The organism is Streptomyces sp. NPDC048106 (genome assembly GCF_040706415.1).
Lineage (GTDB): Bacteria > Actinomycetota > Actinomycetes > Streptomycetales > Streptomycetaceae > Streptomyces.
The window spans coordinates 1-57,671 of record NZ_JBEZND010000033.1 but is presented as its reverse complement, the minus strand read 5'-3'; the positions used below and the strand labels follow the sequence as shown (position 1 = coordinate 57,671).

Genomic DNA, 57,671 nt, shown 5'->3' with positions numbered 1-57,671 from the left:
ATCGCGAAGCTCGCCGACGTCTTCGCGCAGGACGCGGAGGCCTCCGACCGCCTCGGCAGGCTGTCCGAGGTCTCCGAGCGGGCCTTGCACGAGTCCGGCGTCTGCCGGATGCTCCAGCCCCGCGACTACGGCGGCCTCGAGACCCACCCGCGGGAGTACATGGAGGCCGTCATCGAGATCGCCTCCCACGCCCCCTGCGCGGGCTGGGTGGCCGGCGTGGTCGGCGTGCACGCCCACGAACTCGCCCTGGGCACCCGACAGGTCCAGGAGGAGATCTGGGGCGACGACCCCGAGACCTGGGTCGCCTCACCCTACGCCCCGATGGGCCGCGCCCGGCCGGTGGACGGCGGTTACCTCTTCAGCGGACGCTGGCCGTTCTCCTCGGGCACCGACCTGTGCCAGTGGGTGATGATCGGCGGCCTGGTCACCGACCAGGAGGGAAACGTCGCCGAGAAGGCGGCCCGCCACTTCGTCCTGCCGCGCTCCGACTACGAGATCGTGGCCGACTCCTGGCAGGTCGTGGGCCTCAAGGGCACCGGCAGCAAGGACCTGATCGTCAAGGACGCCTTCGTACCGGACCACCGGGTGATCGACACCGCGGAGATCACCGCCGGCACCGCCCACACGGCGGTCGGCCGCAGCGACTCGGTCCTGTACGCCATGCCCCGCAACGTGATGTTCTCCGGCGCGGTCACCGCCGCGACCCTGGGCGCCGCCAAGTCCGTGCTCGACGCCTACGTCGCGCTCACCCGGGGCCGCGACGGTCGCTACGGCAAGGCCTCCCGCGATCCGTACCAGCTGGCCGCGCTCGGCGAGTGCTCGGCCGACATCGACGCGAGCATCCAGCACTTCCTGTACGACATCGACCGGATCCACGACCTGTGCGCCGACGGCGTCACCATCCCGCTGTCGCTGCGTGCCGAGGTCCGCCGCAACCAGGTCCGCTCCTCCAACCGGGCCGCGGCCGCCGCCGACAAGCTGTTCCGTCTCGCGGGCGGTGTCTCGCTGCGCACCGACCTGCCGCTCGAACGGCTCTGGCGCGACAGCCAGGCGGCCATCCACCACATCCAGAACGTGCAGGACCCCATCATGCAGGCCTACGGCCTGGACTTCTTCGGGCACCCGGTCCCGCCGAACATCAAGTTCTGAGCACGACGAAGGAGAGCCACACCATGGCCTTCCAGGAGCGCGGCCACGCCGGTCTCTGTCCGATGAGGTCGTCGCCGAGGCCGAGCGCCTGCTCGCCGAGGGCGGCGACGCCTACCAGGGCACCATCGGCGGCGCCGCGAAGGCCGGGGGAGTCCGGCCGGTGAAGCTCGCCACCACCGCGGGCGGCTGCACCAGCGCCGCACGTGCGCCGAGGGCGACAGCCACGTCCTCCTCCCGTATGCCGACCCCGGCGACCTGCTCCGGCAGCCCGGCCGGCGTGAACTCGCCGCCGGCTACACCGTCAGCAACGACCTCAAGATCGTGGAATGGGACGCAGCCGATGACCAGGACTGAACTGTTCGACCCCGAGACGCTCACCGAAGAGCAGCGCGCCCTCTACGACGAGCTGCGCTCGGGCCCGAGGGTCAACCCCAACCGGCCCGGCGGCCCGGTCGACATCCACGGCCGGCTCACCGGACCGTTCAACGCCATGCTGCACAGCCCCAGGATCGGCGGGCCGCTGCAGCGCCTCGGCGCCGCGCTGCGCTACGAGTCGTCCATCGACGACCGGGTGCGCGAGATGGTGATCCTGCTGATCGCGGGTCACTACGACTGCGCGGTCGAGCGGGTCGCCCACCAGCGCATCGGCCGCCGCCTCGGCATCGGTGAGGAAACCCTCGCGACCCTGGACCGCGCCGAGGTGCCGGCCTCGTTCGACGAGGGCACCCACGAAAGCGCGGCTCCCGCCCTGGAACTCGCCGAGCGGATGCTCACGCGGAAGCTGCCCGACGACGCCGAATTCGAGCAGCTCAAGGACCAGCTGGGCCCGGACGGCGTCTTCGAGATCAGCTCGCTGGTCGGCTACTACTGGGCCCTTGCCAACCAGCTCAACCTGTTCGCCGTGCAGCCCGCCGACCACGGGCCGGGCGCGTGACGGCCCGACTCGCGGACATCACCGAGCAGTCGACCTCCCGGTACGTGGAGGCCGCCGGTGTCCGCCTGCATGTGCACGAGGCAGGGCAGGGCCCGCTCCTGCTCTGCCTGCACGGTGGCGCGCCGGGGGCCTACGGCTGGGGCAACTTCGGCCAGAACATGGCCGCGTTCGCCGGGCACTTCCGGACGGTGATCGTGGACCTGCCGGGCTACGGCAAGTCCGAGGCCGCTCAGGTCGAGGGCGGCAGACACGCCTTCCACGCGAAGGTGTTCGCCGCCCTCGTCCGTGAACTGGGCGAGGAACGCGCCCATGTGGTCGGCATGGCCACCGGCGGCGCCGCCGCCATGGCCATGGCCCTCGACCATCCCGACGTGGTCGACCGCCTGGTCCTGGTCAGCTCGGCGGGCGGCCTGCCGCTGTTCACTCCCACGCCCAGCGAGGGCCAGCAGGTCATCCGCGACTACTACGCGGGCGACGGGCCCAGTCGCGCCAAGATGCGCGCCTACCTGGAGATGATGATGGCCGACAAGGCCCTGATCACCGATGACCTGGTCGAGGAGCGTTACCGGGCCAGCGTCGCCTCCGGCACCGGAGCGAAGACGGGGGAGGGCCGCGGCGAGCCCCTCTGGCAGCGTCTCCACGAGATCACCGCCCGCACCCTGGTGGTCTGGGGCCGCGACAACCGCGTGCAGGGCTACGACAACGCGCTCTTCATGCTGAACCGGATCCCGGACGTGGAGATCCATGTCTACGGGCACACCGGCCTCTGGGTCCCCTACGAGCGGGCCCGCCGCTTCGAGTTCCTGGTCACCGGGTTCCTGACCGGACCCTAGACCGCGCACGAGATTCCGGTGCGGGCTGAGCGAAGGGCGCCTGACGGGTGAAAACCCGCGTCAGGCGCCTTTCGCATGCGTCTGAAGGCGGGCATCGAGGCCGAGGTCGAGGAGCGCGAAGAACAGCCGGGCCGTCGGTGAGCGCTCGCGTCGCCCGGCGGGGCCGACGACCACGACCGGCCTCCGGTTCCGGTTCACCGTGCCGTTGATCGGCCGGTGATCGGACGACAGAGCCGACCGAGACAGGACGTTGATCGCCATCTGATTGATTTCCCGACAGTGCTCGCGTGTGTGCCTCGACCGGCCCCGCAGGCCCCGAGATCAGCGACAGATTGGACCCCTGAGATGTCCGCCTCCGGGCATGACCTGATACCGATCTCTTCGCCGCAGGCCGGCGTCTGGCTCGCGCAGAAGCTCGACCCCACCGGTGTGGGTTACCACATCGCGGAGTACCTGGAGCTACAGGGTGCCGTCGACCAGGGCCTGTTCGAGCAGGCGTTGCGCCGCGTGGCGTCGGAGACCGAGTCGCTGCACGCACGGTTTCTCAGCCGGGATGATCAGGTGCTGCAGACCGTCGGCACGGCCGTCGACTGGGAGCTCGGCAGCGCCGACCTCAGCGACCGGCCCGACCCCGCGGCGGCGGCCGAGGCGTGGATGCGGACCGAGCTGGCGAAGCCGTTCGACCTGGCCGAGGGCCCGCTCTTCCGGTTCGCGCTGCTGCGCACCGGGCCCGAGCGGTACCTGTGGTTCCACTGCTACCACCACATCGTGCTGGACGGCCGAAGCGGCGCGATGATCGCCCAGCGGGTCGCCGAGGTCTATACCGCCCTGGTCAGCGGCACGGAGATCGCCGAGCCCCGGTACGGCTCACTGCGCGAACTGGTCGCCGAGGACGCCGACTACCGGTCCTCCGAGGAGTACGTTCGTGACCGCGCGTACTGGCTCGACCGTACCGTCGACCTGCCCGAGCCCGACGCGATCCTGCCGCCCGCCGCCCGTCCGACCGGCGAGATCCACCGCCTCGGCCGCGAGCTGACCGAGGACGGCACCCGCGACCTGCGGGCTCTCGCCCGCCGGGCCGGCACCGTCTGGTCCGCCGTGGTTCTCGCCGCCACCGCCGGCTATCTGCACCGGTTGACCGGCGCGGAGGACATCGTGCTCGGCCTGCCGGTCACCGGCTGCCGCACCGCGCTGTCCCGCGCCACCCCCGGCATGTGCTCGAACATCGTTCCACTGCGCATCGCCGTCGACTCCACGACCAGCGTGGCGGAGCTGATCCGCCGTACTTCAAGGGCCACCAAAGAGGCTCTGCGGCACCAGCGTTACCGGTTGGAGGAGCTGCGCCGCGACCTCGGGCTGACCGGCGAAGGCCGACAGCTCTTCGCCGCCACCGTCAACATCATGGCCTTCGACTACGGCCTGAGCTTCGCGGGCATCCCGGCCAACGCCCACAACCTGACTCTCGGTCCGGTCGACAACCTGTCCATCAACCTCTTCGAGCGTGGCGACGGCCGCCCGATCGGTGTGGGCTTCGAGGCGGACGCCGCGCACGGCGGCGCCGCCGACCTGGACGAACAGCAGCGCCGCTACGCCGGCTTCCTCGAACGCTTCGCCGCCGCCGAGCCCGGCGCCGAGATCGGTTCCGTCGAACTGCTCTCGCCCGCCGACCGGGACTTCCTGCTCGCGCTCGGTGACGGCGGCAGCGCGCCCTTCCCGGCGGACCGTTGCCTGCACCAGTTGTTCGAGCAGCAGGCACGCCGCCGCCCCGACGCCGTCGCGGTGCTCTGCGGCGACCGGACGCTGACCTACCGGGAACTGGACGAGCTGGCCGATCAACTGGCCGCCCGCCTCGCCGGGTTGACCGGGCCCGACCAGCCGGTCGGCATCTGCGTGGAGCGCTCGACGGAGATGATCGCCGCGGTGCTCGCGGTGCTCAAGGCAGGCGGCTGCTACGTTCCGCTCGACCCCGGACTGCCCACTCAGCGGCTGGAGTTCATCGCTCGCGACGCGGGCGTGCGGGTGGCCCTGGCCCGATCCGCCCTCTCCGACCGCCTCGCCGGGCTCGACCTCACCGTGATCGGTGTGGACGAGGCCCATCGCGCCGACGCGGGGGAGGGTGCCGCCGTGACTCCGGCTCCGGCCCCCGCCGCCTCGGTCGGGCCGCGGAACGCCGCCTACCTGATCTACACCTCGGGCTCCACCGGCCGGCCCAAGGGCGTGGTGATCGAGCACCGGGCCGCCGTCGAGTTCACCACCCAGAACATCGCCGTCTACGGTCTGGACGAGCACACCCGGCTGCTCGGCTTCGCGTCGCTCAGCTTCGACGTCTCGGTACTGGACATCTTCGGCGCGCTGCTGTCCGGCGCCACCCTGGTGCTGGCCACCGACGAGGAACGGGTGGACATCACCCGGCTCCAAGCGCTGCTGGCCGATCGCGAGGTCACCTGCGCCGACCTGCCGGTGGCGCTGCTGCCGCTGCTGGACCCGGCCGCGCTGCCCGCGCTCGCCTTCGTCTCCACCGGCGGCGAGGCGCCGTCCGCCGAGCAACTGGACCGCTGGTCCGCACCGGGCCGACAGGTCTGGAACATGTACGGCCCGACCGAGACCACCGTCACCGTCACCACGCACCGCTGGCAGGGCGGCTGTGCGGGGCAGGCGCCGCCGATCGGCCGGCCCATGCCCAACCACCGGGTGTACGTCGTCGATCCCGAGCTGCGGCTGCTGCCGCCAGGCGCGACCGGTGAGCTGTGCGTGGCCGGCGTCGGCCTGGCCCGCGGCTATCTCGGCGCGAGGGCGCAGACGGCCGAGTGCTTCCGGCCCGACCCGTGGGGGCCGCCCGGCTCCCGGCTCTACCGCACCGGTGACCTGGTCCGCTGGACCCCGAACGGGGAGCTGGAGTACCTGGGCCGGGTCGACCAGCAAGTGAAGATCAACGGCTACCGGATCGAACTCGGCGAGATCGAGGCCGAGCTGGCCAAGCAGCCGGGCATCCGGCAGGCGGCCGTGGTGGTCCGTCAGGACGCCGGAACCCGCGCCTTGGTGGCCTACCTGGTGGCCGAGGACGGCGTGACGCCCGAGCCGGGGGAACTGCGCGGCCGGCTGGCGGCCACGCTGCCCGGGTACATGGTGCCGCAGGCCTTCGTGCCGATGGACCGGCTGCCGCTGAACAGCAGCGGCAAGCTCGACCGCAAGGCACTGCCCGCACCCGACCGCCGGACCCGCCCGGTAGGCCGGCCGCCGCGCACGGACGCCGAACGAATCCTGGAGCGGCTGTTCGCCGAGGTGCTGGGCCTGGAGGCGGTCGGCGTCGAGCAGAGATTCTTCGAGCTGGGCGGCGACAGCATCAGCGCCATCACCCTGGTCAGCCGGGCCCGGGCGGCCGGGTTCGGCATCGCGCTGCGGGACGTCTTCCAGTGCAAGACCGTTGCCGCGCTCGCCGCCGCGCTGAAGTGGACCGGTACCGCCGGTGAGCGGAGTCCGGCCGAGCCGGTGGCGGAGCCGGGCGACGGCCCGGTCCCGCTCACGCCGAGCATGCACCTGCTGGCCGAGAACGGCGGCCCGGTCGGCCGATTCAGCCAGTCGATGCTGCTCGGGGCACCGGCGGACACCGGGCCGGACCGGATCGTCGCGGCGGTGCGGACGCTGCTCGACCATCACGACATGCTGCGGCTGCGCCAGGCGGGCGGCCACGGCTGGGAACTGGAGATCCCACCCGCCGGGGCGGTCGACGCGGCCCGCCTGGTCACCCGGGTCGAGGTCGCCGGGCTCGACGAGCGGGCCCGCGCCGAGCTGGTCGAGCGGCACACCGACGCCGCCATCGGCCGGCTGGACCCGGCCGCCGGCACCATGCTGCAGGTCGTCTGGTTCGACGCCGGCCCGGACACCCCGGGGCAACTGCTGCTCGCGCTGCACCACCTGGTGGTGGACGGGGTGTCCTGGCGGATCCTGCTGCCCGACTTCGCCGCGGCCCACCGGGCCGCCGGCGGGTCCGCCGAACCGGCGCTGCCCGCCCGGACCACGCCGTTCCGCAGCTGGGCGGAGCGACTGACCGAGCGGGCCCACCGGCCGGAGGTGATGGCCGAGCTGCCGCGCTGGCAGGAGATCGCGGCCCACCCCGGCCGGGTGCTGGGTGAGCTCAGCCCCGCCCCGAACCGCGACACCGTCGCCACCGCCCGGACGCTGACCGTCACGCTCCCCGACGAGCGGGTCCGCCCGCTGCTGACCACCGTCCCCGCCGCCTTCCGTACCGGGGTCCCCGAGATCCTGCTCGCCGCGCTCGCCCTCGCCACCTTCCGGTGGAGGACGCGCCGTGGCATCGCCGACCCCGGTGGGCTGCTGGTCGAGCTGGAGGGTCACGGCCGGACCGATCTCGGCGACGGCAGCGACCTGTCCCGTACGGTGGGGTGGTTCACCAGCCAGTACCCCGTCCGGCTGGGACACGCCGACGTCGATCCGGCGGCGGCCTGGCAGGGCGGTTCGGCGCTGGACCGTCTGGTGGCCGGGGTGAAGCAGGACCTGGCCGATCTCCCGGGTGGCGACGGCATCGGCTACGGCCTGCTGCGCCACCTGAACCCGCGGACCGGGCCACTGCTGGCCGGTTGCTCCCGACCGCAGATACTCTTCAACTACCTCGGCCGCTTCCCGGCGGAGGAGCGGGGCGACTGGTCGCCCGTCGACGGCACGCGGCTGCGGGCCCACGCCGATCCGGCGATGCCGCTCGACCACGTCCTCGAAATCAACGCGCTGGCCACCGACCGGGCCGGCCGCTCGGAGCTGACGGTGGTCTTCAGCGGGCCGCGAGCGCTGCTCACGCCCGAGGACACCGCCGAGCTGGCCGAGGACTGGACGCAGGCGCTCGACCTGCTGCGCGAACGGGCCGCACAGAACATGCCACGCGCCCACGCACCGGTCGACTTCCCCCTGGTCCGGCTGGGCCGGGGCGAGATCGAAACGCTCGCCGGCGACCACCCCGGCCTGGTCGACGTGCTGCCGCTCTCCCCGCTCCAGGAGGGCCTGCTCTTCCACTCCCGCTACGACGAGCAGGCGCTGGACGCATACACCGGGCAGGTCATCCTCGACCTGGCAGGCCCGCTCGACCCGGTCGCGCTGCGCTCGGCCTGCGCCTCGCTGCTGCGCCGACACGCCGTGCTCCGCACCGCCTTCACCGAGCGCGGGGTGCCCGAACCGGTCCAGGTGGTGCTCCGGGAGGTCCGACTTCCGTTCCACGAGGTGGACCTGACCGCCCTGACCGGCCCGGCCCAGCAGCAGGAGCTCGACCGGTGGCTGGCCGAGGACCGGCTGCGCCGCTTCGACCTGGAACGCCCGCCCCTGGTGCGCTTCACCCTGCTCCGGCTGGGCGCCGAACGGCACCGGCTGGTGCTGACCAACCATCACATCCTGTGGGACGGCTGGGCCTCCGCCGTGCTGCTGGAGGAGCTGTTCGAGAGTTACCGGCAGGGCGGGCGGGAGCCGGCCGATCCGGTCGTGCCGTACGCCGACTACCTCACATGGCTGACCCGGCAGGACCGGGAGGCCGCGCAGGCTGCCTGGCGGCAGGCGCTGACCGGCCTGGCGGAGCCGACCGTGCTGGCCGCGCCCTCCGCCACCGAGCACGCCAACCGGGTGCGGGCACTGCCCGAACGGGTCACCGTCGAGCTCTCCGCCGAGCTGACCGGGCGACTGGCCGAGCGCGCCCGGGGCCGCGGCCTGACGCTGAACAGTGTGGTGCAGGCCGCCTGGGCGATCCTGCTCGCCCGCCTGACCGGTCGCACCGACGTGGTCTTCGGCGGGACCGTTTCCGGCCGGACACCCGACATCGCGGGTGTCGAACGGATGGTCGGCCTGCTGATCAACACCCTGCCGGTCCGGTTCCGGATCGACTCCGCCGAGCCGTTGCTCGACGCGGTGGCCCGGCTCCAGGCCGAGCAGTCCCGGCTGCTCGACCACCAGCACCTGAGCGTCGCCGACATCCAGCGAATGGCCGGTCTCGGCACTCTGTTCGACACCGCCGTGGTCTTCGAGAACTACCCACTGGATCTGAACGCCCTCGGCCACGTGCCCGACGGTCCGCGACTGGTCGGCGTCGCGAGCACCGACGCCACCCATTACACCGTCAATCTGCTCGCCCTGCCGGGGGAGCGGCTACGGCTGATGATCGATCACCGGCCCGAGGCCGTCTCCCCACAGGCGGCGGCTGAACTGGGACGTTCGCTGGAAGTGCTGCTCACTCTGGCCTGCGAACAACCCGACCTCCCGGTGGGCCGGATCGACGTACTCTCCGAGCCCGAGCGCGAGCGGGTTCTGCGGCAGTGGAACGACACCGCGCACCGGGTGCCGAGTGCCACCCTGCCCGAACTCCTCCAGCGGCAGGCGGAGTCGAGCGCGGACCGGACCGCTGTGGTGTTCCGCGACGAGACCCTCACCTACGCCGAACTCAACGCCCGGGCCAACCGGTTGGCCGAGTTGCTGGGTCGGTACGGCGCCGGGCCGGAGACCCGGGTCGCGCTTGCCCTCAAGCGGTCCACCGAGATGGTCGTCGCCATCGTGGCGACCCTCAAGGCCGGCGCCGCCTACCTGCCGATCGACCCCGGGCTGCCGGCCGACCGCATCGGCTACCTGCTCACCGACGCCGACCCCGCGCTGGTGGTGACCACGCGGGACGTGGCCGGCGCCCTGCCCGCCGAGACCGCCGTGCCACGGATCGCGCTGGACGAACCGGAGATCCTCGCCGAGCTGGAGCGGTGCGGCACCGCCGACCGGGCCGACACCGGGCTGCTGCCCGGCCACCCGGCCTACGTCATCTATACCTCCGGCTCCACCGGCCGGCCCAAGGGCGTCGCGGTTCCGCACGACGCGATCGTCAACAGGCTGGCCTGGATGCAGGCCGAGTACGGCCTGACCGCCGACGACCGGGTGCTGCAGAAGACCCCGTTCGGCTTCGACGTCTCGGTCTGGGAGTTCCTCTGGCCGCTGCTGGAGGGCGCCACGCTGGTGGTGGCCGAGCCGGGCGGACACCTGGACCCGGTCTACCTGGCCGAGGTGATACGGCGCGAGGCCGTCACCACCGTGCACTTCGTGCCCTCGATGCTCCAGGCATTCGTGGACGAGCCGGCCGCGACGGGCTGCACCGCGCTGCGTCGGGTCATCTGCAGTGGCGAGGCGCTGCCGGTGGAACTGCAGGAGCGGTTCTTCAACGTCCTGGACGTCCCGCTGCACAACCTCTACGGGCCGACCGAGGCCGCCGTCGACGTCACCTACTGGCCCTGCCGACCGGGCAGCGGACGGGTCCCGATCGGCCGACCGATCTGGAACACCCGGTTGTACGTGCTGGACCCCGACCACAACCCGGTGCCGGTCGGCGCGGTGGGCGAGCTCTACCTGGCCGGCGCCGGTCTGGCGCGCGGCTACCTCGGCCGCCCGGCGCTGACCGCCGAGCGCTTCCTGCCCGACCCGTTCCGATCGGACGGCGGCCGGATGTACCGCACCGGCGACCTTGTCCGATGGTGTCCCGACGGCACCGTGGAGTACCTGGGCCGAGCCGACGACCAGGTGAAGATCCGCGGCTTCCGTATCGAACTCGGCGAGATCGAAGCCCAGTTGGCCCTCCAGCCGCAGGTGCGTCAGGCAGCCGTGGCGGTCCGCGGCGAGGCGTTGGCCGGCTACCTGGTGCCGGCCGAGGGCGCGGCGCCGGACCCGGCCGAGCTGCGCGCGGCGCTGGCCGAGGCATTGCCGGAGTACATGGTGCCCGCGACGCTGACCGTGCTCGACGAACTGCCGCTCACCCCCAACGGCAAGCTGGACCGCCGAGCCCTGCCCGAACCCGAGCGGAGCGAGCGGCGGACCGAGTACGTGGAGCCGCGGACCGAGACCGAGGAACTGGTCGCCGAGGTCTGGGCCGAGGTGCTGGGCGCCGCACGCATCGGCCGGAACGCCCACTTCTTCGAGTCCGGCGGCCACTCGCTCAAGGCCACCAGGGTGGTGGCCCGGCTGCGCAACGCACTCGGCGTCGAGCTGCCGCTGCACACGCTCTTCGACCACCCCACTGTCGAGGCGTTCGCGGCTGCCGTCGAGAACGTGCTCCTGCAGGAACTGATCGCGGACCAGGACGAGCCGCGTCCCGTCGTACACCAGGGAGAGATGGCGTGATCACTCAGGACAGCGGCCGGCCCGGAACCGGGCTGCAACAGGATCGACTGGCCGCAGCCAGGGAACTGATGCGGCGGCGGGTACGCGAGGCCAGAGGCGAAGCCGCGGCGGCCGGGCCCGCGACCGGCGGCATCGTGCGCCGCCCCGACGGCGAGGCGGTGGCCTCCTTCGCCCAGGAGCGGATGTGGCTGGTGGACCGGATGCTCACCGGAGCGCCCGGCTACGCGGTCCCCGAACTGCTGCGCTTGCGCGGTCCGCTCGACGCGGAGCTGCTGCGCCGCGGCCTTACCGGGCTGGTCCGCCGGCACGAGGTGCTGCGGACCGTGTTCCGGGAACGGGACGGGCGCCCGCAGCCGGTCCTGCTCCCGGCCGCTGACGTCGAGCTGCCGGTGGTCGACCTCACGGACGAGCCGGCGGCCGACCGCGAGCGGCGGGCGCTGGAGCTGGCCCGCGACCAAGCACTGCTCCCCTTCGACCTGAGCACCGGGCCACTGCTGCGCGCCCTGCTGGTGCGGCTGGACCAGGACGACCATGTGCTGCTGCTGGTGCTGCACCACATCGCCACCGACGGCTGGTCGATGTCCCTGCTCTGGGGCGAACTAGGCCGCCGCTACCGGGCGCTGGCCGAAGGCCGCGATGACACGCAGCCGCCGCCTCCGATCCGCTACCAGGACTACGCGGGCTGGCAGCGCGAGCGCTTCGAGAACGGCAAACTGGAAGGCCAACTGCACTACTGGCGCGACCGGTTGACAGGCCTCGAACCACTCGAACTGCCCGCCGACCGGCCGCGTCCGGCCCGGCGCACCGGCCGCGGCGGCACCCTGGACTTCACCCTGTCCGCCCAGGTCGTCTCCGGGCTGCGCCGCCTGTCCGAACGGACCGGCGCCACCCTGTTCATGGCCCTGCTGGCCGGCTTCCAGGCCGTGCTGGCCCGCTACAGCGGTCAGCACGACATCGCGGTGGGCACCCCGATCGCCGGCCGGGACCGGGTCGAACTGGAGCAACTGGTCGGCTTCTTCGCCAACACCCTGGTGCTGCGCACCGACCTGGCCGGAGACCCCGGTTTCGGCGAGCTGCTCCGGCGGGTCCGGGAGACCACCGTCGGCGCCTACCAGCACCAGGAGGCGCCGTTCGAGAAACTGGTCGAGGAACTCGCGCCCGACCGGGCGCTCAACCGCAACCCGCTGGTGCAGGTGGTCTTCGCGGCCGCCGAGGACGAGTCCGCGGCGCTCCATCTGCCCGGCATCTCGGCCGAGCCGTGCCGGAGCGACTTCGAGGTCGCGCTCTTCGACCTGGCGGTGTTCGTCACCGACCGCGGCGACACGGTCTCCGGAAGCCTCACCTTCGACGCCGACCTGTTCGACGTCGACACCGCGCGCCGACTGCTCGGCCATTACCAACGGCTGCTGGCCGGTGCCGTCGCCGATCCCGAACGTCCCCTGTCGGAACTGGAGTTGCTGGAGCCCGCGGAGCGCGAACAGCTGCTCACCGGCTGGAACGCCACCGAGCGCGAGCAGCCGACCGGCAGCCTGCCCGAGCTGTTCGCGGCTCAGGTGCGCCGCACCCCGGACGCCATCGCCGTCAGCTACGGACGAAAGAGCATGACCTACCGTGAACTTGACGAAGCCGCAGGTCGGCTGGCAGGTCGGCTGGCCGCCGCCGGGGTCGGCCCCGAGACCGCCGTCGGCCTGCTGCTGGAACGCTCCGCCGACCTGGTGGTGGCGATCCTCGCGGTGCTGAAGGCGGGCGGGGCGTACGTGCCGCTGAACGAGCGCTTCCCGACCGCCAGGCTGAGTGGCCTGCTGGCACGAACCGGCGCGGTCGTGCTGCTCACCGACCCCGCCTGCGCCGGGCACGAACTGGTCGCCGGCACCTCGCTGCCGGTGCTGGACGTGACCGAGGCGGGCACGGCCGGGGAAGGGGCGCCGTCCGTCCGAGTGCTGCCCGATCAGCTTGCCTATGTGATGTTCACCTCCGGGTCGACCGGGGAGCCCAAGGGCATCGCGGTGACCCAGGCCAATGTCGCCGCACTGGCGCTGGACCACCGCTGGATCGACGGACACCACCGGGTGCTGTTGCACTCGCCGCACTCCTTCGACGCCTCGACCTACGAACTCTGGGCCCCCCTGCTCTCCGGCGGCGAGGTCGTGATCGCACCGGCCGGCCCGCTGACCGCGCCGGGGCTCGGCCGGCTGGTCGCCGAGCACCGGATCAGCGCGCTCTGGCTCACCGCCGCCCTGTTCAACCTGGTGGTCGACGAGTGCGTCGAGGTGCTGAGCGGGGTCCGGCACGTCTGGACCGGCGGCGAGGCCGCCTCCCCGGAGTCCTTCCGCCGGGCCCTGGAGGCCTGCCCGGGCATCGTGGTCACCAACGGGTACGGTCCCACCGAGACCACCACCTTCGCGGCCAGCCACCCGGTGCGCGAGCCCGCCGGCGTCGGCGGCCGGGTGCCGATCGGCGCACCGCTGGACAACACCCGCCTGTACGTGCTGGATCCGGGCCTGCGGCCGGTGCCGGTCGGCGTGGTCGGCGAGCTGTACATCGCCGGCAGCGGGCTGGCCCGCGGCTACCTCGACCGGCCGGGCCTGACCGCCGAGCGCTTCTGGGCCGACCCCTTCGGCCCGGCCGGCAGCCGGATGTACCGGACGGGCGACCTGGTCCGCCGCCGGGCCGACGGCGCCATCGAATACCTCGGCCGGGCCGACGACCAGGTGAAGGTACGCGGCTTCCGCATCGAGCTCGGCGAGATCGAGGGGGCGCTGCTGCGCTGCCCGGGGGTCGGCCGGGCCGCCGTACTGATCCACGACGACGTGCTGGTCGGCTACGCGGTGCCCGCCCCCGGCGCGCGGCTGGACGGCCCAGAGCTGCGCGGCGCGCTTTCCGGATCGCTGCCGGACTACATGGTCCCGGCCGCGGTGCTGGTGCTGGACGACTTGCCGCTGACCCCGAACGGCAAGCTGGACCGCCGCGCACTGCCGGAGCCGGACCTGGCGCGCGGGAAGGCCGACTTCGCCGCGCCGCGGACGGCGACCGAGGAACTGGTCGCCGAGGTCTGGGCCGAGGTGCTGGGCGCGGAACGTCTGGGCCGCGACGCGCACTTCTTCGAGTCCGGCGGCCACTCGCTCAAGGCGACCCGGGTGGTCTCCCGGCTCGGCGGCCGGCTCGGTCGCGAAATCCCGCTGAGCACCCTCTTCGAACACCCGACCCTGGCGGCCTTCGCCGCCGCCCTGGCCACGGACGGACCCGCCGGTAACGAGGCGCCGGTCCCTGCGCCGGTCCTGCGCCGCCCGAGCGGCAGTGCGGCGCCGCTCTCCTCCGCGCAGCGGCGGTTGTGGTTCCTGGACCAGCTCCAGCCGGGCCGGGCCGACTACAACATCCCGGTGGTCGTCCGGCTGACCGGGCAACTCGACCGTGAAGCGCTCACCGGGGCGCTCACCGACCTGGTCGAGCGGCACGAGGTGCTGCGCTCCAGGTTCGCCGCCGACGGCGATACCCCCGTCCAACTGGTGGAACCGGTCGACTGCTTCCGCATCGCCGTCACGGACCTCGCCGCGCTGCCCGCCGAGCAGGCCGAGCGGCAGGCGCTGGAGCTGGCCCGGACCGAGGCCGGCACGCCGTTCGACCTCACCGCCGCCCCGCTGCTGCGCGTCCACCTGATCAGGACCGCGGCCACCGAGCACCTCCTCGTCGTGGTCTTCCAGCACACCGCCGCCGACGGCTGGTCGATGCCGGTGTTCTGGCGTGAGCTGGCGGCCGGCTATGCCGCCCGCCGCACCGGTACCACCGCCGACCTGCCGGAACTCCCGATCCAGTACGCCGACTTCGCCGACTGGCAGGAACGCAGGGTGGTCGCAGGCGAACTGGGCGCCCAACTGGCCTACTGGCGCGAGCAACTGGCCGAGGTGCCCGCTCTGGAGCTGCCCACGGACCGGCCCCGGCCGGCCCAGCGCAGCGGCGCCGGTGACGAAGTGGTCTTCGAACTGCCCGCCGAGCTGACACAGCGGCTCACCGCCCTCGGACGCCGGCAGGGCGCCACCCTCTTCATGGTGCTGCTGGCCGGCTTCCAGGCGCTCCTGGCCCGCTGGACCGGGCAGCGCGACATCGCGGTGGGCACGGCCATCGCCGGTCGCAACCGGGCCGAATTCGAGCCGCTGGTGGGCTTCTTCGTCAACACCCTGGTGCTGCGCACCGACCTTTCCGGTGACCCGGCCTTCACCGAACTGCTGCGCCGCACCGCCGAGACCGCCACCGCCGCCTACGACCACCAGGATCTTCCCTTCGACCGGCTGATCGAGGAGCTGCGCCCCGAGCGCGACCTCGGCCGCAACCCGCTCTTCGACGTCCTCTTCCAGCTGCATCCCGACCAGCCGGACGCCCTCCCGCTGGACGGCATCGAAGTGACGGCCGTCGAGGTGGGGAACGGCACGGCCAAGTTCGACCTGAGCCTGGCCGTCACCGAACGGCCCGACGGGCTCACCGGTACCCTCCAGTACGCGACCGAGCTCTTCGACCGGGCCACCGTCGAACGGCTGGCCGGTCAGTACGCCCGCCTGCTGGCCGGCGCCGCGGACCGTCCGGCCGCCCCCCTGTCCGGCATCGAGGTGCTCGACGCGGCCGAGCGGCACCGGCTGCTGGAGGAGTGGAGCGGCGGCCCGGCGGTCGCCCCGGCCGAGCCCTGCCTGCACCAACTCGTGGAGCGGCAGGCCCGCCTGCGACCCGAGGCGATCGCGCTGAGCTGCGGCTCGGAGCAGCTGAGTTACGGCGAGTCGGAGGCCCGCGCCAACCGCCTCGCCCGCGTCCTGCGTGAGCGAGGCGTCCGCCCGGGCACCGCCGTGGCGGTCCTGGCGGATCCCTCGGTGGACCGGGTGATCGCCCTGCTCGCCGTACTCAAGGCCGGCGGGCACTACGTCCCGGTCGATCCGGACTACCCGGCCGAGCGTGTCGAGCTGATCCTTTCCGACAGCCGGGCCGAACTGCTGCTGGTCGACGACGCCCGTGGCGTCCCGGCCGGGACCGACGTCCCCGTCTTCGACCTCGCCCGCGAGCGGGAGACGATCGCCGTCCGCTCCGCCGACCCGCTGCCCCCGCTCGCGACGGCCGACGACCTGGCCTACGCGATCTACACCTCGGGCTCCACCGGCCGGCCCAAGGGCGTCGCGGTCCGCCACGGCGGCATCACCGCGTATCTCGGCTACCTCACCACCACCTTCGGCCTCGACGCGGACGACGTGGTGCTCGCCAGAACCGCGCTCACCTTCGACCCCTCGGTCCGCGACCTGTTCGCGCCGCTGAGCGTCGGCGCCCGGGTGGTCGTGGTGCGGCGCGACGACGCCAGGGACCCGGACGCGCTGCTCGCGATCCTGGAGCGGGAGCGGGTCACCGCGATCCTCTCGCTGGTGCCGTCCATGCTCCGGGCGATGGCCGCCGCCGCGACCACCCCGCCCGACGCGCGGCTGCGACTGCTGATGACCACCGGCGAGGCGCTGACCCCCGGTCACGTCCAAGAGGCGCGTCGGCTCGGTCCGGCGGTACAGGTGATCAACCAGTACGGTCCGACGGAGTGCACGAACACCTCCACGTACCACCGGGTCACCGAAGCGGACGTCGCGGCTGGCCGGATCCCGATCGGGCGCCCGATCCCGGGTGCCCGCGCCTATGTCCTCGGCGAGCAGCTGGAGCTGCTGCCGATCGGCACGGTCGGTGAACTGTGCGTCGGCGGCGCGGGCCTGGCCCGCGGGTATCTGCACGACCCGTCCCGCACCGGCGACAGCTACCGCCCCGATCCCTACGGGCCGCCCGGCGCCCGGCTCTACCGCACCGGGGACCTGGCCCGGTGGCGGGCCGACGGCACGCTGGAGTTCCACGGCCGGCGCGACAACCAGGTCAAGATCCGCGGCCACCGGATCGAGCTGGGCGAGGTGGAGGCGGCGATGGCCCGCCACCCGGAGGTCGACCAGGCCGTGGCGATGGTCTTCGGCGAGGGCGCGGACAAGGAACTGGTGGGCTACGTGGTCCGGCGCGCCCAGGCCGGCACCGGCGCCGACCTGCAGTCGTTCCTGCGTGCCAGGCTGCCCGAGTTCATGGTCCCCGGCGTGCTGGTCGAACTGGACGCCTTGCCGCTGAACGCCAACGGCAAGGTCGACCGCGCCGCGCTGCCGGCCCCGAGCGCGGGCCGCCGCGGCACCCGTGGCTACGTGGCCCCGGCCACCGCCACCGAGCGGACGGTCGCCGAGGTGTGGCAGCAGGTGCTCGGCTGCGAACAGGTCGGCGGCCAGGACGACTTCTTCGAGCTCGGCGGCCACTCGCTGCGTGCCACCCAGGTCACCGCCCGGCTGCGGACGGCGCTCGCCCGCGACATTCCGCTGCAACTGCTCTTCCGGCACCAGAAACTGGCCGACTACGCGCGTGCCCTGGACGGTGTCGCCGACGGCAAGGGGGAGCTGCCGGTCCATGACGCCGAGGGCGAGGCCCCGCTCTCCTTCGGCCAACAGCGGCTGTGGCTGCTCGACCGCATCCAGCCGGGCCGGGCCGACTACAACATCCCGGCCGCCGTACGGCTCACCGGCGCGCTGGACCGCGAGCGGCTGCTCGACGCGCTCCGCGCCGTGGTCGAGCGGCACGAGGTGCTGCGCACCCGGATCGTCACCGGCCCCGACGGCGCCTACCAGGCGGTCGACCCGGTCACGGTGTTCACCCCGGTGAGCACGGACCTCTCCGCCCTGCCGGGCGAGCAGGCACGCGCCGAGGCGCTGCGCCTCGCCCGCGCGGACGCCGCGCTGCCCTTCGACCTGGGGCGCTCGCCGCTGCTGCGCGCCCGACTGGTCACCGTCGACGAGCAGGAGCACCTGCTCGTGGTCGTGGTGCACCACGCCGTCTTCGACGGTTGGTCCTCCCGCGTGTTGTGGGAGGAAATGTTCCTCGGCTACCGCGGAGACACCGCGGCGCTGCCCCGACTCACCCACAGCTACCGTGACTTCGCGCGCTGGCAGCGCGACCGGCTGACCGGGCCGGCGCTGGAGGCCCAACTCCGCTACTGGCGGGAGAAGCTGACCGGTGCGGCACCGCTGGAACTGCCCGGTGACCGGCCGCGCCCGGCCGAATGGTCGGGCCGGGGCGACGAGATCGGCTTCACCCTGCCGGATGAGCTGGTGCAGCGGCTGCGCGAGCTGGGAAAGGCACACAACGCCACCCTGTTCATGGTGCTGCTGGCCGGTTTCCAGGCCCTCCTGGGCCGCTGGTCCGGCGGCCGGGACATCACGGTCGGCGCCCCCATCGCGGGCCGGCACCGCACCGAACTGGAGCCGCTCATCGGCTTCTTCGTCAACAACCTGGTGCTGCGCACCGATCTCTCCGGCGATCCGGGCTTCACCGAGCTGCTGGACCGGGCCCGCGAGACCGCGCTGGGCGCCTACGCGCACCAGGACGTCCCGTTCGAGCGGCTGGTGGAGGAGCTGCGACCGGAGCGAGACCTCAGCCGCAACCCGCTCTTCCAGGCGATGCTGGTCCTCAACGAACAGGCCGTCCGATCGGTCGAGGTGCCGGGCCTCCACGTCGAGCCGGTGGAACTCGCCAACGGGGGAGCCAAGTTCGACCTGACGCTGTATCTCTCGGAGAATGCCTCCGGCGGCGGGCTGGACGGGCAACTGGTCTATGCCACAGACCTGTTCGACCGGGCGACCGGCGAGCGGCTGCTCGCCGCGCTCACCCGGTTGCTGGCCTCGGCGGCGGCCGACCCGACCCGCCCGGTGAGCGAACTCGCGCTGCTCGACGAGACCGCGAGAGACCAGCTGGTCCTGGAGTGGAACGACACCGCGACCGCGCGGCGGCCGGCCGGAACGCTGCACCGGGCGATCGCCGAGCAGACCGCCCGGACCCCGAAAGCGGTCGCCCTGGTCGATGCCACCGGCCCGCTTTCCTACGCCGAACTCGACGCTCGCGCCGAGCGGCTGGCCGATCTGCTGGGCACACTCGGGATCGGCCCGGACCGCCCGGTCGCGGTCTGCGTCGACCGCACCGCCGACCTGCCGGTGGCGCTGCTGGGCACCCTGAAGTCCGGCGGACACTATGTGCCGATCGACCCGGACTACCCGTCGGACCGGATCGAATACATGATCACCGACAGCGGCGCCCGGGTGCTGCTGACCACCCGGCACGACCTCGCCGTCCCGCCCGGCGTCCAGGTGATCCGGGTCGACCGCGAGCTGCCCGCCGGCCAGTCGGTCAGCCGGCCGCACACCGCGCCCGACAACCTGGCGTACGTCATCTACACCTCAGGCTCCACCGGCCGCCCCAAGGGCGTCATGGTGCCGCACCGAGGGGTGGTCAACTTCGCCCGGGACATGGTCGACCGGCTGGCCCTCACGGCGGACGACGTGATCGGGGCGGTGACCACGGCCTCCTTCGACATCGCCGTCCTGGAACTGCTCGTACCGCTCACCTGCGGCGCCACCGTCCACCTGGTCGGCCGGGAGGACGCCAGGGACGGCAGCCGGCTCGGCAAGCTGCTCGACGCGGCCGGAGCCACTGTCCTGCAGGCCACCCCCGCGACCTGGCACCTGCTGATGCAGACCGGCTGGCACAGCCCCCGACTGCGGGCGCTCACCGGTGGCGAGGCGCTGCCGCCGGCGCTGGCCGACCGGATGCGCGGCGAGGTGGCCGAGGTCTGGAACGTCTACGGCCCGACCGAGACCACCATCTGGTCCACCTCCCACCGGCTCGTGCCCGCCGGGTCCGGGGCCGTCCCGATCGGCCGGCCCATCGCCAACACCCGGGTGTACGTACTCGACGAGCACCTCGAACCGGTGCCGGTCGGCGTGGTCGGTGAACTGTTCATCGGCGGCGAGGGCGTCACCCGCGGCTATGCGGGCCGCCCCGGCCTGACCGCCGAACGCTTCCTGGCCGACCCGTTCGGCAGCGGCGGCCGGCTCTACCGGACCGGCGACCTCGCCCGCTGGCGGCCGGACGGCACCCTGGAGTACCGCGGCCGCGGCGACGGCCAGGTCAAGGTGCGCGGCCACCGCATCGAGCTCGGCGAGATCGAGACCGTGCTGGCCCGGCATCCCGACGTCACCGAGGCCGCGGTCGCGGTGCACGGGAGCGGCGTGGACGCCATCCTGGTCGGCTACCTGGTCCGGGCGGGGAGCGAAGGCGCGCACCCGCCGGTGGACGAGTTCCTGCGAGCCGCCCTGCCCGAGTTCATGGTTCCCGGCGTGCTGGTCGAACTGGGCGCCCTGCCGCTGACCCCCAACGGCAAGGTGGACCGCAAGGCGCTCCCCGCGCCGGAGCTGCGACGCGACCAGCAGCCGTTGCTCGCTCCCCGCGATCGCACCGAGCTGGCCATGGTCCGGATCTGGGAACGCGTCCTCGGAGTGTCCCCGATCGGGGTCCGCGACGAGTTCTTCCTGCTGGGCGGGCACTCGCTGAAGGCCTTCGAGCTGATCGAGGCGGTGCGCACCGACCTCGGCGTCACCGTGCCGCTCAACCTCGTGTTCCGCAAACCCACCGTGGAGCAGTTCTGCGAGGCGCTGCCCGCCGACACGGAGACCGCCGACAGGCTGCTGGTCCGGCTGGCCGAGGGCGAGCCGGAGCGTACCCCGCTGTTCTTGGTGCACCCGCGCGGTGGCGACGCGGTCTGCTACCTCGAACTCGCCCGCGCCGTGGGCGGCGAGCGACCGGTGTACGGGCTGGAGTGCGTCGGCTACAACACCGAGCGGACGCCGCTGGAGCGGGTCGAGGACATGGCCGAGCGCTACCTGACCGAGATCCGGCAGGTGGCCCCGCACGGCCCGTACCTGCTGGCCGGCTGGTCCTTCGGCGGCCTGGTCGCCTACGAGATCGCCACCCGGCTGGAGGCGGCCGGAGAGACGGTCGACTACCTCGGTGTCATCGACAGCCGGGCGCCCGAGCAGTCCACCGGTGCCGGTGGGCCGGTGGGTCAAGCGGCGGACGACCGGCCGGAGTTCGTCCGACTCGGCCTTGCCGCCGGGCTGGACCCGGACGACCTGGCCGCGCTCGACGAGGACGCGGTGATCGCGGCCCTGGTCCGCAAGGGCCGGCACGAAGGGCGGCTCCCGCGCGGCGCCGAGACGGCGGCGATGCGGCGGCTGGTCGCCGTTGCCGCTGCCAACGGGCGGGCGGCCGAGCGCTACCGCGTCCAACCGGGCGCGCTGCGGGCGGACATCCACCTGTACCGGGCGACCGAGACACACCCGGTGCTGGGCGGTGCGCGGGTGGTGGCCGAGGACTGGCGGAGGTGCACCAGCGGCACGGTGCGCACCGCCGACATTTCCGGCAGCAACCACCACGACGTGGTGGACGCCCCGCACGCCGCAGTGCTGGCCGAGCTGATCACCCGGGCGCTGCCCGGCGGCGTCCGCTCCTGAGACCGGGCGTCGGCCACCGGCCGGCGCCGGACCCGTACCAATCCCTGTCACGAAAGGCAGTCACATGACCGTTTCCCCCGAGTACCAGGTCCTGGTCAACGACGAGGAGCAGTACTCCCTCTGGTCGGCCGACCGCCCCGCTCCGGACGGCTGGCACCAGGTGGGTGTGCGCGGCAGCAAGGAGCAGTGCCTCCACCACATCGAGCAGGTCTGGACCGACATGCGCCCGCGCAGCCTGCGCCTCGCGATGGCCACGACCGGCTGACCCCGGCCGGGTGGGTCCGCCCCGCCCCGCCCCGCCGCGCCCACGGCGGGGCGGGGCGGACCCACCCACCCACCAAATTCCCCGCTTCCACCGACCCGCTGCACCGCAGTGGAGGTACCGTGACCAACCGTCTGCCCCTCCTCACCCTGGTCGGCGTCAGCGCGATCTCCTCGCTCGGGCTCGCAGTGACCGTACTGGCCCTGCCCTGGTTCGTGCTGCAGAGCTCGGGCAGCGGCGCCGACACCGCCGCGGTGGCCGTCGCGGAGACGCTCGGCCTGTTGCTGTCGGCGGTCTTCGGCGGCCCGCTGGTCGACCGGCTGCCGGCCCGCGCGGCGAGCGTCGGCGCGGACGCCTCCACCGCGGTGGCGATCGGCCTGATCCCGCTGGCCCACCTGACGGTCGGCCTGACGCTCCCCCTGCTGCTGCTCCTCGCCCTGCTGGCCGGGCTGACCCGTGGCCCGGCCGACACCGCGAAGCAGTTGCTGCTGGCCGACGTGCTGCGCCGGGTCGGTACACCGGTGGAACGCGGAACCGGTGCCATCGAGGCCGCCCGCCGGTTGGGCACCATGGCCGGAGCGCCGCTGGCCGGTCTGCTGATGGCGGCCACCGGTCCGGTCCCGGTCCTCGCCGCCGACGCGTCCGCGCTGCTGCTCTCCGCCGTGCTGGTCGGCCTGCTGGTTCCGGCGCACAGGCCGGCCGTGTCCGGGGGGCCCGCGTCGGACGGCTACCTCGCCAGTCTGGCGGCCGGCTTCCGCGGGCTGCGGCGGGACCGCCTGGTCCGTGCGATGGTCGGGATGCTGCTGCTCACCAACGCGATGGACGGCGGCCTCAACAGTGTGCTCTATCCCGCCTACGGCCAGCGGGTACTGCACAGCAGCGCCCTGCTCGGCACCCTGCTGACCACCGCCGGCGCCGGCGCGCTGGCCGGCTCCGCCCTCTACGGGCGGATCGGTCACCGGCTGCCGCGCCGCGCGGTCTTCGTCCTCGCCTTCACCCTGGTCGGCCCGCCCAGGTTCCTGCTGCTGGCGTGGGCCCCGCCTCCGGCCGTCCTGCTCCCCGCGCTCGCGGTCTGCGGGCTCGGCTCCGGGGTGCTGATGCCGCTGATGACCACGGTCGCCTACCAGCGGGTGCCCGAGCGGCTGCGCGGTCGGGTCTTCGGCCTGGTGGTGGCCGGAGCACTGGCGGCGCTCCCGGTCGGGACCCTGGCCGCGGGTCTGCTGCTCGACCGGATCGGACTGACCGGAGTGCTGGCGGCCTTCGGCTGCTGCTACCTGGTCGTCATGCTCTTCCCGCTGCTCTTCCCGGTCTGGCGTGAGCTGGACGCCGGAAGTCCCACGGCCGACGTCGTCGATCCGCAAGGCCCCGAGAGTACAGTGCCGGCGCACGGACGCTGACGCCGGCCACGCTCGGCGACCGGCGCGTCGCGAACGAGCGGACAGGTGTTCGGTGAGTACTCTCCATAGTCCCGGCCTCCGTGCCCGGGTTCGGTGAAAGGTGCATCATCTCTGGTGGGGGAGGTGGAAAGTGGCTGTTCGAACCGTGTTCGCCTGCTGGAGACAGAGTGAAGGCGGTCCGGAGCGGTGCCCGGCGAGTGGCGCGGGCCGCGTGCCGGATCCTCGTCGACACACCCTGTCCCACCATCTGATAATCCGGACACGGACGACGCGACAGGAAAAGAGTCATGCATGCATATGGCGGATCTCCGATTCTCGGTGCTGGGGCCGCTGCAGGTTCGCCGGGGTGACACCGCGTTGGCGGTCGGGTATCCGCAACAGCAGGCCATGCTGGCCGCACTGCTGCTCCGCCCGGGACGCAGCGCGGGGGGCGCCGAGCTGACCGAAGCGCTCTGGGGCGAGGAGCCGCCGGGCCGGGCGATGTCCACGGTCCGCACCTATGCCTGGCGGTGGCGGAAGGCACTGGGTGCCGACGTGGCGGCGCCCGAGGTGCTGGTCTCCTGCGGGGACGGCTACCGACTCGCGGTGCCGGACGAGTCGATCGACGCGCTGCGCGCCGGGGAGCTCGCCGCGCAGGCGGAGCGGGCGGGTGCCGAAGGACGGTCCGAGCACGCCCGTCGTCTGCTCGCCGAGGCACTCGCCCTGTGGCAGGGCGTGCCGTTGGCGGGCATACCCGGCCCGTTCGCGGAGCGTCAGCGCCGGCGCCTCGGCGAACTGCGGATCGCCCTGCTCGAACAGCGCCTGATGTACGAACTGGACCTCGGCCACTCCGCTCAGTGCGTGCTGGAGCTGACCGAGCTGACCGCCGAGAACCCCCTGCGTGAACGGCCGTACGCGCTCCTGATGCGCGCGCTGTACCAGGCGGGCCGGGCGGCGGACGCGCTCGCCGTCTTCCGTCGCGCCCGTCAGGTGCTCGTCGACGAGCTGGGTGTCGAGCCGGGCGCCGACCTGACCGAACTGCACCGGCGCATCCTGCAGAGGGACCCGGCGCTGCTGCCGTCGCCCGCTCGGACCGACCGGCGGGTTCCCGCCCCCGCGCAGGACGCGGGAGCGGACGCTGCTCCGCCGGGCACCCCGGACCCGGACGGGCCGCAATCCGTCGCCGGGCCCGAGCGCCCGGCCGTACTGCGGTCCCTGCCGCGACCTGCGCAACTGCCCCCCAGCGAACCGGACTTCATCGGGCGCGAGCGGCTGGTGTCGGCCATCGGTGACGCCCTGCGCGAGACCGGTCGCCGCACCCCCGCGGTGGTGGTGCTGGCCGGCATGGGCGGCGTCGGCAAGACGGCACTGGCACTCCATGTGGCGCACCGGGTGCGGGATGCCTTTCCGGACGGGCAGTTGTACGCCGACCTGCACGGCGGCGACGACGTGCCGAGCGCGCCCGAAGTCGTCCTGGCCACCTTCCTCGCCGCGCTCGGGGTCACTGCCGAGGCCCTGCCGGAGGATCTGGAGGCCCGGGCGGCCCTGTTCCGGTCGATGGTCGACGGGCGCCGACTGCTCATCGTGCTCGACAGCGTCCGCGACACCCGGCAGTTGCGCCCGCTGTTGCCGGGCGCGGCCGGCTGTGCCGTGCTGGTGACCGGCCGTACCCGGGTGGCCGGGCTGCCGGTGACCGTCCAGGCCGACATCGACGTCTTCGACAGCGCGGAGGCCGTGCGCCTGCTGGGCCGGGCCATCGGCGACGAGCGGGTGCGCGCGGAGCATGCGGCGGCCCTCGGCCTGGTCGAGGCATGCGGGTTTCTGCCGTTAGCGGTACGGATCGTGGGCGCACGGCTGGCCGCCCGGCCCCAGTGGTCGATAGCGAGCCTGAACGAGCGGCTCGCCGTGGAGTGGCGGCGCATCGACGAGCTCCGCATCGGTGAGCTGACGGTGGAAGCCGTCTTCGAACTCGGTTACCGCCAGCTTTCGGCGCAGCAGGCGCTGGCGTTCCGGCTGCTCGCCGCCGCGGACTGCGCGGACATCGGGGTGGCCGCCGCCGCGTCGATGCTGGCGGTCGACGAGGCCACCGCCGAAGACCTCCTCGAAACCCTGGTCGACACCCGCATGCTCGCATCGACGGTGCCCGGCAGATACCAGTACCACGATCTGCTCCGCTCCTTCGCCCGGCGCAAGTCGGCGCACGAGCAGCCGGACGAGGCAGTGGTCGCCAGGGACCGGCTGCTCGCCTTTCTGCTGGCGACGGCCTGCCGGGCATTCCAGCAGGCTGTGCCCTACGACCCCATAGCCGACGCCTTCGGCTCCCCGGCCGCGGCCGTTCCCGGCTTCGCCGATCTCGCCGCCGCGCAGGCGTGGGTCCGGGCCGAGGCGGACGGCGCACGTGTTCTCGCGGCCCAGGTGGCCGCGCAGCCGGCGGCGCAGAGTCCCGCGGCACAGAGCGACTCGACGGCCGGGGAGCGGCTGCGGCACGCCATCGATCTGCTCATCGCGCTCAGCCCGTTCGACCTCGACACCCGGTACGCGGAACTCGCCGCGACCGCTGACGTGTTGGTTCGCGCGTCCATGGCGAGCGGCGACCGCAGGGCCGAGGGCCGTGCGCGCTTTCTGCGCTGCACCATCGCGCTCGCGGCGACCCGGCTGGGCGAGGCCGAGACGGAGGCGCGGGCGGCGGTGGCGGCCTGCCGCGAGGTCGGCGACACGGTGATCCTGCGCCAGGTACTCAACGACCTGGGGCTCATCATGCAGTACCTCTCGCGCTACGACGAGGCGATCCACCACTTCGAGGAGGCCATCGTGCTCGCCCGCCACCTCGGTCACCGGGCCGGGGAGGTCGCCACCACGGTCAACGCGGCGCTGGCCCGGGTGCGCGGCGGGCGCGCCGCGGAGGCGGCGCGGATGTGCCGTCAGGTGCTGGACAGCCCGGTGTACAGGCAGGACGAGGCGGGGCGGGCGTACGCGATGTACGTTCTGGGTCTCGCCCTGCACGCACTCGGCGACTACACGGAAGCGGTGACCTGGTTCGGCTCGTGCCTGACGGTGGCCGAGCACGCCGGTCTGCGCCTCAGGGCGGCGCACGCCCGCTACCGTCTCGCCGACAGCCTGCGCGCCGGCGGTTCCCCGGCGCGGGCCCTCGCGCACGGCGAGCGGGCACTGGCGGAGTGCGAGGAGATCGACGCCGAACGAGACCAGGGCAACGCCCTGATGGTCCTGGGCCGGATCCTCGCGGACCTGGGCCGTGGCTCGCAGGCGCGCGACCGGTGGCAGCAGGCCTACGCGCTGTTCTCGCGGCTCGGTCTGCCGGACGCGGCCGAGGCGGCAGCGCTGCTGGAGGGACGGCTGGAGGTGCCGGTCGAGGAATCCGCCTGAGCCCGTTCCCCCGAGCCTTCCCGCGTCCAGGTGGGCGTCGAGCCCTTCCTACACCTCGGGATTGGGCGGATTGTAGTCCGAGCCGGTGCTGTTCCACGCCACGGTGAGCTGAGTGTCGTGCTGCTTCGGCGCCGAGGCCGCGGTGGCCGCGCTGCCGATCAGCACGGCGATCAGGCCGGCACCGGCCACCACGGCCCGTACCCAGAGGCGTTCTCGTGTGTCGCTGCTGGTCATGAAATCCCCTTGTGCGAAGCGAAGTTGGTTGTTGCCGATTCTTACAAGCGGTGATCACTCGGGGATCGACGTCTGATCTACGTCGCTTCGAACTGCCACCGGGCGGTGCGGCAACCGGGGAGTCGTATGCCCTGGCGATTCCTTCCGCGTTCCTTCTCCGGCCCCGTCCGTGGCCATGGACGGAATCCGGATGGGGGCCGATCCGGTATGTGCCGAACCTAGTCTGACGGCCGTCATGTGCGGCTACGACCGAGGTGAGGCGTCGGATGTCAGGCATCGCAGGATGGGTCGATCACGCACGGGACCTGTCGGGAGAACACGCGGCAGTGGCCCGGATGTCGTCCGACCTGGTCGTACGGGGCCGTCGGACCGCCGACACCTGGACTGAGCGGCACGCGGCCCTGATCCAGCGCACCGACCCGGCCTGGACCGGCTCCGAACGGCCGGCCGTGGTGGCGGAGAACGGCCGGACGGTCGCGGTCGCGGTCTGCGACGGCTATCTCAAGAACGCCGCCGAGGTCTGGGCCGCCGTCGGCGGCACGGGGACGGCCGCCGGGTCACCGCCGTCGCCCTCCGAGGTGATCGTGCGCGGATACCTGCGGTGGGGCGCGTCGGTGGCCGGGCACCTGGACGGTGCGTACGCCTTCGCGGTGTGGGACGCGACCCGTGGTGAACTGCTGCTCGGGCGTGACCGGCTGGGCGTCAAGCCGCTGAGCTGGCTGCCCACCGCGGACGGAGCACTCTTCGCCTCCGATCTGGCCGTTATCGCCGGGCATCGGCTGGTGACCCCCGAACTCGACTCCGACGGCGTGTGCGCCGTCGTCACCCAGCTGCGCCGCACCGGACACGGCGCGCTGCGCGGCGTGCGTGAGGTGCCGCCGGCCTCCCTGGTGCGCATCGCCGTGGACCGGACGCAGACACACCGGTACTGGACGCTGGAGGCCCGCGAGCACGTCCTGGACCCGGAAACGACGATCGCCCGCGCCGACGAACTGCTGCGGGACTCCGTCGCCAGGGACATCGACGGCCACGAGCCGGCGGTCCTGCTGTCCGGCGGCCTCGACTCCAGCCTGCTGACCGGGCTGGCCGCCGGCGGCACGAAGCGCAGGGCCGTCACCTTCACCGCGGCGTTCGCCCGGAGCACGGCCAAGGTACCGGACCTTCCCTTCATCGAGGACGTCGTCCGCTTCTGGGACTGCGAACACCACGACGCCTTCGTCGAGGTGGCGGACGTCTGCGATCCGGTGACCCTCGCGGAGGTGCTCGCGGCCAAGGACTATCCCTCGCCCTTCGGCGACAGGAACGTCACGCCCTATCTCCTCAGCCGACGTGCGGCCGAGCGGGTGCCGGTGGCGTTGAGCGGGGAGGCCGCCGACACCATGTTCGGCGGCCCGTACGGCGAGCTGGACCCACTGGAGGAACTGCGCACCTTCCCCTGGCTGGAACAGTCCCGCCGCTTCGGCGTCCCGTACGGCATCGGCAGCGGCCTCTTCAGCGGCGAGCTGTTGCGCTCCGTCGACGTCGACGGCTATCTGGACCGGGCCTTCCGGGCCGCTCTGGCCGAGGCGCCGACCCTGCCGACGGACTCACCGGCCCGCCGGGCCGCCCGGCAAGTGGACCATCTGACCACCGGCCGCCTGCTGGAGCAGACCGTGCTGCACGCCGAGCGGCTCGGCACGGCGGCGGGGCTGCACCTGCGCTTCCCCTTCGCCGATCACGCGCTCTACTCCTTCATGTACAACGTCCCCCCGGAGCTGAAATTCGTGGACGGCCGCACCAAGAGCCAGCTACGGGAGATCGCCGAAGACCTGGTACCGCCCTCGGTACTGAACCGGATCAAGTCGACCTACCCGGACGTCTATGACGAACGGTACAAGTCCTTCCTCCTCGGCCGGCTGCGAGGCGTGCTCGACGACTCGACCTCGCCGGTGCGCCCCTTGCTGGACATCGACCGTGCCACCGCGATCACCGACGACCCGCGCCTGCTCGACCGCGGCGGATGGTTCGGCCGGGCCGACGTCGAAATGATCCTCCAGGTCGACGCCTGGATGCGCCGACTGCGCGTCCGCCTGAGTCTGTGACCCCCATCCACGCGGCAGTCCTGGTCAGCGGGGTGAGCGGTCCGGCCGGAACACCCTCCGGGTTTCGCGCCGGTGTGCCTCGGCACACCCTGCCGCGTGAGCCGACGGCGGCCCGCTGAACCCTGCGGCCTGCTCAGGCACAGCGGCAGCCGGACCGGTCGCCGGGCACCGGCAGGTGCGCCAACGCCGCCGGGGGAGCCTCCTCGTCCCCCGGCGCGGCGGCCTGGGCGAGGGCGAAACTCCGTACCAGTTCGTGCAGGTGGTAGCGGCCAGGAGTGGGCAGGGGAAGGAGCAGACACGCGTCCACCAGTTCCTCGAGGAGTTCCTCCGCCCGCGCGACCGGGACGGCGGCGAGGCTCCCGGCGGTACGGCTGTCGAATCCCCCGGAGGCGACGGTGCCCAGGATCAGCAGCATCCGCTGCTGATCGGGCCGCAGCCGGCGGTAGGAGAGCAGTAACTCGTCGGCGACACCGCGATCGGCCAGCGACAGCTCCCGCAGGCGCCGGTTCTCCCGACGCAGCCGCCAGGTCGCGTACGCCAGGGTCCAGGAGTGGCGGTTGTTGAGCCGGGTGCCGATGATCCGGACGGCCAGCGGAAGCCGGCCGCACTGACTCACCAGGGTGCGCGCCTCCTCCGCGTCGTCCATCCGGCGGCTTCCGATGATCTCGGCCAGCAGGTCCATCGCGTCCTGCTCCGGCAGGGGTCCGACCGGCAGCGACACGGCGCCGTCCAGGTCGTTGACCATCACCCGGCTGGTCACCACGACCATGCAGCCACCGGTGCTGGGCAGCAGGGGCCGGATCGCGGCCGTGTCGCACACGTTGTCCAGCACCAGCAGGATGCGGCGCCCGGCCACCTTCAGGCGCCACATGGCCAGGCGGCCGTCGAGGTCGTCCGGGATGTCCCGCGCCGGTTCCCGGAGCGAGAGCAGCAGACGGCGCAGCGCGTCGGCCAGCGGCAGTGGCCCGCCCTCGCGGGTGAAGCCCCGCATGTCGACGAAGAGCTGGCCGTCGGGGAACGCGCCGGCGAGCCGGTGGGCGGCGCGCACCGCGAGGGCGGTCTTGCCGACCCCGGGCATGCCGTTGACGGTGACCAGGAGGGGAGCCCGGTGCGAGACACCGGCCGCCAAGCGGGCCAGAGCGTCCATTTCCTTCTGCCGGCCGGTGAAGTCCGGGAGGTCGTAGGGCAGCATGCCGTTGACGCGCGGGACCGGCTCGGGTGCCGTGAGGACGACCGTCTCGCCGCCGCTGCGGCCCTGCTCCGAAAGCAGCAGCTCCGGATCGTCGTTCAGGATCCGTTCCTGCAACCGGGCCAGCGCGGCGCCGGGGTCGATGCCGAGTTCGAGGAGCCCGGCACGCCCCTGCGCGAATACGTCGAGCGCTTCGGCCCGCCGACCGATGCGGTAGAGGGCCAGCATCAGCCGTTCGCGCAGCGTCTCGTGCAGGGGGTGCTCGGCGACCAGCGACTGCAGGACCGGCACCAGGGCCCGGGCCTCGCCGCACGAGAGCCGCAGGTCGATCCAGCGCTCGGTGGCGACGAGCCGGCGCTCGTCGAGGTCCCGGCCGGCGCAGGTGAGCACCGAGCCGGTCATGCCGGCGAGCGCCCTGCCCCGCCAGAGTTCCAGTGCCGAGCCGAGGTGGGCGATCGCGGCTTGGGCACCGCCCTCGGCGACTGCCGCCTCGGCGCGCGAGAGCAGCGTCTCGAACCGCCGGGCGTCCAACTGCTCGTCCCGCAGCACCAGCCGGTAGCCGGGTGGCTCGGTGACGATCCGGCCTCCCGCCGGGAGCTTGCGCCGCAGGTCCCACACCATCTTGCGGACCTGGTTGGTGGCTGTGAGAGGCATCTCCTCCTCCCAGGCCGCCTGGAGCAGCCGGGAGATCGGGGTCACCCGGTTGGCACACAGCAGCAGAGTCGCCAGGATCTGGCGCTGCTTGGCACCGCCCGGATTCACCCGGTCGGCCCCGCTCCAGACCTCCAGCGGACCGAGCAGCTTGAACTCGACGTCGCGCACGCCCGCGCGGGGATCTGCTTCCACGTTGTCACAACGTGCCATCTGTGAACTTCCGATTCTCTGACAGTCGCGATACTGCGATCGGGGCGGGCCAGAGCCTGACAGATGCCGATCTACGGCTGGTCAACGTGCCGATCGATGCGACCGAAAAGATCACCTTGGAAGCGGGCCGGTGGGCCGCGGGGGCAACGCGGAGACCCCGGCGTCAGGCCTTTCGGATCCGGTCGGCGATCTCCGGTCGCGCCGTGAAGCCGGCCGCCTTGTACGTCGCGACGCCGCCGACGTTGGAGCTCGGTGTGCACACGCGCACGCTCGACGAGCCCATCTCCCGCAGGGCGGCCGCGCCGGCGACGGTGATCGCGCGGCCGTAGCCGCGGCCGCGGTGGTCCGCGTGGACGCCCATCGGCTCGACCAGGCCCGGCTTTCCCGGGCCGGCCGACCACACCGTCACCACGGCCACGGGATTGCCCCGGTCGTCGTAGGCACCCAGGCAACGGGCGTCGGCGTGGAACGGTCCCGCGGACATCCCGTGCCGGTACTCGCGCGTGGGCCTCGTGGTGTCGAACGCGGACCGCAGGACGTGGGCGAAGTCCTCTGCCTGCTCCAGGCCGATCGCCTCGATCCGCACGCCGGGGTCCTCCACCGCTTCGGCGAGGTCGCGGAAGAGCGGCGTCCACGGCTCGTCGACACCCCAGCCCTCCTCGGTCAGCAGGTCGTGGAGCAGCAGGCCCCGCGGCGCCTCGACGGACACCGTTCCTTCCGGCAGCACGCCGCGCTCGGCAAGCGAGAAGTCCTCGACGAGCCGCCGCGCCAAGTCCTCGTCCCGGAAGGCGTCGGGAGCGACCGTCATCCGCACCAGCGTCGGCGAATCCAACATCCCCACGGCGAGGATCCGTCCGTCCCGGCTCCAGGTCCGGACCGCCGCGGCCGTCTCGGCCGTTCCGAACCGGTAGTTCCAGCCGATGTCCCCGGAATGCAGCTGCATCGGCGCTTCGTCGTGCTGCCACTTCCGCAGCGCCGCCATGGCCTCGCGCACCCCGTCGGCCGTCGGCGTACTCAGCGCAATCGTCATAGCCGGGATCTGACACCCCGTCCCGGTGGCGTGCAACCGATTAACCGACCGAGCGCGAGCCGTCGAAGCCCGCAGGCCCGGCCGCGGCGGTGTCAGCGCTGGTAGAGCCGCGCCCGCTCCAGCAGTATGTCGTGCAGATCCCGGACGGCACGGGCGTACGAACCGGAGCGGCGGCGCTCCGCGACCATCACCACCTCCGTGTCCTTCTCCGCGTCCGCGAGCGGACGCCAGGTGATCACGCCGTTGCGTTCCAGCGGGTCGCCGATGACGCTGAAGTCGGGCAGTACGGTGGCGCCCAGTCCTTCGGCGACCATGAGCTTGCCCATCTCGGCCCCGTCGGTGGAGTACGAGAAGACCGGGGTACGGCCGCGCAGCAGCCGGTGTATGTAGCGGTGCATCACGTAACCGGCGCGCATGACGATCAGCGGCTCGCCCAGCAGGGCGTCGATGCTGACGGCGGAGTGCGCGGCCAGCGGGCTGTCGGGGCTCAGGCAGACGACGGGGCGGCCGCGCAGGAGCTGGGTGGAGTCCAGGTCGGGCGGCAGGTCGTCGCCGGTGAGGTAGTTGACGAGGCCGAGGTCGAGGCCGCCTTCGGCGAGCATCCGGTGGATGTCGACCTGCTGGGCGGTGACCACTTCGACCTGGGTCCGCGGGTGTGCGGCGCGGAAGTCCCGGACGGCGGGGACGAGCAGCGGGACGGTCGCGGCATGCACCGTGCCGAGCCTGACCATCCGGCTGACCTGGTGCTGGTGGTCGGCGGCCTGGCGCAGCCGGTCCACGGCCTCCAGTACCGCGGCGACGTGCGGCAGCAGTTCGCGGCCGGCGTCGCTGGTGCGGGCTCCCGAGCGGTGGCGGTCCAGCAGCCCGACGCCGAGTTCGCGCTCCAGATTGCGGACGGTCTCGCTGAGCGCGGGCTGTGACAGGTGCAGTGCCTCCGCGGCGCGGCGCAGGGAGCCGAGCCGGGCGACTGTCTGGAGATATTCGAGCTGTTCGATCCGCATGGAAGGGGGACCCTATCAACCGTCGTGGAGCGCTCCGCTGCGGCGGCCGCACGGCGCTCGATGGCCTGCGACTGACAGGCTTTCCCTGTCTCCTCGCCTCGGGGAGCCTGGAAGCCCGGAGGACGGAACGCCTCCTCAACGACCGCGTCCCCAGCGGGAACTGGAGACGCGCACGAGATCGACGCGGCGGCGCCCAACAGGCCACACCGGATCCGTGAAGGGGGAAAAGGCAGTCCTGGAACGGCAGTTGGGTCCAGGTGCAAGGGTCGCCCTATCAAGGCATCACCGATCCTTGGCAGCGGCAGCCTCGACCACTTGGCCCATCATCTGCTTAAATCCACCCCATGAATCAGCGCAAGGACCTCACGCGGCGACGCCATGTCGACCTTGTGCGTGTGTCCAGCGGCCTCTGTTCGCCTCGCGCCGCCCGCTGAGCGAGCCCTTCTTCTCGCACTCTTCGCTGTGACCTCCAGGTTCCGCCTGCCCACTGTCGTGCGGCGTCCTTCCTGACGTTCCGCGGGTCCGGCATCTCTTCTCTCTCCTCCCCCACGCAACCGTCACCTGCCTGTTTCCGCCGACTCGGTCGGTGCGGGACGGCACCCCACGGCCGGCGTCCCCGTGCGCGCCGCCGTCCTCGCCCTCTGTGAAGGAGTCCTCATGCCCACCGTGCTCTCCGTCTCCGGAAGCCCGTCCGCGACCTCCCGCACCGGCCGTCTGCTGCGCCACCTCGACGCGCGGCTGGCCGGGCAGGGACACGAGGTGGTCCCGTTCGACGTGCGCACGCTGCCCGCCGAGGCGCTGCTGGGGGCTGATTTCGGCCACCCCGCGATCCAGGCCGCGACCCGGCTGTTCGAGGAGGCCGACGGCGTGGTGATAGGGACACCCGTCTACAAGGCCGCCTACTCCGGCCTGCTCAAGACCCTGATGGACGTGCTGCCCCAGTACGCCCTCGCGGGCAAGACGGTGCTTCCGCTGGCCACCGGCGGCAGTCCGGCGCATGTCCTGGCCGTGGACTACGCGTTGCGGCCGGTGCTGACCTCCATGGGCGCCGAACACGTGCTGCCCGGCTGGTTCGTGGTCGACAAGCACATCTCGGTCGACCCGGACGGCGCGGTCACCGTCCAGGAGGACACCGCCCGCGAGGTCTACCGGGTCGCCGACGCCTTCTCGGCGGCGCTCACCGCCCGCCATCACGCCCTCGCCGCGGCGTGATTCCCGGGCCGGACCCCCGACAAGACCACAGCGCCTCCCCGAAGGACCCCATGTCCCGCACCCAGCCACCGGCTCGGCCGCCGCGCTCCGCCGACGAGCCCGCTGAGTCCCAGTCCGCCCTCGGCGGCACAGCCCTCACCGACGTCCCCGCCACCCCGGGCGACCTGCCGCCCGGCGCCCGGAAGGCCCGTCACCGCGACGCCTTCGACGGGGCGGCCCGCGCACAGACCCCGCAGGGGGCGTTCGCGTGACCACAGGCAAGAAGCGACTCGTCCTCAACCTCTTCGAGATGAACTGCGTCAGCCACATCACCCACGGCCTGTGGCGGCTGCCCGACAACAACCGCGAGCGGTTCAACGACATCGAGTACTGGACCGAGTTGGCCCGGCTTCTGGAGAAGGGCGGCTTCGACGCCGTCTTCCTCGCCGACGTGGTCGGCACGTACGACACCTTCCGCGGTTCGGCGCGGACCGCCATCAGGCAGGGGCTCCAGATCCCCAACAACGACCCGGCCGTCGTCGTGCCGGCCATGGCCGCCGTGACGAAGCACCTCGGCTTCGGAATCACCTTCTCCACGACGTACGAGCCGCCGTTCGCCTGGGCCCGCCGGGCGAGCACGCTCGACCACCTCACCAAGGGGCGCGTCGGCTGGAACGTCGTCACGTCCTACCTGCCCAACGCCGCCCGCAACCACGGGCTGCCGGACGAGGTCGAGCACAGCACCCGGTTCGAGATCGCCGACGAGTACCTCGACGTGCTCTACAAGCTCTGGGAGGGCAGCTGGGACGATGACGCGATCGTCGCCGACCGCGAGCACAACGTCTTCGCGGATCCGGCGAAGATCCGCCCGATCGACCACGTCGGCAAGCACTTCCAGGTCGAGGGCCCCCACCTGCCCAGCCCGAGTCGCCAGCGCACCCCGGTGCTCTTCACCGCGACCCAGTCGGCCGACGGCATCGCCTTCGCCGGCCGGCACTCCGAGGTCGTCTTCACCGGTGGCGGCACCCCCGACGTGATCAAGCGGCTCGTCGACGAACTCAAGCGGTCCGCCGTCGACGCCGGCCGGACCCGGGACGACCTCAAGGTGATCACCACCGCCGGCGTCATCGTCGCGCCGACCGAGGAGGAGGCGCGCGCCAAGGCCGCCCGCTTCCAGGAGCTCTCCGACCCCGAGGGCTACCTCGCGCACGCCGGACTCCCGTGGGACCCGACCACGCTCCCGCCCGAGACCCGGCTCGCCGACGTCGCCGTCGAGCACGGGCGTGCCGGCCGCTGGCGGCAGCCCGGCTCCGACGGCACCGTCGGTGAGTTCCTCGCCGGCTTCGGCGACATCTCCCGCCACCCGCTGTCGGTCGTCGGCACCCCTGAGCAGGCGGCCGACGCGATCGAGCACTGGCTCGACGACCTCGACCTCGACGGCATCAACCTGCTCCAGTACCACACCTTCGACACGGCGAAGGACTTCATCGAGCTGGTCGTGCCCGTCCTGTGGGACCGGGGCCGGCTGCGCGCCTCCTACGACGAGTCCGAGTCGCTCCGCGACCGCATCTTCGGCCGCGGCGACCGGCTCCCGCCCAACCACCCCGCCACCCGCTACCGCGGCGGCAGGAACCTCCCTCGTCCCGAGGGCATCTCGGACCCCGACCGCACGCCCCACCTCGAACAGAAAGCCGGCAGATGACCTCCTTCACCCGTCCCCGTCTCGCCGTCGCCTGCGCCGGCACCGTGCTCGCGGGCATCTCGCTGGTGGCCTGCGGCGGCAACGGCGGTGCGGCCGGCGGCGCCGACGGCAAGCCCGTCCAGGGCGGCACCATCACCTACGCGCACGTCCAGGAACCGCCCTGCATCTTCGGCGGCTGGATCCAGCAGGCATACATCTCCCGCCAGGTCCTCGACGCCCTCGTGACCGAGGACGAGGACGGCACCGTGAAGCCGTGGCTGGCCACCTCGTGGAAGACCTCGGCCGACGGACGGACCTACACCTTCGCCCTGAAGAACGGCGTGAAGTTCACCGACGGCACCCCGGTCGACGCCGCGGCCGTCGCCTACAACTTCGAGCAGTTCGAGCACAGCGACCTCAACGGCACGGCCAAGGTGTCGATCGACCCGTACTACAAGAGCGCCGAGGCGGTCGACGGCACCCACGTCGCCATTCATCTCAACAAGCCCTACCCCGAGTTCCTCCGCGTGATCACGCAGGGCTACTTCGGCATCCAGTCCGAGCACGCGCTCAAGACGCGGACCAAGGAACAGAACTGCGACGAGCCGATCGGCTCCGGCGCGTTCACGGTCGAGAAGTGGAACAAGGGCCAGAACGTCGTCTTCAAGAGGAACCCCGGCTACACGTCGTGGCCCGCGACCGCCAAGCACCACGGCCCGGCGTACGTCGACGAGATCGACTGGAAGTTCGTCGCCGACGGCACCTCGCGCTACGCCTCGCTCACCACCGGCCAGTCCGACGTGGCCTACGAGATCCCGACCGTCAACTGGAAGGACGCCCAATCCAGGTTCAAGGACACGATCCGCTACATCACCCCCGGTCACCCGGTCTCTTTCTACCTCAACACCGTGAAGGGCCCCTTCACGGACAAGCTCGTCCGCCAGGCCTTCGCCTACGCCGCCGACCGCAAGGCGGCCGTCAAGGCGGGCTTCCACGGCGTGATCCCGTACGAGCCCAATCCCGCGGTCTCCCAGTCCACCCCCGGCTACCTCGGCACCGACCCGTACCCCTACGACCCGGACAAGACCGCCGGACTGCTGCGGCAGGCCGGCTGGACGAAGGGCGCGGACGGGATCTACGCCAAGAACGGGCGGAAGCTCAAGGTCAAGCTCGTCTACGGAGCCGGCTACGAGTTCACCAGCGAGGGCGCGACCGTCCTTCAGGCGTTGCAGGAGCAGTGGAAGCAGAACGGGTTCTCCGTCACCCTCGTCCCCGCCACCCAGGCCGAGGCATGGGGCGGCAAGTACAGCGGCCCCGACGGCTACGACGCCCAGGCGTCGTACTGGACCAGCCCCAGCCCGGCGATCCTCTGGATCGTCTGGCGCGAGTCCACCAAGGACAACCCGAACGGCAACAACCAGTCGTTCTACAACAGCCCGGCGCTCACGCGGCTGATCGACAAGGCCAACACGAACACCGACACCACCGCCGGGTTCGGCCAGTACGAGCAGGCTCAGAAAACCATCGACGACGAGGCCGCCGGCGTCGGGCTCTACACCCAGAACACGCTGATCGCCGTCTCGGACAAGCTGCACGGCTTCTGGGTCGAGAAGAGCCAGGGCGAACCGGTCTTCTCCGACGCCTACTTCACCGGCAAGCAGTGATTCGAGGTCTGCCATGACTGCCATCACCCCTGACCCGGCGCCGCTCGCCACGCCGAGGCGACCCGCGTGGGCGACCGCGCGGGTCGCCCGCGGGGCCGCCGTCAAGATCGTCTCGGCGGTCGTCGTGCTCCTCGCGGCGGCCTCCCTGGCCTGGATCGCCCAGATCCTGATCCCCGGCGACCGCGCCACGGCGATCCTCAACATGCGCAACGGCAAGCAACAGAACTACTCCGCAGCCGAACTCGCCCCGGTCAAGCACGAGTTCGGCCTCGACCACCCGTTGTTCTCCCAGTGGCTGCACTACATCGGCGGCTTCTTCGAAGGCGACCTCGGCACGTCCTACACGCAGTACACGCCGGTCACGAAGGTGATCGGCGCCCAGATCGTGCCCAGTCTCGTCCTGACCGTCTCGGCGCTCGCCGTGGCCTGGGCGATCGCGCTCGCGGTCTCGCTACTCACCGTGAAACGCGGCCGGGCCGTCGAAGGACTCGGCTCGGTCTTCGAGGCGTTCACCGCGAGCCTGCCGCACTACTGGGTCGGCGTCATCCTGCTGGTGGTCCTCGCGGTGAAGATCCCGGCCTTCCCCGTCATCAGCGGATCCGGGGCCTCGGGCCTCGTCCTTCCGGTGCTCACCCTGGCGATCCCGCTCAGCGGCTTCCTCGGACAGGTCATCCGCGACGAACTCGACAAGGTCCTCGACCAGCCCTTCGTCACCACCGCCCGCACCCGCGGCATGAGCGACACCGCCGTACGCCTCAAGCACGCCCTGCGGCACGCCGTGCTGCCGGCGGTCACCCTGTCCGGCTGGGCACTCGGCGCGCTGGTCTCGGGCGCGGTCATCGTCGAGAACATCTACGGGCGGCCCGGTATCGGCACGGTGCTCAACACCGCGGTCAGCACGCGCGACGTCCCGACCGTCGCGGGCGTCGTCGTGGTCGTGGCCGCGCTCTACATCGTCGCCAACCTCCTCGTCGACCTCGCCTACACCGTCATCGACCCAAGGTTGCGTGCCTCATGACCACCGTCTCGCTCAGCCCCGACCCGGTCAGCGCGGAGGCGGCCGAGCCCCGGCGGGCCGTGCGCCGGCGCCCGGGCCTCGGCACCACCCTGTCGGCCGTGTTCATCGCGCTCGTCGTGCTCGCCGCGATCGCGCCCGGCCTGCTCGCCTTCACGACGCCGACCCACATCGAACTGACCGACGCCCTCGCCGCGCCGTCGTGGCACCACCTCTTCGGCACCGACGAGGCCGGCCGCGACGTCTTCAGCCGGGTCGTCCATGGCACCCGGCTCTCCCTCGGGATCGGCCTCGGCGCCACCGCGATCGCCATGGGCCTGGCCATCGTGCTCGGCTTCGTCTCGGCGCTCGCCGGCGGCCTGGTGGACACCATCATCACCCGCGTCCTCGAGGTCTTCTTCGCCTTCCCGTCACTGCTCGCGGCACTGCTCGTCATCTCCGTCTTCGGGCCTTCGGCCAAGACGTCGATCTTCGCGGTCGGGATCAGCTCCATGCCCGGCTACGCCCGCATGGTGCGCGGCCAGGTGCTCAACGTGCGCCAGGCCGGGTACATCGAGTCGGCCCACGCCCTGGGCCACAGCCGGCGCACGGTCCTGCTCCACCACCTCTTCCCCAACGCCATGCGCCCGCTGGTCGCGGTCGTCACCCTCGGCGTCGGACAGTCCATCGTGTGGGCCTCGTCCCTGGCCTTCCTCGGCCTGGGCGTCCCGCCGCCCAACCCCGAGTGGGGGGCGCTCCTCGACTCCGGACGCAACTACATCACCACCCAGTGGTGGCTCGAAGTCCTCCCCGGCCTCGTGATCGTGCTCTTCGCCATCGCGGTCACCACCTTCGGCCGGGCGATCCAACAGCGACTGGAAGGAGCGGCCCGATGACCCTCTCGCTGAGCACCGGCCACACAGCCGGAGGTTCCGGCACCGGCACCGACGAGACCGCCGCGACCCGCCGCTCCGCCGCGCCGGCCGCCCAGACGCCGCTCCTCGCCGTCGAGGAACTCCGCGTCCGCTTCGGCGACCGCGAGGTCGTCCACGGCCTCTCCTTCTCCGCCCACCCTGGGCGCTGCCTGGCGATCGTGGGGGAGTCCGGCTCCGGCAAGTCCGTCACCGCCCGGGCGCTCGTCGGCCTCACCGGCGGCGACGCGCGGGTGACGGCCGACCGGATGACGATCGGCGACCTCGACCTCACCCGCCGGAGCGAGCGCGCCTGGCGCGGGATCCGGGGCAAGGAGATCGGCTTCGTCCTCCAGGACGCCCTCGTCTCCCTCGACCAACTCCGCAAGGTCGGTGACGAGGTGGCCGAGCCGCTCGAACTCCACGGCGTCGGCACCAAGGCGTCGCGCAGGACCAAGGCGATCGAACTCCTCGCCTCGGTCGGCGTGCCCGAACCCGAGGTGAAGGCGCGTCAGCGGCCCTACGAGCTGTCCGGCGGCCTGCGGCAGCGCGCGCTCATCGCCAGCGCGATCGCCCTGGACCCGCCGCTGCTCATCGCCGACGAGCCGACGACGGCCCTCGACGTCACCATCCAGGCCCAGGTGCTCGACCTGCTCATCGAGGCCAAGGAACGCGGCCAGGCGATCATCCTGATCAGTCACGACCTGTCCGTCGTGGCCCGCCTCGCCGACGACGTCGCGGTGATGAAGGACGGCGGAATCGTCGAGCAGGGCCCCGCGCACGAGATCCTGTACCACGCGCGGCACCCCTACACCCAGGCGCTGCTCGACGCGGTGCCCTCGGCGCACACCCGCGGCCAGCGGCTGGTCAAGCCCGCGCCCGGCGCCGCCGCCGCTCCCTCATCCCGCACCCGCAAGGCGATCGACCGCGGTCTCCCGGTCCTCGACGCCCGCCGTCTCACCAAGGTCTACACCGGCCCGGACAAGATCGACCGTACCGTCGTCGATGACGTCTCCTTCGAGCTCTTCCAGGGAGAGACACTCGGCATCGTCGGCGAGTCCGGCTCCGGCAAGACCACCACCGCACGGATCGCCCTGTCCCTGATCAGCCCGACCGCCGGCGAGGTACTGCTGCACGGCCGGCCGTGGTCGACCCTCACCCAGGCACAGCGCCGCCCGCTGCGCCCCCGGATCGGCGTGGTCTACCAGGACCCGCTGAGCTCCTTCGACCCCCGGTGGCCGGTCGGACGCATCCTCACGGACGCGTTGGCCACCGGCCCCACCGCTCCCTCCTCCCGGACCGAGGCGCGGGAACGGGCCGTCCGGCTCCTGGAGCAGGTCGGGCTGCGCAGGGAGCACTTCGACGCGGCCCCGCTGCGCCTGTCCGGCGGCCAGCGCCAGCGCGTCGCCATCGCGCGGGCACTGGCACCGGAGCCCGGCGTCATCGTCTGCGACGAGCCGGTGTCGGCCCTCGACGTCTCCGTCCAGGCACAGGTCCTCGACCTGCTCACGGACCTCCAGGACGAACTCGGCGTCTCCTACCTGTTCATCTCCCACGATCTCGGAGTGATCCACCACATGAGCGACCGGATCCTCGTGATGAAGGACGGCAAGGTCGTCGAGTCGGGCACCGCGGACGACGTCTTCGAGCGGCCGCGGCACGACTACACACAGCGGCTCCTCACCGCCCTGCCCCGGATCTCGCAGCCATGAGCGGCGACACCCTCGGCGGAGGGATTACCGACACGGAGCTGCGGGAGCGGTTCGGCCCGGTCTTCGAGAAGATCGCCCGCGGTGCCCTCGACCGCGAGGCCGACCGCGGACTGCCGTACGACGAGGTGAAGGCGCTGCGCGGGGCGGGCTTCGGCCGGGTCCGGGTGCCCGTGGAGTTCGGAGGGCTCGGCGCGACCCTGCCGCAGTTCTTCCGTCTGCTCATCGCACTGGCCGAGGCCGACTCCAACCTTCCGCAGCTTTGGCGGGGCCACATCGGCTTCGTCGAGTCGCGACTGGTGCACGAGGACCGGGAGGTCCGCGAGCGCTGGCTGCGGCGGATCTCGGAAGGCGCCGTCGTGGGCAACGCCCAGTCGGAGCAGGGCAACAGCTCCTTCTGGCAGCACGCCACCACCGTCCGCCCGGCCGGCTCCGGCGACGACGACTGGCTGCTGAGCGGCAGGAAGTTCTACTCCACCGGGAGCCTCTTCGCCGACTGGATCCAGACCACCGCGACGCTCGACGCCGAGCACAGCGCCGACGTCCTCGTGCCGACCAGCGCCCCGGGGGTGCGCCGGATCGACGACTGGGACGGCTTCGGCCAGCGCCTGGCCGGGTCGGGCACGACGATCTTCGAGGACGTGCGCATCGCACCCGAGGACGTCGCGGTCCACCCGGTCGGGCAGTTGCCGGGGACGACGCTGCACGCGGTCTTCCAGCTCGTCCACCTCGCCACGCTGGCCGGCGTCGCGCGGGCGGCCGTCCGCGACATCGTCGCCTTCGTCAACCAGCGTGGACGCAACCTCAGCAACCCGCTGTACCCCCGGCCGGGGCTCGACCCGCAGGTCCAGCAGGTCGTCGGACGCGTCCGCTCGAAGTCCTTCAGCGCCTCGGCGACCACCCTGGCCGCCGTGGACGAGCTCGACCGGGTGCACCGGGCCCAGCTCGCGCACCGAGCCACCCCCGAGCTCTTCGACGCCGCGGACCTCGCGGCCTTCGCGGCGCAGACGGCGGTCATCGAGCTCGTGCTCGACCTGACGACGGAGATCTTCGAGGTCGGCGGCGCGTCAGCGGTGACCGAGCGTTTCCGGCTCGACCGGCACTGGCGCAACGCCCGCACGCTGGCCTCGCACAACCCGGTGATCCACCGTCAGACCATCGTGGGCGACGCGGCGCTCAACGGCACCTCGCCGCGCGAGTGGGTCACCCGCACCTGGCGGACCGCGCGGTCGAACGAGGCGAGCGGCCGATGAACGGGACCGAGCGGCTCCCCGTCCTCCGTGCCGTCCTCCGCGCCGGCCGGCGCGGAGGACGGCCGGCCCACGGGAACCGGGCACGGCCCGGCGACGCACGGCCCGACGACGCGCGGCCCGGCAACCCCGCGGACCCTCCGGACCTGATCCGCCCCGCCCCGTCCGAGGAGTCCGCCGACCCCCACCGCTTCGCACCCACGACACCGCACGTGTCGCCCGCACAGGAGTAGCTCATGACCGTCAGCACCGCACCCGTCGAACGCAAGCGCCTCTTCCTCAACGCCTTCGTGATGAACACGACGAGCCACATCCACCACGGCCAGTGGCGCCGCCCGGACGCGCGGCAGCACAACTTCAACGACGTCGAGACCTGGATCCACCTCGCCAAGCTCCTTGAGGAGGCGAAGTTCGACTCGATGTTCTTCGCCGACGTCGTGGGCCTCTACGGCGACGCCGAAGCCGACTACTCGGTCTACGTCAACGAAGGCCTGCAGATTCCCAGCAACGACCCGACCGTGCTCGTCGGGGCGCTGGCCGCCCACACCAGGGACATCGGCCTGGCCGTCACCAGCAACGTCTTCCAGCAGCACCCGACCAACTTCGCCCGCCAGCTGACCACTTTGGACCACATCTCCAAGGGCCGCGTCGCGTGGAACATCGTCACCGGCACCCAGGACAACGGCTACCGCAACTTCGGCCACGAGGCGCTGGAGGACCACTCCGAGCGCTACCGCTGGGCCGACGAGTTCGTCGACGTGACCTACAAGCTGTGGGAGGGCTCCTGGGACGACGACGCACTGGTCCAGGACAAGGAGGGCAGCCGGCACGCCGACCCGAGCAAGATCCACAAGATCTTCCACTCCTCGCCGCGCTACCGCGTCGAAGGGCCGTTCCTCCCGGCCCCCTCGCCGCAGCGGACGCCGCTGCTCTTCCAGGCCGGCTCCTCCGGTCCCGGCCGCGACTTCGCCGCGCGCAACGCCGAGGCCGTCTTCCTCATCGCTCCGACGCCGGAGATCGCCCGCCGGCAGATCGAGGAGACCCGGACGCTGGCGGCGTCGTACGGCCGCGACCCGCGCGACATCACCTTCCACCAGGGGCTCTCCTTCGTCATCGGCGACACGGAGGCCGAGGCCCGCGAGAAGTTCCGGTGGTACCAGCAGTACGTCAGCCACGACGGCTACTCCGCGCACTCCGCGATCGTCGACAAGGCCGGCCGCGTCTACCCCGCCGACACTCCGCTGAGCCTGATCGACACCAACACGTCCAAGGGCTTCCTGGAGCACCTGCGCCAGCACATCACCGACCGTGAGCCCACCGTCGGCGACCTGGCCATCCAGCGGCTCAAGGAAACCGTCGTCGTGGGCACGCCCGAGCAGATCGCCGACACCCTGGAGGTGTGGCAGGCCGCCGGTGTCGACGGCATCAACGTCGTCAACTGGGTGATCCCCGGCTCCTTCCAGGAGTTCGCCGACAAGGTCCTGCCGGTGCTGCGCGAACGCGGCCTCGCCCAGAGCGAGTACGGCGAGGGCACCCTGCGACGCAAGCTGTTCGGCCGGGACCGGCTCTCCGAGCGCCACCCGGCCGCCCGCTACCGCGGTGCCTTCACGAACGGTCCGCGTAGCTGGGCCGAGGCGGAGCGGACCGCGCTCACGTCCAGCCACTGATCCGGGAAGCCGGGAAGAGGGAGCACATCTCATGACGTCGCAGGAGGCCGGGCTTCCGGCAACCGCCGAGGGCAGGGCGCCGCTTCGGCCGTCCCCCGCACGCCGGCCGGGCGAGGGAGCCGAGCGGGTGGAGGTGCTCGACGCCCCGGGCGCGCTGGCCGCGGCCGCGCGGCTCGCCGCGGAGTTCGCCGCGGGAGCGGTGTCGCGCGACCGCGAGCGGATCCTGCCGTTCGAACAGCTCGACCGGCTGGCGGCCGGCGGGCTGCTGGCCATCACCGTTCCGCGCGCGTTCGGCGGCCCCGGCCTTCCCGCGTCCGTCGTGGCGGAGGTGGTACGGCGGATCAGCTGGGCCGACCCGAGCATCGGCCAGATCCCGCTCAGCCACTTCGTCTACGTCAACCAGCTGCGGCTCCAGGGCAGTCCGGAGCAGCAGGAGCGGCTCTTCGGCGAGGTCCTGGCGGGCCGGTGGTTCGGCAACGCCCAGTCCGAGCTGGGCACCAGACACGTCCGGGACTTTCGTACCACCCTGACCCGTGACGCCCGAGGGAGGGAATGGCGGCTCAACGGCACGAAGTTCTACTGCACCGGCGCGCTCTTCGCCGACTGGATCCCCGTGCTGGCCCACCTCGGGCCCGACGGGCCGATGCACGTCGCATGGGTGCGCCGCGACGCCGAGGGGGTCTCCGTCGTCGACGACTGGGACGCCGTCGGCCAGCGCACCACCGCCTCGGGGACGGCCACCTTCACGGACGTCGTGGTGGGCGAGGAGTGGATCACCGACTACGCCGAGGTCTTCACCGGCCCCACGACGTACGGCTCCTTCGCCCAGTTGATCCACGCCGCCATCGACACCGGCATCGCGCGGGCCGCGCTCGACGACGCCGCGGCCTTCGTCACGACCAAGTCGCGTCCCTACCCCGACGCGGTGGCGATCCACGGCATCGACCGCGCCGCACAGGACCCGGTGGTCGTCCACGCCTTCGGCGAGATGGAGCTGGCCGTGCGCGGCACGGAGGCGCTCCTGGCCGAGGCAGGACGTGCCGTCGACACGGCCGACGGCGGCCTCTCGGCGGAGTCGGCCGCCGCCGCGGCCCTCGCCGTCGCCGCCGCGCGCGCCTCCTCGACACGGGTGTCGGTCGAGGTGGGATCGCGGCTGCTCGAGGTCGCCGGAACCCGGGCGGCGCTGAGCGCGGAGGGACTCGACCGCCACTGGCGCAACGCCCGCACCCACACCTTGCACGACCCGGCGGCGTGGAAGCTGCAGCACCTCGGCCGCTGGGCGGTCGAAAGGCAGCTGCCGCCCCGGCACGGCCAGCTCTGACGGCCGCCGCACACCCGGAACGCCGACCCGAACCCGACCATGAAGGACACACTCGTGAGCGACCTGAAGTTCCACTGGTTCCTGCCCACCAACGGCGGCGACGGCCGCCACATCATCGGAGGCGGCCATGGGCTCGCCGCGGAGGCCGCCAGCCGGCCCGCCTCCGTGCCCTACCTGGGGCAGATCGCGCGATCGGCCGAACAGCTCGGCTTCGAGGCCGCGTTGACACCCACGGGCGCCTGGTGCGAGGACGCCTGGGTGACCACCGCCATGATCAACGCCCGCACGGAACGGCTGAAGTTCCTGGTGGCGCTGCGTCCCGACTCGGTCGGTCCCTACCTCGCCGCCCAGATGGCGAGCACCTTCGTCAACCTCTCCGGTGGCCGCCTGCTGCTCAACATCGTGACCGGCGGTGAGGATCACGAGCAGCGGATGTACGGCGACTTCCTCGACAAGGCCGAACGGTACGCCCGCTGCGATGAGTTCCTGACCATAGCCAAGGCGCTGTGGGCCGGCGAGACGGTCGACTTCCGGGGCCGCTACCTGTCGGTGGAGGGCTCGCGTCTCAACAACCTGCCCGACGCGCAGCCCGAGATCTACTTCGGCGGCTCCTCGCCCGAGGGCATCGAGGTGGCCGCCAAGCACGCCGACGTCTACCTCACCTGGGGCGAACCGCCGGCCGCGGTGGCCGAGAAGCTGGACCGGGTGCGCGCCGCGGCCGCGCGGCACGGCCGGACCCTCCGGTTCGGCATCCGCCTGCACTCCATCGCCAGGGACAGCTCCGAGGCCGCGTGGGCCGAGGCCCGCCGGCTGCTCGACCAGATCGGCGAGGCCGACATCGAACGCATCCAGGCGGGACTGCGCCGCTCGGCCAGCGAGGGCCAGCGCCGCATGCTCGCGCTCAACGGCGGCTCCAAGGACGACCTGGAGATCCACCCGAACCTCTGGGCCGGCGTCGGGCTGGTGCGGGGCGGCGCCGGAACCTCCCTGGTGGGCTCGTTCACCGAGATCGCCGACCTGATCGAGCAGTACCGCGCGGTCGGGATCAGCGAGTTCGTGCTCTCGGGCTACCCCCACCTGGAGGAGGCCTACTGGTTCGGTGAGGGCGTCCTGCCCGAACTGGCCCGCCGGGGACTGTGGCACCACCCGTCCCCGGTCCCCTCGCGCGCCTCCATCCCCTTCGGCACCGCCCCGACCCCCGCGGCGAGCTGAGCGCCCCCGCCCCGCAGCCGGCCGCACCGCCCGGCGCCGCCACGACCGCCGACCACCTCGCTGCTTGCCGCGGGCTCATGTGCTGGGCCGTCCAGGCCGGGGTGGTACGGCGCAGCCGGTCGTTCCGCCCAGGTCGGCTTTCGCCGCGGCAGGCCCGGGCAGAGTGGCCGACCCGCCGCACGAAGGTGCTCGCCGGTGCGAAATACTCTCCCGATGAGGTCACGCACTTCCCCGATCAGCGAGTCGGTCACGATACGGAGGACCGTTGCTCGGGACGCCAAGCGGCTCACGCGGCTCGTGCGCGGTTCGGGCGCCTACGCGGGTGAGTACGCGGCGGCGGTCGCGGGCTACCGGGTCGGTCCCGATTACATCGAGGCCCACCGCGCCTTCGTGGCCGTCGGCGCGGAGGAGGACGGAGGCCGGATCCTCGGGTTCTACTCGCTCGTCCTCGATCCACCGGAGCTCGACCTGCTGTTCGTCGCCGACGACGTGCAGGGCCGGGGCATCGGACGACTACTCGTCGCGCATATGCAGTCCGAGGCCCGCGCCGCCGGGCTCGACCGTGTCAGGGTCGTGTCGCATCGTCCCGCCGAGGACTTCTACCACCGCGTCGGCGCGGTGCGGATCGGAACCGCACTCGCGAACCCGCCCGCCGTGCCGTGGGACCGCCCCGAGTTCGAATTTTGCATTCCTTCGGAGTGACGGGCTGTGCCGGCCCTCATCCGGCTCAGCGAGTCACCGAGGGTGAGCCGGCCGAGTCCTTGGAGAGCCAGTCCGCGAAGATCTCCGGGAGGCGGCTCAGGTCCTCGGCTGTGACGGTGATGAGACGCAGGCCGTGGTGGCGGGCCAGTTCCCGCTTGCGGGTGACCTTCGCCGCGTACGCCTCCCTTGTCATGAGGCCCAGGGCCTCGACGAAGGTGCCGTCCGCCAGGCGCCAGTCCGCTCGCAGGCCGGTGGTGTTGAGTTCCGGGTGGCGTGGGTAGGCGGGCTCCGGCTCGTGGGCCACGCCCCGGTGGTGGAGGAAGTCGTCCACGTGCCGCTCGAACAGGGAGCGGCACAGGTGCCCGTCCGTGGCCGTGGTCACCGTACCCATCGAGGTGCGGACCCCGTCCGTGAGAAGCCCCGCGTGGCTCAGCCACTCCGTCCAGGTGCGGGCCGGGCGCGTCGGCCGCGCGCCGAGCAGCGCGGAGGCGGGACGCGGCACCAGGAAACGGCAGAGCATCACCTCGTCGACCAGAGCGCGGTCCTCGAACGGCACGCAGACACGGTCCAGTTGGGCGAGGGATGGCGGCCCGGAGAACTCGGTCTCCGCGAGTCTGCGCAGCGCGTACACGATCGCTTCCGTCCAGGCTCCGTCCGCTCCCGTGTCCCGCAGCACCCCGTTCGCCGCGAGGGCGCAGCAGCCGTGGCAGTAGAACAGCCCGGGGCGTGCCGACTGGGAGGAGCGTCCGCAGAGCCGGCACGGCCCGCGCTCCGCCAGGTTCACGGGGGCTCTGAAGAGCGTCTCCAGGGCTCGCCGGTAGTACGGGTTCTCCGCCGCGTCGTCGACGAGCGGCGGCAGCGGGCTCCCCGCCTTCGCGGCGAGCGACTCCCCGGCGTCGGGCTTCGCGGCGAGCCAGCGGCGGTGCGGCCCCGGGATCAGCCGCTGCGCGGTGGCCGTCACCCGGCTGGAGCGGCCGACCGGGCTGATCCCGGCCGGCGCGACCGCCGCGCGGAGATTGTGCCGTTCCACCTCCGCGCGCGGCGTGCCCCAGGTCACGAGCAGCGGCCGCACGCCGTGCCGGCGCAGCAGCACCGTCAACGGCTCGGCGAGCGGCGCGGTGTAGACGGTGAGGGTGCCCGAGTCAGGGTCGAACCAGCCGGCTTCGGGCAGTCCGTGCCGTGGCGTCCCCGGCTTCGGGAGCCGGATCGACCACACGCCGCCGCCGACGACGACCACCGCGTCCGGGAAGTCGCCGAGGGCGCCGAGGTCTTCGGGCGTATCCACGTCCACCCCGTGCGCGCGCAGCGCGTCGAGTGCCTCGGCGCGCACCCGCTCGTCGACCAGGGTGAGCGGGCCGTGCGGCTGGTGGTACTGCCCGACCTCCACACCGGCCCCGTCCAGGACGAGGATCCGGGTGCGGTGGAAGACGGACCGGGTGACGGCGCGCAGGTCACGGAAACCGTGGGGCGAACTCCGGTACGTCTCCCAGGCGCGCAGGTGGGGCCGGGCCTCGGCGTCCCGGCGCCGCCGCGCGCGGTCACGCTCGGTCTCCCGGCCCCAGGCCCCGCCGGCGGCGCGATGGCTCAGAGCTGTCCGCAGCCGGATGGCGAGCCGCTCGGCGAGCGCCCGGCGCAGGCCCTGTTCGACACGGTCCGGGGCCGGCTCCTTCTCCGGGCGCCGGTCGGCCTCTTGCCGGCGAGCGGCCAGGTACGAGTCCGCGAGGGCGCGCACGGTCTGACGCTCGGGCAGCAGGACGCGGACGGAACCGACCGCGTATCCGAAGGCGCTCTCCTCCGCTCGCGACACCAGTTCGTCGCGGCTGGGTCGCCAATCAGCGTCGTCCTCGTCGTCCTGGAAACGGCTGTCGTTCTGGAGCGCGTACAGCTCTATCCAGCCGTGACAGCCGACGGGCGTCCCGGTCTCCTCGGTGAGGCTGCGGATGCTCTCGCTCGTGACGTGCAGCGCGCTGCTGTAGAGATAGCCCATGTGCCGGTCGAGCACGGACCCGCCGTGGTGGGGAGGGGCGGCGACCGAGACGGCACGCGAGTCGTAGTCGTTGTCGGGCCGGGGGACGAGAGCCACGCGTACGGGTATGACGGCGTCGCACTTCGCCTTGGGCGGCGCGGGCCTGACGTCTTCTTTCCGCAACCGGCCCAGGACGAACGCGCGCAGGGCGGACACGGAGTCGTCGAAGACCGCGAATCCCGGGGCGAAGTCCTTCGCCGGATCGCCCGGGATCATGAGGAGATCCACGTCGGGGGCGTACTGGATGGTGTCTCGGCTCGACATGCGCGAATTATGCCAAGCGCATATGCGATCGCCGGCGTGTGCGGCCCCTGGCATCGCCATATGCGGTTGTTTCGGTCGGACCTCATGACAGGTGTGACATAGTCGCTTCAGGAGCTTCAAGCAGGTGGGGAGTAGTCATGTCCGTCGAATGGGAGCCCGTTCGGCAGGCTCGCACGCATGAACTCGTGCTGGAGAGCATCGAGCAGCGGGTGGTGGCCGGCGAGCTCAAGGCCGGGGACCGATTGCCACCCGAGCGTGAGCTGGCGCCGGTCCTCGGCGTCAGCCGGTCCGCCCTGCGCGAGGCGCTGCGCGTGCTGGAGACGATCGGCGTGCTGGTCGCCCAGGCCGGCCGTGGCCCCGACGCAGGGGCGCGCATCGTGCGGCACCCGGACGACGCCCTCGGCCGGCTGCTCCGCCTGCATGTGGCGCTGGGCAGCTACAACCTCCAGGACGTCCTCGAAGCGCGGGTCATGCTGGAACGCCACAGCTTCGAGGCCGCCGCCGGGCACGCCCCGCCGGAGGACCTGGAGGAGGCGGAGCGGATCCTGCACCGGATGCGGGCGCCGGGCGTGGAGGTGGCGGAGTTCAGCGACCTGGACACCCGGTTCCACGTGCTGATCGCCCGGGTCTCCGGCAACCAGCTCATCTCCACCCTCACCGCGGCCGTCCGCGAGTCGGTGCGGCCGATGATCCTTCAGGCGCTGGAGCGGGCCGAGGACTGGCCCGCCACGGCCGGCGCTCTGAACGACGAGCACGCGGAGATGCTGCGCCTGGTGCGCGCCGGGGACGGCGTCCGGGCGGCCGACGTGGCCGAGCGGCACATTCGCGGCTTCCACGGCGGACTGGTCGACGACAAGCACTGACGCGGCTGACGCGGCTGACGGGACTGCGCGGCTGATGCGACTGCGCGCCTGACGCGACGGACGCGGTCGGCGGCCGGGGACCGATCGGTGGCCTGGCGGCCGGTACCGGCTCGGTGGTCGGACACAGGAGTGGGGCCGGGGCATGGCTGCCCCGGCCCCACTCGTCATGCCGGGTCCGTCACGGCAGCATCCACGAGAGCACCGGCGTCGACTGGAGATAGACCAGGACGCCGAGCACGGCGAGCATCGCCACGCTGTAGCCGAAGACCTTGCGCAGCAGCACCCTTTCGGAGCCCGGCTGTTCCACGGCCGTCGCGGCGATCGTCAGGTTCTGCGGGCTGACCAGCTTGCCGACCACGCCACCGGAGGAGTTCGCGGCCACCAGCAGCGTCGGGTCGATGCCCGCGGCCTTGCCCGCGCTCTGCTGGAGGGTGGCGAACAGGGCGTTCGCGGAGGTGTCGGAGCCGGTGACGGCGGTGCCCAGCCAGCCCAGGGCGGGGGAGAGCAGCGCGAAGACCGAGCCGACCGCGGCGAGCCAGGTGCCGATGGCGACGGTCTGGCCGGACTGGTTCATGACGTAGGCGAGCGACATCACGGTGGCGACCGTGGCGATGGCGCCCCGCATGGTCTTCAGGGTGCTGCCCGCGGCGGCCAGACCCATGCGGCCCGACATCGGGAAGCGGTCCCGGTCGCCGGCCAGGCTGTAGACGAGCATCACCAGGAGGCCGGAGACGATCAGCAGGGTGCCGGGGTTGCCCAGGACGTCCAGGCTGTAGACGGCGCTGGTCGAGGGGGTGCCGTCGGCGCCGACCAGGTTGCCGTACAGGCCGGGCCAGTCGAACTTGAGGGCGGCCTTGCCGAGCAGCGTGGGCATGTCGACGCCCACGGTCAGCTTGGCGAGGGCGAAGACCACGATCACCAGGACGTACGGCAGCACGGCCAGGGTGACGCGACGCCGGGTCAGCGGCTCGGTCTCGACCTGGGAGCGCTGGTCCTCAGGGGTCTGCGGGGTCCAGAAGCGCAGCATCACCACCGCGGCGGCGAAGCCGAGCAGCGACGCGACCACGTCGGTGAGCTCGTACGCGAAGTGCGTGGAACACCAGAACTGGACGACGGCGAAGACGCCCCCGGTGACCAGGGCGACGGGCCACAGCTGGCGGAAGCCGCGCACGCCGTCGACCAGGAAGAGCAGCAGCATCGGGACGAAGAGGGCCAGCACCGGGGTCTGGCGGCCGACCACGGCGGCGATGTCCTCGGGCTTGATGCCGGTGAGGCTGCCGCCGGTGGTGATCGGGATGGCCATGGCGCCGAAGGCGACGGGCGCCGTGTCGGCGACCAGGACGGTCACGGCCGCCTTGACCTTGGGCAGGCCGATCGCCATCAGCATGGCGGCCGTGATCGCGACGGGGGCGCCGAAGCCGGCCAGGGCCTCCAGCAGTCCGCCGAAGCAGAAGGCGATCAGCATCGCCTGGATCCGCAGGTCGCCGCGGCCGACGGCGCTGAAGGAGCGGCGCAGGTCCTCGAACCGCTTGCTGACGACGGTGAGTTCATAGAACCAGATGGCGGCCACGACGATCAGCATGATCGGGAAGAGGCCGTTGACCAGGCCCTGCGTGGCGGACAGAACGCCGAGGCGCACCGGCATCCCGTAGCCGAGTATCGCGACGAGCAGCGCTGTGATCAGCGAGCCGAGCGCCGACTGGAGGGCCGAGCGCCTGGCCACCATGAGGAGCAGGAAGAACACGGCCAGCGGGACCAGGCCCAGCAGGGCTGTGCCCGCGAGACTGCCTCCCACTGCGTGCACATCGGGGGTGTAGGCCGCGAGGACGGCCGGTGGCGCGGTGGTCACGTACGTGCTCCTCCTTGAGCTGCGACTCCTGCGACTGCTGCGCGCCTGTACCGGTGCCGTATGCACTGCCGACATCCGCCGGTCCGGTCCCGCCGACCGGCACGTGATGTGGCGCACGTCGCTGACGAACGGCAATCAGTAGGGCACCCGATGATGTCGTATGTCAATAAGGTCAGACCGAAACGTGTCCGATCAGATTCCGGACGGTGAGTCCTATGGTCCGACCTAGTATGGTCGGACCGTACTCCCGTACTCTGTTCCTCGCGTCCTTCGCGTCCTTCGCGTCGTCCGTCGTATCCGTCGCGTCCCACGCGTTGTTCCAAGGAGGTGCCATGCGCATCGGACTCTTTGCCACCTGCCTCGGGGACACGCTGTTCCCCGACGCGGTCAGGGCCACCGCGGTCCTGATCGCCCGCCTCGGCCATGAGGTGGTCTTCCCGCCCGCGCAGACCTGCTGCGGCCAGATGCATGTCAACACCGGCTACCAGCGCGAACCCGTGCCGCTGGTACGGAACTTCGCCGAGCAGTTCGGCGACCCGTCGATCGACGCGGTGGTGATGCCGTCCGGCTCGTGCGCGGGCTCGGTCCGCCACCAGCACCCGATCGTGGCCGAGCGGTACGGGGACGCGGCACTGCGCGACGGCGTCGCGACCGTCAGGGCCAAGACCTACGAGCTGTCGGAGCTCCTCGTCGACGTGCTCGGCGCGACCGACGTCGGCGCCCACTTCCCCCACCGGGTCACCTACCACCCCACCTGCCACTCGCTGCGCATGCTGCGGGTGGGGGAGAAGCCGCTGCGGCTGCTGCGCGCGGTGGACTCCATCGACCTGGTCGAACTGCCCGAGGCGGACGCCTGCTGCGGCTTCGGCGGCACCTTCGCGGTCAAGAACGCCGACACGTCCGGCGCCATGCTTCAGGACAAGGTGGGCAACATCCTGTCCACCGGCGCGGACGCGTGCACGGCCGGCGACTCGTCCTGCCTGATGCACATCGGCGGTGGCCTGTCCCGCATCAGGTCCGGCACCCGCACCCTGCACCTGGCGCAGATCCTTGCCTCCACCCGCACCTCGCCCTTCGTATTCCCGAAGACGGAGACCGCCGCCCGATGAGCAGCACCTTCCTCGGCATGCCCGCCACCCCGCCCCGCTCCCCTTACGGCACGGGCAACCTGCGCGGTGACCGGAAGTTCCCCAAGGCCGCCCACGACGAACTGCGCAACGAGCAACTGCGCAGCAACCTCCACAAGGCCACCCACTCCATCCGCGCCAAGCGGATCGCCGTCACCTCCGAACTGCCCGACTGGGAACCGCTGCGCGACGCCGGCTCGGCGATCAAGGCCGACACCATGGACCGGCTGCCCGAGCTCCTCGAACAACTGGAACGCAAGGTCACCGAGCACGGCGGCACCGTGCACTGGGCGCGGGACGGCGTCGAGGCCAACGAGATCGTCACCCGCCTGGTCAAGGAGACCGGCAGCGACGAGGTCATCAAGGTCAAGTCGATGGCCACCCAGGAGACCGGCCTCAACGAGTACCTGGAGAGCCAGGGCGTCACGGCCTACGAGACCGACCTGGCCGAACTGATCGTCCAGCTCGCTCACGACAAGCCCTCGCACATCCTCGTACCGGCGATCCACCGCAACCGCGACGAGATCCGCGACATCTTCCGCTCCACCATCCCCGGTGTCGATCCGGAACTGGACTCCGTGCCCTCCCACCTCGCCGCCGCGGCGCGGGCGTACCTGCGGGAGAAGTTCATGACCGTGCCGGTGGCGGTCTCCGGCGCCAACTTCGGCATCGCCGAGACCGGCACCCTGTCGGTCGTCGAGTCCGAGGGCAACGGCCGGATGTGCCTGACGATGCCGAAGACGCTGATCACCGTCATGGGTATCGAGAAGATCCTGCCCCGCTACCAGGACCTGGAGGTCTTCCTCCAACTGCTGCCGAGGTCCTCGACCGGTGAGCGGATGAACCCGTACACCTCGATGTGGACCGGCGTCACCCCCGGCGACGGGCCGCAGGAGTTCCACCTGGTGCTGCTCGACAACGGCCGCACCGCCGCGCTCGCCGACCGGATCGGGCGCCAGGCCCTGCACTGCATCCGCTGCTCGGCCTGCCTCAACGTCTGCCCGGTGTACGAACGGGCCGGCGGCCACGCCTACGGCTCCACCTATCCGGGCCCCATCGGTGCCGTGCTCACCCCGCAGCTCGCCGGGATGGACGCGGCGAAGAACGACCCCAACAGCTCGCTGCCGTACGCCTCCAGCCTGTGCGGGGCCTGCTTCGACGCCTGCCCGGTGAAGATCGACATCCCCTCGCTCCTGGTCGAGCTGCGGCACCAGCACACCGAGCAGACCGGAGCCACCGCCGAGAAGCTGGCGATGAAGGCCGCGGCGACGGTCATGAGCCGGCCCGGACTGTTCACCGCTGCGCAGAAGGCGGCCGGGACGGGTGGCCGGGTGATGGCGGGGCGTGACCGGAAGATCTCGCGTCTCCCGGCGCCGTTCGACGGCTGGACCGACACCCGGGACCTTCCGGCCCCGCCCCGCCAGACCTTCCGCTCCTGGCTGGCCTCCACGGAGGGCCAGGCCACCCTGCGGTCGGCCGCCGAGGAGGGCGCCGGGCTCGGGAGCGACGCCGGCGAGCACGATGCCCAGCACGACTCCCATGAGGAGGGGAACCGATGACCGCGACCGCACGAGAGACGGTGCTCGGCCGGATCCGGGACGCCCTGGCGCTGTCCGGCCCGGCGCCGGAACCGGCGGAGGGGGCGCCGGCGGCGCCGCGTGCCTACCGCACCGGCCGCACCATGCCCGACCAGGAACGTCTCGAACTCCTCGTGGACCGGCTGGTCGACTACAAGGCGACGGTGCGCACCTGCACCGCCGACCGCACTTCCGAGGTGATCGCCGAGGCCCTCCGCGAGCGTGGCGCCCGCCGGGTCGGCGTGCCCGCCGGCCTCGACGAGAGCTGGCTGGCCGGGTACGACGGCGAGGTCCGGCGCGACTCCGCGGACGTGCCGGCGCCCCGGCTCGCCGTGCTCGACGGCGTGGTGACCGCGTCCGCGGTGACCTGCGCGGAGACCGGCACGATCTTCCTGGACGGCTCCCCCGACCAGGGCCGGCGCGCGCTGTCGCTCGTGCCGGACCTGCACGTCTGCGTCGTGGACCTGTCGTCGGTGGTCGTCGGCGTGCCGGAGGCGGTCGCCCGGCTGGTCCCGGAGCGGCCCACGACGCTGATCAGCGGGCCGTCGGCGACGTCCGACATCGAACTGGAGCGCGTGGAGGGCGTGCACGGGCCGCGCACCCTGGACGTGGTGATCCGCGTCGACGCCTGAGCCGCGAACACCGGTTGGCGCGGCGGCACGTACGCGTCGCCGCGCCACCGCGGGGGACCGGCCCGCGGAAGGCGCCCTGTCCGCGGCTGCCGTCCACCGGCCGGCCCGACGCGGCTATCCTCGGCCGTCTCGGGGTCCGCCGAACGGCGGCTCATGGGGGACGGAGGACACACGTGGATGTGCCCACGGGCCGCGGGGGGCCGAGCAGTGGCCCGCGCGCAGTCTGCTGGGGAGGCTGTCGCCCCCGGCCAGGGACGAACTGCTCGCACTGGGGACCCACCCTCGACGCGCAGGCGGACGTCGCCCTGGCGCTCGGCGCGCTCGGGGACCACGAGGCGGCCCGTGTCCTCGACACGGAGCTGGTGCGCAGGATCGAGCGGGCCGTCGGGAAGAACCACGCGGCCGCCAAGGCCGCGCGTGCCGCCCTGGCCCGTGACCTCCGGGCGCTCGGGCGTGAGCGGGAAGCCGACGAGGTCCAGGGGATCCGGCGGTTCGCGTTCTGAGAGGGCGGCGGAGGTCAGCTCCGGTGGAGCGCGTACCTGGTGGCGAGGCCGCCGCCGACGCCGGCGACGACGGCCGCGGGCAGGCACCAGGCCGGCCACGTGGCGAGGCCGAACGCGGCGTCGGCGGACCAGTCCCCGGGGCCGGTCGAGGACAGCACCGCCGCGATGACGATGAGCACGAACGGGTACTCGAACCCGTCGTTCTGTACCCACAGGCCGTGCGGCCACTTGACGGTGAAGGCGACCGTCATCACCCCCATGGCCCCGGCGGCGGCCAGCGGAGTCAGCAGGCCGAGCGCCAGGAAGAGGCCCGAGCCGATCTGGCTGGCGCCCGCGACGAGCGCGGTCAGCACCCCGCCGCGGAAGCCGTCCCCGCGGAACTCCTCGGTGCCACCCGCCAGCCCTCTCCCCCCGAGGTGAAAGCTGACCTTCTGGACTCCGTGGCCCGCGACCAACAGGCCTGCGACCAGGCGCAGCAGAAGTAGACCGGTGTTCATGTGGGTCTCCGATGAGATGTTCAGGGTGGGCGGGCAGGGGGTCGTCGGCGACGCTAACGGCCGTGCGCCGGACGTTTCTTCTCGTTCCGCGCCCAGGTGTGTTCCCAGGCTGCACGCCTGACCGCGAGGGCGGGCCCGCGCGTCGCGCCACCAGGCAAGAGCCGGTGCGCCGCAGGGCAACAGACGGCCGGACGCGCGCCCTATCGTGCTGGTCCCCCGACCCGTCTCGCGCGCAGAAAAGGCTCAAAGCCCATGACCGAAGCCGCCGTACCACCCAGCCCACGGGCGACGCCCGACCGGACCGCGGCGGCGCCCGCGCCGGCCGTGATCGCGGGGCACAGCGCCCTGGAATGCCTCCTGACGACGCTCCTGCTCTTCGGCGTGACCACGGTCGTGCGCTGGGTCGCGGGGCCCTCCCGGCTCTCCGACGCGATTCCGGGGATCCATCTGAAACTGCTGGTGATCGGCGTGTGCGTGGGCCTGCTCGTCGTAGCGATCATCCGCAGCCGGCCGGGCCGGATCTCGGGCGGGCACATCAACCCGGCGGTCTCCCTGGCCATGTGGCGCTTCGGAATCTTCCCGGCCGTGGCGGTCCTGCCGTACATCGCGGCTCAGCTCGTCGGCTCGGTGCTCGGGGTCTTCGCGGCCCGCGCGCTGTGGGGTCCGGCGGTCGGTGATCCGCCGGTCACGGACGCCATGCTGCGGCCCGGTCCCGGCTGGTCGGCCGGTGAGCTGTTCGTGGCCGAGGCCGTCAGTATGGGCGTCATCGTCTATCTCATCGGGCTCTTCCTGCGGTCCCCGAGACTGGCGCGCCTGGTCCCCTGGCTGGTCGGCTTCCTGATCTGCGCGGCGATCGCCCTGCTGGGCACCGTCACGGGCGGCTCGGAGAACCCGGCACGCCCGTTCGGACCGGCCGTCGTCTCGGGGCAGGGCGGCTTCCTGTGGGTCTACCTGCTGGCCCCCATGGTGGGCTCCGCGGTCGCGGCCGCCGTCCTGAACGGCGCGCACAGCCGTCACACCGTGCTCACCCACCGGCTCTGCGGCACCCACCGAGACAGGTCGCCGCTGCGCGGCTAGGGGGTGTCCGGCGGATCTTGGTGGAGGGAAGTCACGGCACGGTTTTGACCCAGGTGAGCGGGGTCTGGTGCGTCGAGATGCAAGGCGGAG

General features: G+C 72.3%; 36 protein-coding genes (1 of these 36 running past the window's edge). 28 read left to right on the top strand and 8 right to left on the bottom strand.

Annotation, left to right across the window (positions count from 1 at the left end):
* The 3 genes from AB0927_RS28510 to AB0927_RS28500 all read left to right on the top strand — a co-directional run.
* Positions 1 to 1,149, top strand: the 3' portion of a protein-coding gene (locus AB0927_RS28510; RefSeq protein ID WP_366670610.1) for an acyl-CoA dehydrogenase family protein. Its footprint begins 24 nt before the window's first position; only the last 1,149 of its 1,173 coding nucleotides appear in the window; the start codon falls outside the window, past its left edge; its stop codon occupies positions 1,147 to 1,149.
* A gap of 340 nt (positions 1,150 to 1,489) precedes the next feature.
* On the top strand, positions 1,490 to 2,083 hold the full coding sequence (locus tag AB0927_RS28505; RefSeq protein ID WP_366670609.1) for a carboxymuconolactone decarboxylase family protein: 594 nt from the start codon (positions 1,490 to 1,492) through the stop codon (positions 2,081 to 2,083).
* A complete protein-coding gene (locus AB0927_RS28500) occupies positions 2,080 to 2,916 on the top strand; it encodes an alpha/beta hydrolase (protein ID WP_366670608.1) in 837 nt (278 codons plus the stop codon). Before AB0927_RS28505 ends, AB0927_RS28500 begins: the two co-directional genes overlap by 4 nt.
* A 60-nt stretch (positions 2,917 to 2,976) precedes the next feature.
* Here AB0927_RS28500 and AB0927_RS28495 read toward each other — a convergent pair whose 3' ends face one another.
* Positions 2,977 to 3,177 (bottom strand): hypothetical protein, encoded by a 201-nt coding sequence (locus AB0927_RS28495; RefSeq protein WP_366670607.1) that lies wholly within the window; start codon positions 3,175 to 3,177, stop codon positions 2,977 to 2,979.
* 84 nt (positions 3,178 to 3,261) lie between these two features.
* Here AB0927_RS28495 and AB0927_RS28490 point away from each other — a divergent pair, with 84 nt between their 5' ends.
* From AB0927_RS28490 to AB0927_RS28470, 5 genes are all read left to right on the top strand, one after another.
* On the top strand, positions 3,262 to 11,061 hold the full coding sequence (locus tag AB0927_RS28490; RefSeq protein WP_366670606.1) for an amino acid adenylation domain-containing protein: 7,800 nt from the start codon (positions 3,262 to 3,264) through the stop codon (positions 11,059 to 11,061).
* Positions 11,058 to 21,443, top strand: a complete 10,386-nt coding sequence (locus AB0927_RS28485; RefSeq protein WP_366670605.1) for an amino acid adenylation domain-containing protein — start codon at positions 11,058 to 11,060, stop codon at positions 21,441 to 21,443. Before AB0927_RS28490 ends, AB0927_RS28485 begins: the two co-directional genes overlap by 4 nt.
* Positions 21,444 to 21,507: 64 nt before the next feature.
* Positions 21,508 to 21,708, top strand: coding sequence for an MbtH family NRPS accessory protein (locus AB0927_RS28480; RefSeq protein ID WP_366670604.1), 201 nt, complete (start codon positions 21,508 to 21,510; stop codon positions 21,706 to 21,708).
* A 119-nt stretch (positions 21,709 to 21,827) separates the two neighbouring features.
* The gene (locus tag AB0927_RS28475; RefSeq protein WP_366670603.1) at positions 21,828 to 23,102 is read left to right on the top strand and encodes an MFS transporter; all 1,275 of its coding nucleotides are present in this window, start codon (positions 21,828 to 21,830) and stop codon (positions 23,100 to 23,102) included.
* 297 nt (positions 23,103 to 23,399) lie between these two features.
* Positions 23,400 to 26,465 (top strand): BTAD domain-containing putative transcriptional regulator, encoded by a 3,066-nt coding sequence (locus AB0927_RS28470; protein ID WP_366670602.1) that lies wholly within the window; start codon positions 23,400 to 23,402, stop codon positions 26,463 to 26,465.
* A 48-nt stretch (positions 26,466 to 26,513) separates the two neighbouring features.
* Here AB0927_RS28470 and AB0927_RS28465 read toward each other — a convergent pair whose 3' ends face one another.
* Entirely contained in the window at positions 26,514 to 26,699 is a 186-nt protein-coding gene (locus AB0927_RS28465; RefSeq protein ID WP_366670601.1) for a hypothetical protein, read from the bottom strand.
* 266 nt (positions 26,700 to 26,965) lie between these two features.
* Between AB0927_RS28465 and AB0927_RS28460 the strand changes: the two genes are divergently transcribed.
* Positions 26,966 to 28,780, top strand: a complete 1,815-nt coding sequence (locus tag AB0927_RS28460; protein WP_366670600.1) for an asparagine synthase-related protein — start codon at positions 26,966 to 26,968, stop codon at positions 28,778 to 28,780.
* A gap of 133 nt (positions 28,781 to 28,913) precedes the next feature.
* Here the strand turns inward: AB0927_RS28460 and AB0927_RS28455 are convergent, their stop codons facing one another.
* The 3 genes from AB0927_RS28455 to AB0927_RS28445 form a co-directional block, all read right to left on the bottom strand.
* A complete protein-coding gene (locus AB0927_RS28455; protein ID WP_366670599.1) occupies positions 28,914 to 30,815 on the bottom strand; it encodes a BTAD domain-containing putative transcriptional regulator in 1,902 nt (633 codons plus the stop codon).
* A gap of 181 nt (positions 30,816 to 30,996) precedes the next feature.
* The gene (locus AB0927_RS28450) at positions 30,997 to 31,863 is read right to left on the bottom strand and encodes a GNAT family N-acetyltransferase (RefSeq protein ID WP_366670598.1); all 867 of its coding nucleotides are present in this window, start codon (positions 31,861 to 31,863) and stop codon (positions 30,997 to 30,999) included.
* A gap of 92 nt (positions 31,864 to 31,955) precedes the next feature.
* Complete coding sequence (locus AB0927_RS28445) at positions 31,956 to 32,864, bottom strand: LysR family transcriptional regulator (protein ID WP_366670597.1); 909 nt, start codon at positions 32,862 to 32,864, stop codon at positions 31,956 to 31,958.
* A 344-nt stretch (positions 32,865 to 33,208) separates the two neighbouring features.
* On the opposite strand from AB0927_RS28445, the gene AB0927_RS28440 reads away from it, so the two are divergent.
* From AB0927_RS28440 to AB0927_RS28380, 13 genes are all read left to right on the top strand, one after another.
* A complete protein-coding gene (locus AB0927_RS28440) occupies positions 33,209 to 33,298 on the top strand; it encodes a putative leader peptide (protein WP_351891410.1) in 90 nt (29 codons plus the stop codon).
* 223 nt (positions 33,299 to 33,521) lie between these two features.
* On the top strand, positions 33,522 to 34,076 hold the full coding sequence (ssuE, locus tag AB0927_RS28435; RefSeq protein WP_366670596.1) for an NADPH-dependent FMN reductase: 555 nt from the start codon (positions 33,522 to 33,524) through the stop codon (positions 34,074 to 34,076).
* 50 nt (positions 34,077 to 34,126) lie between these two features.
* On the top strand, positions 34,127 to 34,327 hold the full coding sequence (locus AB0927_RS28430) for a hypothetical protein (protein ID WP_366670595.1): 201 nt from the start codon (positions 34,127 to 34,129) through the stop codon (positions 34,325 to 34,327).
* Positions 34,324 to 35,757: an NtaA/DmoA family FMN-dependent monooxygenase gene (locus tag AB0927_RS28425; protein ID WP_366670594.1), complete on the top strand. Its 1,434-nt coding sequence runs from the start codon at positions 34,324 to 34,326 to the stop codon at positions 35,755 to 35,757. Before AB0927_RS28430 ends, AB0927_RS28425 begins: the two co-directional genes overlap by 4 nt.
* Complete coding sequence (locus AB0927_RS28420; RefSeq protein WP_366670593.1) at positions 35,754 to 37,400, top strand: ABC transporter substrate-binding protein; 1,647 nt, start codon at positions 35,754 to 35,756, stop codon at positions 37,398 to 37,400. The genes AB0927_RS28425 and AB0927_RS28420 overlap by 4 nt, the downstream gene beginning before the upstream one ends.
* Before the next feature lie 13 nt (positions 37,401 to 37,413).
* Positions 37,414 to 38,418 (top strand): ABC transporter permease, encoded by a 1,005-nt coding sequence (locus tag AB0927_RS28415; RefSeq protein ID WP_366670592.1) that lies wholly within the window; start codon positions 37,414 to 37,416, stop codon positions 38,416 to 38,418.
* Positions 38,415 to 39,290 (top strand): ABC transporter permease, encoded by an 876-nt coding sequence (locus AB0927_RS28410; protein WP_366670591.1) that lies wholly within the window; start codon positions 38,415 to 38,417, stop codon positions 39,288 to 39,290. Before AB0927_RS28415 ends, AB0927_RS28410 begins: the two co-directional genes overlap by 4 nt.
* On the top strand, positions 39,287 to 41,017 hold the full coding sequence (locus tag AB0927_RS28405) for an ABC transporter ATP-binding protein (RefSeq protein ID WP_366670590.1): 1,731 nt from the start codon (positions 39,287 to 39,289) through the stop codon (positions 41,015 to 41,017). The genes AB0927_RS28410 and AB0927_RS28405 overlap by 4 nt, the downstream gene beginning before the upstream one ends.
* The gene (locus AB0927_RS28400; RefSeq protein ID WP_366670589.1) at positions 41,014 to 42,267 is read left to right on the top strand and encodes an acyl-CoA dehydrogenase family protein; all 1,254 of its coding nucleotides are present in this window, start codon (positions 41,014 to 41,016) and stop codon (positions 42,265 to 42,267) included. The genes AB0927_RS28405 and AB0927_RS28400 overlap by 4 nt, the downstream gene beginning before the upstream one ends.
* A 233-nt stretch (positions 42,268 to 42,500) precedes the next feature.
* Positions 42,501 to 43,931: an NtaA/DmoA family FMN-dependent monooxygenase gene (locus AB0927_RS28395; protein ID WP_366670588.1), complete on the top strand. Its 1,431-nt coding sequence runs from the start codon at positions 42,501 to 42,503 to the stop codon at positions 43,929 to 43,931.
* A 31-nt stretch (positions 43,932 to 43,962) separates the two neighbouring features.
* The gene (locus tag AB0927_RS28390; protein ID WP_366670587.1) at positions 43,963 to 45,252 is read left to right on the top strand and encodes an SfnB family sulfur acquisition oxidoreductase; all 1,290 of its coding nucleotides are present in this window, start codon (positions 43,963 to 43,965) and stop codon (positions 45,250 to 45,252) included.
* A 54-nt stretch (positions 45,253 to 45,306) separates the two neighbouring features.
* Positions 45,307 to 46,464 carry an LLM class flavin-dependent oxidoreductase gene (locus tag AB0927_RS28385; RefSeq protein WP_366670586.1) on the top strand — a complete coding sequence of 386 codons (1,158 nt, stop codon included), beginning with the start codon at positions 45,307 to 45,309 and terminating at the stop codon, positions 46,462 to 46,464.
* A 213-nt stretch (positions 46,465 to 46,677) separates the two neighbouring features.
* Entirely contained in the window at positions 46,678 to 47,166 is a 489-nt protein-coding gene (locus tag AB0927_RS28380; RefSeq protein WP_366670585.1) for a GNAT family N-acetyltransferase, read from the top strand.
* 25 nt (positions 47,167 to 47,191) lie between these two features.
* Here AB0927_RS28380 and AB0927_RS28375 read toward each other — a convergent pair whose 3' ends face one another.
* Positions 47,192 to 49,456: a hypothetical protein gene (locus AB0927_RS28375; RefSeq protein ID WP_366670584.1), complete on the bottom strand. Its 2,265-nt coding sequence runs from the start codon at positions 49,454 to 49,456 to the stop codon at positions 47,192 to 47,194.
* A gap of 137 nt (positions 49,457 to 49,593) precedes the next feature.
* On the opposite strand from AB0927_RS28375, the gene AB0927_RS28370 reads away from it, so the two are divergent.
* A complete protein-coding gene (locus tag AB0927_RS28370; RefSeq protein WP_366670583.1) occupies positions 49,594 to 50,319 on the top strand; it encodes an FCD domain-containing protein in 726 nt (241 codons plus the stop codon).
* A 178-nt stretch (positions 50,320 to 50,497) separates the two neighbouring features.
* Here the strand turns inward: AB0927_RS28370 and AB0927_RS28365 are convergent, their stop codons facing one another.
* Complete coding sequence (locus AB0927_RS28365) at positions 50,498 to 52,168, bottom strand: L-lactate permease (protein ID WP_366670582.1); 1,671 nt, start codon at positions 52,166 to 52,168, stop codon at positions 50,498 to 50,500.
* A gap of 332 nt (positions 52,169 to 52,500) precedes the next feature.
* Here AB0927_RS28365 and AB0927_RS28360 point away from each other — a divergent pair, with 332 nt between their 5' ends.
* From AB0927_RS28360 to AB0927_RS28345, 4 genes are all read left to right on the top strand, one after another.
* On the top strand, positions 52,501 to 53,277 hold the full coding sequence (locus AB0927_RS28360) for a (Fe-S)-binding protein (RefSeq protein WP_366670581.1): 777 nt from the start codon (positions 52,501 to 52,503) through the stop codon (positions 53,275 to 53,277).
* Positions 53,274 to 54,854 carry a LutB/LldF family L-lactate oxidation iron-sulfur protein gene (locus tag AB0927_RS28355; RefSeq protein ID WP_366670580.1) on the top strand — a complete coding sequence of 527 codons (1,581 nt, stop codon included), beginning with the start codon at positions 53,274 to 53,276 and terminating at the stop codon, positions 54,852 to 54,854. The genes AB0927_RS28360 and AB0927_RS28355 overlap by 4 nt, the downstream gene beginning before the upstream one ends.
* On the top strand, positions 54,851 to 55,504 hold the full coding sequence (locus AB0927_RS28350; protein WP_366670579.1) for an LUD domain-containing protein: 654 nt from the start codon (positions 54,851 to 54,853) through the stop codon (positions 55,502 to 55,504). The genes AB0927_RS28355 and AB0927_RS28350 overlap by 4 nt, the downstream gene beginning before the upstream one ends.
* A gap of 173 nt (positions 55,505 to 55,677) precedes the next feature.
* Positions 55,678 to 56,007: a tetratricopeptide repeat protein gene (locus AB0927_RS28345; RefSeq protein WP_366670578.1), complete on the top strand. Its 330-nt coding sequence runs from the start codon at positions 55,678 to 55,680 to the stop codon at positions 56,005 to 56,007.
* Between the two features lie 14 nt (positions 56,008 to 56,021).
* On the opposite strand, the gene AB0927_RS28340 is transcribed toward AB0927_RS28345, so the two are convergent.
* Entirely contained in the window at positions 56,022 to 56,504 is a 483-nt protein-coding gene (locus AB0927_RS28340) for a DoxX family protein (protein WP_366670577.1), read from the bottom strand.
* 252 nt (positions 56,505 to 56,756) lie between these two features.
* Here AB0927_RS28340 and AB0927_RS28335 point away from each other — a divergent pair, with 252 nt between their 5' ends.
* Positions 56,757 to 57,581 carry an MIP/aquaporin family protein gene (locus tag AB0927_RS28335; protein ID WP_366670576.1) on the top strand — a complete coding sequence of 275 codons (825 nt, stop codon included), beginning with the start codon at positions 56,757 to 56,759 and terminating at the stop codon, positions 57,579 to 57,581.
* The last annotated feature ends 90 nt before the right edge of the window (positions 57,582 to 57,671 follow it).

Bases quoted from the DNA above. Each gene is read 5' to 3' on its own strand.
- AB0927_RS28505 (WP_366670609.1), top strand. From the start codon at position 1,490: ATGACCAGGACTGAACTGTTCGACCCCGAGACGCTCACCGAAGAGCAG.
- AB0927_RS28495 (WP_366670607.1), bottom strand. From the start codon at position 3,177: ATGGCGATCAACGTCCTGTCTCGGTCGGCTCTGTCGTCCGATCACCGG.
- AB0927_RS28490 (WP_366670606.1), top strand. From the start codon at position 3,262: ATGTCCGCCTCCGGGCATGACCTGATACCGATCTCTTCGCCGCAGGCC.
- AB0927_RS28480 (WP_366670604.1), top strand. From the start codon at position 21,508: ATGACCGTTTCCCCCGAGTACCAGGTCCTGGTCAACGACGAGGAGCAG.
- AB0927_RS28470 (WP_366670602.1), top strand. From the start codon at position 23,400: ATGGCGGATCTCCGATTCTCGGTGCTGGGGCCGCTGCAGGTTCGCCGG.
- AB0927_RS28465 (WP_366670601.1), bottom strand. From the start codon at position 26,699: ATGACCAGCAGCGACACACGAGAACGCCTCTGGGTACGGGCCGTGGTG.
- AB0927_RS28460 (WP_366670600.1), top strand. From the start codon at position 26,966: ATGTCAGGCATCGCAGGATGGGTCGATCACGCACGGGACCTGTCGGGA.
- AB0927_RS28450 (WP_366670598.1), bottom strand. From the start codon at position 31,863: ATGACGATTGCGCTGAGTACGCCGACGGCCGACGGGGTGCGCGAGGCC.
- AB0927_RS28445 (WP_366670597.1), bottom strand. From the start codon at position 32,864: ATGCGGATCGAACAGCTCGAATATCTCCAGACAGTCGCCCGGCTCGGC.
- AB0927_RS28440 (WP_351891410.1), top strand. From the start codon at position 33,209: ATGAATCAGCGCAAGGACCTCACGCGGCGACGCCATGTCGACCTTGTG.
- ssuE (WP_366670596.1), top strand. From the start codon at position 33,522: ATGCCCACCGTGCTCTCCGTCTCCGGAAGCCCGTCCGCGACCTCCCGC.
- AB0927_RS28430 (WP_366670595.1), top strand. From the start codon at position 34,127: ATGTCCCGCACCCAGCCACCGGCTCGGCCGCCGCGCTCCGCCGACGAG.
- AB0927_RS28420 (WP_366670593.1), top strand. From the start codon at position 35,754: ATGACCTCCTTCACCCGTCCCCGTCTCGCCGTCGCCTGCGCCGGCACC.
- AB0927_RS28415 (WP_366670592.1), top strand. From the start codon at position 37,414: ATGACTGCCATCACCCCTGACCCGGCGCCGCTCGCCACGCCGAGGCGA.
- AB0927_RS28410 (WP_366670591.1), top strand. From the start codon at position 38,415: ATGACCACCGTCTCGCTCAGCCCCGACCCGGTCAGCGCGGAGGCGGCC.
- AB0927_RS28405 (WP_366670590.1), top strand. From the start codon at position 39,287: ATGACCCTCTCGCTGAGCACCGGCCACACAGCCGGAGGTTCCGGCACC.
- AB0927_RS28400 (WP_366670589.1), top strand. From the start codon at position 41,014: ATGAGCGGCGACACCCTCGGCGGAGGGATTACCGACACGGAGCTGCGG.
- AB0927_RS28395 (WP_366670588.1), top strand. From the start codon at position 42,501: ATGACCGTCAGCACCGCACCCGTCGAACGCAAGCGCCTCTTCCTCAAC.
- AB0927_RS28390 (WP_366670587.1), top strand. From the start codon at position 43,963: ATGACGTCGCAGGAGGCCGGGCTTCCGGCAACCGCCGAGGGCAGGGCG.
- AB0927_RS28380 (WP_366670585.1), top strand. From the start codon at position 46,678: ATGAGGTCACGCACTTCCCCGATCAGCGAGTCGGTCACGATACGGAGG.
- AB0927_RS28375 (WP_366670584.1), bottom strand. From the start codon at position 49,456: ATGTCGAGCCGAGACACCATCCAGTACGCCCCCGACGTGGATCTCCTC.
- AB0927_RS28370 (WP_366670583.1), top strand. From the start codon at position 49,594: ATGTCCGTCGAATGGGAGCCCGTTCGGCAGGCTCGCACGCATGAACTC.
- AB0927_RS28360 (WP_366670581.1), top strand. From the start codon at position 52,501: ATGCGCATCGGACTCTTTGCCACCTGCCTCGGGGACACGCTGTTCCCC.
- AB0927_RS28355 (WP_366670580.1), top strand. From the start codon at position 53,274: ATGAGCAGCACCTTCCTCGGCATGCCCGCCACCCCGCCCCGCTCCCCT.
- AB0927_RS28350 (WP_366670579.1), top strand. From the start codon at position 54,851: ATGACCGCGACCGCACGAGAGACGGTGCTCGGCCGGATCCGGGACGCC.
- AB0927_RS28340 (WP_366670577.1), bottom strand. From the start codon at position 56,504: ATGAACACCGGTCTACTTCTGCTGCGCCTGGTCGCAGGCCTGTTGGTC.
- AB0927_RS28335 (WP_366670576.1), top strand. From the start codon at position 56,757: ATGACCGAAGCCGCCGTACCACCCAGCCCACGGGCGACGCCCGACCGG.